The sequence below is a fragment of the Mycobacterium sp. genome, from assembly GCF_052145595.1.
GTDB lineage: Bacteria > Actinomycetota > Actinomycetes > Mycobacteriales > Mycobacteriaceae > Mycobacterium.
The window spans coordinates 1-56,335 of record NZ_JBKQOI010000279.1; the positions used below are offsets into that span (position 1 = coordinate 1).

Below are 56,335 nucleotides of genomic sequence, written 5' to 3' on the forward strand. Positions count from 1 at the left end.
CGGTGCCCGACGAACACCACGTCGAATGACGGAATGCGTTGCAGCACTTCGTAGGGACCCACAGCGTCGAGTGCGGTGAACCGGGGAAACAGCGGGATTGCGACCAGCATCACGCGTGTGCCGGGTCCGTCGCTGTTTCGGTGCGGGGTTGAGTTGCGGTTTCGGACGCCCGTGCGGCCGACCGCCGCAGCCCGGGCGGACACAGCCAGTCAGGCAGCCAACCGGGCGGGGCGTCGGGCGCGCGGTCGAAAGAGCCGCCCGCCGGATCGTCCACGCGCCGGTCCCAGCGCACCAGATCCTCGTCGGGCCGGTAGATCTGCCGAATCACCAGAGCGCACAAGGCCACGACCGCGATGTCACGCAGCAACACCGACGTGGTGAAGAACTGCTCCGGCAGGCCGCGGTTCGGGTTCCCATACAGGAAGTACATCCGCGGCACCCAAACCAGCGCGTCAATCGTCATCCACGCCAGCAGTATCCGGCGATCCGGCAAAGCCAGCACCGCCAGCGGTACCAGCCACAGGGAGAACTGGGGGCTCCATACCTTGTTGGTCAACAGAAATACCGCCACCACCAGGAACACCAGCTGAGCCACCCGCGGCCGTTGCGGAGCGGTCAGGACGACGTAAGCGATTGCCGCGCAACACACCGCGAACGACACCGCGACTACCGCGTTCAGCACCGTGGGCGGCTCCCAGAAGCCTAGCTTGGGGTCGAAACCGCGCCAGCCGGTGAAGGATTTCACGACGTTGTACACCGAGTCCATGTCGTCGCCGCGCCGGGTGTTGAGCCGGAAGAACTCCGACCAACCCCGCGGAAAGAGCAACAACACAGGCAGATTCACCAACAACCAGGTTGCCGCGGCGACCCCCGCGGTGCGCGCCAGGGCACCCAGGCGACCGGTCCGGATACCCAGCACCAACATCGGGACCAGGAACAGCAGCGGGTACAGCTTGGCCGCAGCGCCCAATCCGATCAGTACCCCGGCAAGCACCGGTTTACGTCGCGCCCATGCCAGCAGTCCGCCCATCGCCAATGCCGTTGCCAGCGCGTCGAAGTTGGTGAAGATCTGAAAGATCACCAACGGCGAGGCGGCCACCAGGGCCGCATCCCATATCCGGCGCCCGGACAGGCCCGCGGTGGCCCAGACGGTTGCCAACCAGGCCAGCGCCAGCCCGAATGCCGCGACGTCAAAGAACACCACCACCTCGGCGACCACCGGAAGGGGGACGAGCTTGCCCAGCGCGGTGTAGGTCTTGGCCACCGCCATCGATGCGTACTGATAGACGCCGGTCAGCACCGGATACTCCATGTACCGGACCGCGGGCCGGCCGTCGTAGCGGGTCTGCGGTGTGCCGCTGGCGTCACTCTCGATCCAGCTCGACTTGTAGGGAAACTTGCCCTGGCTCAACAACTCCGCACCGTAGAGGGGCACCGTATCGGAGTAGCACAACTCGTAGTAGGCGCGTTGGTTTTCCCAGTTGGCGACCCGTTGGTCGCCCGCCCCGGTGCCGGTGCTCTGCAGGCAGGCCGCCTTCGTCGACCAGCCGAGCGCCAGGAACACCAGCGCGATCACAAACATCACCCGCACCGGGGTCATCAGACGAGTGCGGCCGATCAACGCGTGCCGGCCCACCGGTCCCCCCACGACGTCCGCCAGGGCGGCACCCAAAAAGTCGGTGCGGCTGGGGCAATCGCGGTTGTCGGCGCTACGCAGATCGGCGGCCAGCGGCCGCGCCGAAATGGGGGGTATGGCAGCGCTCTCCTGCTGAGCGCCGGTCACGGTGGCGGTGAGGGAGCTTGCGGGCCGCCCGGCGGGACGCCCGGCTCATTGCCGCCCGGCGGGGGCGGGCCGGCAGTAATCGTCGTGGGTGGACCGACCGGAATGGTGATGCCCGGCGCCACCTCGATCGTGGGCTGGATGACGGTCTCCGAAGGCGGCGGGGGCGGCGGGGGCGGCGCAGCCGGCACACCCGCGTAACCACCGATCTCACTCGGCTTGGGGAAGGTCTCGTTGGGGGTGCCCTTCAGGGCGCCGTCCATGGTCGACCTCCAGACGTCGGACGGCAGGCCGGAGCCGTAAACCTCTGCGCCCGAGGCCGTTACCAGTGGCACATTGTCCTGGACGGTACCCACCCAGACGGCCGTCGACAGCGACGGCGTGTATCCGACCATCCACGCATCCTTATTGGCCTGCGTGTCACCCAACTGCACCGTCCCGGTCTTGGCTGCCGACGCACGTCCGCCGGCCAAATTGTGGCCACGTGAATAGCCGGCAATCGGCTGCATCGCGGCGGTGACGTTGTCAGCGACGCCCCTATCGATGCGCTGCTCGCCACCGTTGTCCGAACTACCGGCGTCGAAAAGCACTTGGCCTTCCGCATTGACGACCTTTTGCACCAGATGCGGCCGGTGATAAACGCCGGACGCGGCCAGCGTCGCGTACGCCGAAGCCATGTCAATCGGCCGAGTTTGGTACTGGCCCAGCACAATCCCGTTGTTCGGCGGTCCGCCCTTGCCATCCTCGGACAGCGTGTGCGCTACGCCGGGAAAGCTGGTCGCGATACCGGCTTGATGCGCCGCGTCCGCGACGGCCTGCGGTCCGCCCTTCAGTTTGAGCATCAGTCGGTAATAGGCGGTATTGAGCGAAAGCTTGAGCGCCTCGGCGATGTTGCAAGTCCCGCAGCTCTCGCCGTCGACGTTGGTGATCTTGATCCCGTCGACGGTGAGCGGGGAACTGTCGACCTGGTAGCCCAGGCCGATCCCCTGCTCGAGCGCGGCAACGAGAGCGAACACCTTGAACGACGATCCGGTCTGCAGCCCCGCCTGGGCGAAGTCGAAACCGTTGGCATCCGAACCGCCGTAGTAGGCGCGTATCGCGCCGTTGTGCGGATCGATCGAAACCGCGGCGGACCGCATGTCGGGGTCCTGCCCGTCGAGGTACTTCGATACCGCCTTCTCCGCGGACTGCTGGGCTTTGGGGTCGATCGTGGTGGTGACCTGCAGCCCTTGGGTGTTCAGCGTCTGCTCGTCGATGTTGAACAGCTCCATCAACTCTTTGGTCACCTGGCGCTCGACCAGACCGTTGGGGCCGGTGGTCTGGTTCTGCGCGCGGGCCTGATCGGGCGGCACAGTCGCGGGAAACACCTGTGCCGCACGGTCACCCGGCGACAAAGCTTTGGTCTCCACCATGCCGTCGAGCACCCAGTTCCAGCGGTCCGCCGCACCCTTGGGATCGACGGCCGGGTCCAGCGAGGACGGCCGCCGGATCAGCGCCGCCAGCAGTGCCCCCTCCGAGACGGTGAGCTGCTCGACCGGTTTGTCGAAATAGGCCTTGGCGGCGGCCGAAATTCCGTAGGCGCCGCGGCCGAAGTAGATGATGTTCAGATAGGCCTGCAGCACATCGTCTTTGGACCACTCCTCCGACATCTTGGTGGCGATGACCAGTTCTTTGGCCTTGCGCATCAAACCGCTGAACCCGTGTTGGGCCGAACCGACCAGTGCGTTCTTCACATATTGCTGGGTGATCGTCGAGCCACCCTGGAGGTCGCCGGCGCCGAAGAGGTTGTTGTCCACCGCCCGCGCGAATCCGCTGAACGAAAAGCCCGGGTTGGAATAGAAGTTGCGGTCCTCGGCGGCGATCACCGCCTGGCGCACGTGCACGGGCACTTGGCTGATGTTGACGTCGACCCGATTGCCCTCGGGTGGAACAATTTTGGCGATCTCCGAACCGTCGCTGGCCAGGATTGTCGAGACCTGGTTGGTACGGATGTTGCCCGGCTTCGGGACGTCGACGATGAAGTACGCCATGGCGAAGGTGACGATCGGCAATAGCACCAGCACGGCTGCGGCGAGGTACGCGGCCCGTCGCACCCACAGCCAGTTGACCTGCTGGACCCAGTCCCGGCCGGCCCTCGGTCCGGGGACCATGTCGTCTGGCCCACTTGCCCCGTCGGGCCTCCGGGGCGGGGGCGGAGGTCCTTCCGGCGGCCGACGTCCGTGCATCGGCCCGTCGCGCCGGGCAGACCCGGAAGACGCTGCCGCCCGGTCGTCCAGCGCGGCCTTGACCTCCTCAAGCGCATCCCGTTGCAGCGGTGCCGACGGGGGACCCTCCAGCGCGGCCTTGACCTCCTCGATGGGGTCGGGCCGGCGATACGACCGGTCATCGATGACGGGCGGGAGGATCGTAGTCAGCCGGTCGTCGGGGGGAACCTGGCGGCGATGGCCGGAGCCCGGGCTCCCGCCCGCGGTGTCCGGGTCGCGACGGTCCGGATTGTCCGGGCGGTCGGTACTCGCGTGTTTGCCCACGCGCTCAGTCGCTGATTCGTTCGCGTCACTGGACGACTGGTCGTGGCGCCCTTCGTTATTCAATGTTGTTCAGTGGCCGTCCGGGCGCCGTCACGCGCCGCCCTCGTGCCGCCGGTGCCCTTGGGCGGGCGTGCCGCACCCATCACATACGACCTCACGAGGTGATTCCAGCTGCAGGTTCGGCACACCTCCACCACGTGGACCGAAAACTCCTGGAAGCGGGTTGCCAACAAGACCAACTCCTCGGCCGTGCGCGCCGAGCCCGACACCGCACCGAGGTGGTCGCCGAATACCCACGACACCAGGGTGAGCTGCTCCTTTCGGCAGATCGGGCACATCACCTGGCTCTGCTTCCCGTGAAACTTCGCCGCGCGCAGCAAATAGGGGTTAGCGTCACACACTTCGGACACGCCGGTGCGGCCCGAGTACACCTCGGCGAGCAGGGACCGCCGCCGAAGCGCGTAATCCACCACCTGTCGCTGCAGTCGCACGACCACCAGAGTACGTGGCGATCCCCACCACCGATACGCAACCAAGGCTGTCGCCGGCGCGAGCCGCATCGATCGGCCGCCGCATTTCGTGCCGAACTGCGGCCGGACTTCTACGATCATCCGCGTGGCGAAATGGGTTGGGACACCGCTAGCCGGTGGGGTAACGACCCGCGCCAAAGACGCCGACCGGCAAGACACCTGCAAGATCCTCGACAACGCCCTGAACGACGGTGAACTCTCCATGGAGGAGCACCGGGAACGAATCAGCGCGGCCACAAATGCCGTCACCCTGCGCGACTTGCAGGCCTTGGTCGACGATCTGCAGACCGACAGCGCCCCGCTGCACGTGCCCGCCGTCAAGTCGCCGAAGTTGGGTGGGTGGGGTGTTCTGGCCGCCGCCCTCGTCGTGTCGGTGCTGCTGGGCGTCGGCATCGGCTGGGGCCTCTACGGCAACACCCGTTCGCCACTGGACTTCACGACGGATCCCGGGGCCAAACCCGACGGAGTTGGCGCCGTGGTGCTGACCGCGCCCACGCAACTGCATTCGGTCGGCGGGCTCACCGGCCTGATGGAGCAAACACGCAAGAGGTTCGGGAACACCATGGGATTCCGGCTGGTGGTCTACCCGACCTACGCGGTACTCGACCGCCCCGACCCCTCCGACGACCGGCGGGTGCTGGCGTACGACTACCGCGGCGGATGGGGCGACCCGACCAGCTCCGCCAAGAGTGCCGCCGACGGCCCCGATGCGGTCGACCTCGGCAAATTCGACATACCGGCGACCGTGGGCATCTTGCGCGGGGCTCCGGAGAGCCTCCACATGAAGCGGTCCGACGTCAAAACCGTGTATCTGATCATTGAGCCCGCAGCGGACCCCACCACCCCCGGAGCGCTGTCGCTGTCGATGTACGTCTCCGGCGATTACGGCGGCGGTTACATCGTCTTCGCAGGTGACGGCACCATCAAACAGGTGAATTTGCCGTCTTAGCGGCTGGTTTCCCGACGCCGACGCTGTGACTAATAGAGCACCAACACCAGGTTGTGTTGTGGCGAATATATCGAAACGATACGATGGCGCGAGGCGTCGCACCGTCGTAACTGACCATGCAAAGGAGGTGGCTCGATGCTGGAGCTCGCCATCCTGGGCCTCCTGATCGAATCGCCGATGCATGGCTACGAATTGCGCAAGCGGCTGACCGGCCTGCTCGGTGCGTTTCGGGCGTTTTCGTACGGCTCGCTCTACCCCGCCCTACGGCGCATGCAGGCCGAAGGGCTGATTGCCGAAAATGCCGCACCGGCCGGCACCCCGGTACGGCGGGCCCGTCGCGTCTACCAACTGACTGACGCGGGTCGTCACCGCTTCGGCGAGCTGGTGGCCGACACCGGCCCGCATAACTACACGGATGACGGCTTCGGGGTCCACCTGGCGTTCTTCAACCGCACTCCCGCCGAGGCGCGGATGCGAATCCTGGAAGGCCGCCGCCGTCAGGTCGAGGAACGCCGAGAAGGCCTGCGCGAGGCGGTGGCGCGGGCCAGCAGTTCGTTCGACCGCTACACCCGCCAGCTTCACCAACTGGGGCTCGAGTCCAGTGAGCGTGAAGTCAAGTGGCTCAACGAGCTCATCGCCGCGGAGCGGGCAGCTCCCGGCCTTTCCGAACAGACGTAAACCCCGTCACCAGTCCAGCAGCAAACAACACCCAGGACATCCGAAGTTAGGAGAACGCCCTATGAGTGAGAACAAGCCGTTACGGGCGCCGGAGGCGTCGACGGAGGTACGAGTCGCCATTGTCGGCGTCGGGAACTGCGCGTCCTCGCTGGTTCAGGGCGTCGAGTACTACCACAACGCCGACGGAACATCGACGGTACCGGGGCTGATGCATGTGCGGTTCGGCCCGTACCACGTTCGCGACGTCAAGTTCGTGGCGGCCTTCGACGTAGACGCCAAGAAGGTCGGCTTCGACCTGTCGGAGGCGATCTTCGCGTCGGAGAACAACACGATCAAGATCGCCGACGTGCCGCCCACGAACGTGACTGTGCAGCGCGGCCCCACCCTGGACGGCATCGGCAAGTACTACGCCGACACCATCGAGTTGTCGGACGTCGAGCCCGTCGACGTGGTGCAGGTGCTGAAGGACGCGAAAGTCGACGTGCTGGTGTCCTACCTGCCGGTGGGCTCCGAAGAGGCCGACAAGTTCTACGCCCAATGCGCCATCGACACCGGCGTGGCGTTCGTCAACGCGTTGCCGGTGTTCATCGCCTCGGACCCGGTGTGGGCCAAGAAGTTCGCCGACGCCGGGGTGCCGATCATCGGTGACGACATCAAGAGCCAGGTCGGCGCCACCATCACCCACCGGGTGATGGCCAAGCTGTTCGAGGACCGCGGCGTCCAGCTGGACCGCACCATGCAGCTCAACGTCGGCGGCAACATGGACTTCCTCAACATGCTCGAACGTGAGCGGCTCGAGTCGAAGAAGATCTCCAAGACTCAGGCGGTCACGTCGAACCTGCAGCGCGAGTTCAAGACCAAAGACGTGCACATCGGACCGTCCGACCACGTCGGCTGGCTCGACGACCGCAAGTGGGCCTACGTCCGGCTGGAAGGCCGTGCCTTCGGCGATGTGCCGCTGAACCTCGAATACAAGCTAGAGGTGTGGGACTCGCCGAACTCGGCCGGAGTCATCATCGACGCGGTGCGGGCGGCCAAGATTGCGCTCGACCGCGGCATCGGCGGACCAGTGGTCCCGGCGTCTGCCTACCTGATGAAGAGCCCGCCGAAGCAGTTGGCGGACGATGTCGCGCGGGCCCAACTGGAAGACTTCATCATCGGGGCCGACTAGCTCGCGCTAACTCGCGAACGTCGAGTTGTTGGGCCGAACCCAAGCGAGGAAATCGCCCAACAACTCGAAGTTCGGCCTTCTTGATGGCATCCCGCCGAAGGCTATGCTGTGCAACTGCTTAGCATTAGTCGCAGAGCGGAAGCCGCAGGAGTAGAGATGGCATCAACCGGTTCGACGACCGTTCAGCCCGCCGCTTTCCTTCGAACGACCCTCCCCCTCGACCTGTCCCGGCTCCAAGAGTTGGACGGTGGCCGCTACCACTCGATATGGCTCCCCGATCACATGGTCAGCTTCTGGCCGGACTCGATCTGGACCCCGGAATTCACCGATCTCGCCAGCGCCTCGCCATCGCCGCACCGCCACCTCGACGGGCTGGCGGTAGCGGCCGCAGCTGCGGTGCTGACCGAGAAAGTGCCGCTCGTCAGCGCCGTCGTCGATACGGTGCGCCGCCACCCCTCCCTGTTGGCCCAGACAGCGCTGACCATCGATCACCTCGCCAAGGGACGTTTCATCCTCGGCCTGGGCAGCGGCGAGAGCGAGAACATCTTGCCCTACGGGTTCGAATTTTCCCGGCCGGTCAGCCGTTTTGAAGAAGCGCTGACGGTGATCCGCCTGCTGTGGGAAAGCGATGGCCCGGTCGATTTCGACGGTCGGTTCTACTCGCTGCACCACGCCCGATTGGACACCGAACCGTATGAGGGCCGGCTGCCGGAAATCTGGATCGGTGCCAGTGGCCCGCGGATGCTCGATATCGCCGGCCGGTACGCCGATGGGTGGTGGCCGGCCGGCGCCTGGACACCGGATCATTACGCCGAGATGCTCTCCGCGGTGAGGGCTTCCGCCGAGCGCGCCGACCGCGATCCGATGGCGATCACGCCATGCTTCATCCAAGTGTGTCTGATCGGACGGGACGAGGACGCCCTCGCCGAGATCCTGGAAGCACCCCTGGTCAAGGCGTTTCTGTTGCAGGTATCCGCAGAAACGTTGCGCGGCTTCGGGTTCGAACACCCGATGGGCGAAGACTGGCACGGATTTCACGACATCGACCCGGCGGTGCTCACCCGTGACCGGATCGTTGAGTTCCTGGCCAACGCGCACCCCGAGATGATCCTCGCCGTCGTGCCGCACGGGACACCCAAGGAGGTCGCGAAGATCATCAAGACGTTTGTGGACGCGGGTTTGCGCGTGCCAAAAATCCTCGACTACGGTGCCATGGCCGGGCTGAAATACGCTGAGACTTCGGCAGCGAACGTCCGGGCGGCCGAAGACGAGCTCATGCAGCTGTGCGGAACCCAATCGTGACCGAACCCTTGGACGCGTCAGAGATGCTGCGTACCGCGGAGGCCGACACCGGACTGCACGACTACGGCGACCCCACATTGCCGGAGCGCTTCGCCGTCGCCGTCGACCACTTGAACGGCCTCGGCATGGACGCCGACGGCAAATGGCAAGCGGCGCAGGTATGTCGGTGGCTGTTGACATCGCGTCTCGAGTTCATCGAAGACCGCAACCGCTACCCGATCGGCAGCGAAGTGATCGAGGCGCCGATGTTCGTCACCGGCGAACCGCGTTCGGGTACAACGCTCATGCACGCGCTGATGTCCATGGATCCGCACGGGCGCGCACTGCGCTTCTGGGAAGTCATGTATCCGTCGCCACCGCCGGGCCTCGCCGCTCCCGACGACGCGCGACGTGACCGGGCCGATGCCGACTGGCGCGAGATCAACGCCAAGATGCCCAAATGGCTGCACAGCCACCCCTATAACGACATGCTCGGCGACGGACTGCCCGAAGATGAGCGCACCTGGGCGTTCGATTTCCGGGTTATGACACCGACGGCATGGTGGCGGGTGCCGATGCAGTCACTGGTCGGCGGCCTGGCAACCGATCCGATGGCACAGTACCGGCTGCACAAAGCCATGTTGCAGCAGCTGCAATACCAACGGCCGCGGAAATACTGGGTGTTAAAAGGTTTTCACGGTTTCCGGCTCAAGGAACTGTTCGACACGTACCCCGACGCCAATATGGTCTGGCTGCACCGGGATCCGGTACAGGTCGCCGCGTCACGAACCATGATGATGGCCGACATCATGGACGGCGTCGTCGGGCCGGTCGACCTGCACGCCGAGGCGAAGAGGCATCTCGAGATGACGCGCGCCAGCATCGCCAACACGATGAGCAATCCCCTGGTCGAAGATCCGCGCATCCTGCACGTTCGCTACACCGACTTCATCGCCGATCCGGTCGCCACGGTGCGGCGCTACTACACGTTCTGCGGCCGTGAGCTGACGGCCGAGGCCGAATCGGCAATGCGCGCCTATCTGGCCACCAACCGCGGTGACCGCTACGGCAAATTCAAATACTCCACCCAGCTGCTGATCGATGTCGGCGAGGACCTCGATGCGCTGCACGCGGAATTCCGGCCGTTCCGTGAGCGATTCGGCGTCGCGATCGAGATCCGGGCGTGACGTGACGGTCCATGAACGTCTGTCCGTGCACAACGTGACTTTCTACGGCGCACCGCTGGCCGACCTCGAGGCTTACTGGGCGACGCTCGGTGTGTCGCGGCTGAGCATCCTGGACAGTCAACTGCTCGACCCGGGGTTTCCAATGCTGTTGCAGCGCAACCACTACACCGTGGAAGCGGTCTATCACCTATTCGCGGGCGGCGGGCTGTCCAGCGACCCCCAAGCCGCGCGGGACGCGCTGCGCACCGTGATCGACGCCGCGGCCGACGCCCGCGCGCGCACCGTCTACCTGCTCACCGGTGGCCGCGGCGCCCTGACGTGGGAACAGGCCGCCGAACGGTTCTGCGCCATGGTTACCCCCTGTGTGGCGCACGCGAGGGCGGCCGGCGTCGCGCTGGCCATTGAGAATGCGTCCAGTCTGTACGCCGACATCCATATCGCCCACACGCTGCGCGACACCGTCACACTGGCCGAGATGGGCGCGCTGGGTATCTGTATCGACGTGTTCCACTGTTGGGCGGAGGGCGATTTCGAGGCGATGGTGCAGCGCGCGCTGCCGCGCACCGAACTCATCCAGCTCAGCGACTACGTACTGGGCGACCGCGCGCTGCCCGGCCGGGCGGTGCCCGGCGACGGCACGATTCCGATCGAAGCATTCGTCGCCCAAGCTCTCGCCGGAGGCTACGCGCACGGATTCGACCTGGAACTGATCGGACCCCGAATTGACCAAGAGGGTCGCCTCGAAGCCGCCCGGCGCGCGTGCGATGTCGTCGGGGCGATGCTCGACAGATTGGGTGCGTGACATGGCTTACGGTGACGGCCCCGACGACGCGGCGCTGCAAGCCGCGTGGACCGAATTCTGCGCGCGGCTGCAGCGCGCGGGCGATCACGTCTTCAAAGATGCCAACCCCGCTTCGGGTGTGCAGCGCGTCGACGCATTCCGCTTTCTCACCCAGAACCTGGGTCAGGCGTTCGATCTGGCGCTCGAAACCCGCGACACCCGCTACCCGGTGGTACACACCTTCTGCGGCCCGACCCGCAAGCTGGGCGGCGACTGCGCCGACTTCACCTACCAGCAAGTCTGGATCGACGGACGATCGACCTACCGGCTGACCGGCAGCCGCGGCACCTCACGATTCTTCAACATCACGGTCCAGGGCCCACGCGTACCCGGGCCGGGCGTGCTGCACGAGCCCTTCGGGGACACACCAGAGGCCAACCTGTTCGGCCATCAGCTCAGCATCGGTGACGACGGACAATTCGAGCTCTACATCGGTGGCCCCGAGCGTGGGCCGAACTGGCTGCCCACCACGCCGGGATCACGAAAGCTGTTCATCCGCCAGGGCTTCGATCGTTGGGATGAGCTGCCCGCACGGATACGGATCGAGCGGATCGACATGGCCTCCCCTAAGCCGCTGCCCGCGCCTGACGCCATGATCGAGGCGATGGGCTGGGCCGGTGATTTCGTCACCGGTCTGATGTCCGACTGGCCCGAGTTTCCGTTCACCCACGGAGGCGTCGACGCCGAGCATCCCAATACATTTCCCCGGCCAGCCACGACCGACGCCGACAGCAAGCGCGGCCGAGCCGCCGCCAACATGTATTGGGAGCTTGCACCCGACGAGACGCTGATCATCGAATTCGACGCCCACGACGGGCTGTGGATGCTCACCAACATGGGTGTCTTCTTCAACAGCATGGACTACCTGTACCGCCCGGTGAGCTACACGCCGAGCCGCACGAAAATCGACCGGGACGGCCGGATCCGTCTGGTCATGGCTCACCGTGATCCGAACGTCCACAACTGGTTGGACACCCAGGGCTTCGAACGCGGCAACCTGACCTACCGGCACATGCTCGAAGGTGAACCCGTCGTGCTGCACACCCGAACGGTCAAGCACGACGAGCTGATGAGCGCGCTCCCCGCAGACACCGCCATGGTGACCGCGGCGGAACGCACCGCCGCGATGTGGGAACGATTCCACGCCATTCGGCGTCGCTACGCCGCCTAGCTGTCCTCTAGTGTCAGGAATCGTGACCGAGAATTCTGAGGACGGACTGGCGGGATTATCTGAGTTCTCGCTGCTGTCCGAGAACGCCGAGCAGGCCGGCGCCGCGGGCCCACTACCGCACGTGGAGCGGCTCGAGGCGGGCATCGGGGAAAGCAGAATCAGCGCACTGCGCTGGCGCACTAGCTCATCTCAAGATCCCCCGCGGATCGTCTTCCTCCATGGCGGCGGGCAGAACGCGCACACCTGGGACACCGTGATCGTCGGTCTCGGCGAGCCGGCGCTGGCGGTGGACCTTCCCGGGCACGGCCATTCGGCGTGGCGTGAAGACGGCGACTACTCACCACAGCACAACGTCGTCGCGTTGGCCCCGGCGCTGCGCGAGCACGCGTCGACCGCCGACCTCGTTGTGGGAATGTCGCTGGGCGGGCTGACCGCGATACGGCTGGCCGCGGCGGCGCCCGAACTGGTCCATGAACTCGTCCTGATCGACGTCACCCCATCGGCATTGCAACGGCACGCGGAGCTGACCGCCGAGCAGCAGGGGACGGTGGCGCTGATGCACGGCGAGCGGGAATTTCCCAGCTTCCAGGCCATGCTCGACCTGACCGTCGCCGCGGCGCCGCACCGCGAGGTGAAGGCGTTGCGTCGCGGCGTGTTCCACAACTCGCGCCGGCTCGACAATGGCAACTGGACGTGGCGCTACGACGCCATCCGCACCGTGCCCGACTTCGCCGGTCTGTGGGACGACGTGGACGCGCTGTCGGCGCCGGTCACCCTGGTGCGCGGCGGCGCGTCGGGCTTCGTCACCGACGAGGATGCCGCTGAACTCGGCCGTCGCGCAACGCATTTCCGCACGGCGCACATCGTCGAGAATTCCGGTCATTCCGTGCAAAGCGACCAACCTCGCGCGTTGATCGACATCCTGCGCGGGGTGCTCGACGCATGACTATCCGCATAGGGGTGCAGCTGCAGCCGCAGCACGCCCCGCACTACCGCCTTCTCCGCGACGCCGTTCGCCGCTGTGAGGACATCGGTGTCGACATCGCATTCACGTGGGATCACTTCTTTCCGCTCTACGGCGATCCCGACGGCCCACACTTCGAATGCTGGACGGTCCTCGGTGCCTGGGCCGAGCAGACGTCGCGCATCGAGATTGGCGCCCTGGTGACGTGCAATTCCTACCGCAATCCGGAACTGCTGGCCGACATGGCGCGCACCGTCGACCACATTTCCAACGGGCGCCTCATCCTGGGCATCGGTTCGGGCTGGAAACGCAAGGACTACCGCGAGTACGGCTACGAGTTCGGCACCGCCGGCAGCCGCCTCGACGACCTGGCGGCGGCGCTGCCCCGGATCAAGGCGCGGCTCGGCAAGCTCAATCCCCCACCCACCCGCGACATCCCGGTGCTGATCGGCGGCGAGGGTGAACGCAAGACGCTGCGACTGGTCGCCGAACATGCCGGCATCTGGCACAGCTTCACCACCGCCGAAACCTACCCGCAGAAGTCGGCGGTGCTGGCCGAGCACTGCGCTGCGATCGGGCGGGACCCGGCCAGCATCGAGCGGTCGGCCGCGGTCGGGGGCGAGACCGATATCGGGCGGGGTGACGGTGCCGATGGGCTGATTGCCGAGGCTGAGGCCCTCACGGCCCTGGGTGTGACCGTGCTGACCGTCGGCTGCAGCGGTCCGGATTACGACCTCGGCGCGGCGGAGACGCTGTGTCGCTGGCGCGATAGGCCCTGAGAAAGCCATTGAGAAACAGATATCGCCCGTCGGCTCACGTTTGCCTGCGCTTCATCCGCCAAACATCTGGAAGCACGCGCCAAGTCATGAGAAACTTCTCAGCGCTAGGTGCCCAGAAGCGCGTTTGAAAAGAGACGCAAAAGCGAATGCCAAAGAAATATGGGGTCAAAGAAAAGGACCAGGTTGTTTCGCACGTCCTCAACCTGGTGCTGACCGGGAAGCTGCGCAGCGGCGACCGGGTGGACCGCAATGAGATCGCGATCGGCCTGGGAGTCAGCCGCGTTCCGATTCAAGAGGCGCTGGTCCAGCTCGAACACGACGGGATCGTGTCCACCCGCTATCACCGCGGTGCGTTCGTTGAGCGGTTCGACGAAGACACCGTCATGGAGCATCACGAACTCGACGGCCTGCTCAATGGCATTGCCTCGGCGCGCGCGGCCACCAACCCCACGCCAAGGATCCTCGGACAACTCGACGCGCTCATGCGATCGTTGCGCTCCGCCAAGGAATCACGGGCGTTCTCGGAAATCGCCGGGGAATACCGGCGGACCATCAACGACGAGTACGCGGGACCGCGGCTGCACGCCACGATTCGCGCGTCGCAAAACCTCATCCCCCGGGTTTTCTGGATGACCTACCAGATGAACCGCGACGACATGTTGCCGTTCTACGAAGACGAGACCTCCGCAATACACCGGCGTGACCCCGAAGCCGCGCGGGCCGCGTGCGTCGGCCGGTCCTACCTGATGGCCCAGACCATGTTGGCCGAACTGTTTCGACGCAGAGTGTTCTCCGCACCCGACGACATCGGCCAAGTCGTTCCGGGCCACATTGGGGTACTCGCCGCGGCCGATGCGGCCCGCGGCGAGCCATCGATCGCGCTCTGAACCGGTTATAAACCTGCCGATCCGCCCGCTGGCCGATACGGTTAGCGGTGATGAGTTTGTGCGTGGGCCGGCGCGCCAGGCGCGGCGAAAAACTGCTGGGACTGACCGCGACAATCCTGATCTTGTGCGGCCTGGTGTTGGCTGCACCGGCCACGCCCGCGCTCGCCGATATGAACCAATGTGCGCCACCCGGGTTGGATAGTGCGAGCGTCTTGCCGAAAGACCTGACCACGCATCCTGACGTGGGCCACGAGGACGACCACGACACGACGGCAACCGTCGAGCCGCTGAGCGCGGTGAACATCGGAGCATTGGGGCTGAGCACGCCGGGCGTCCTGACGGTGGGGACGCTGTCGGATGCCCCGCCGAACATCTGTGTCAATTCCGCCGGGGAGTTCACCGGCTTCGACAACCAGCTGTTGCACGCCATTGCCGACAAGCTGGGCCTGCAGCTCCGCTTCTTCGCCACCGACTTCTCCGGGCTGCTCGCCCAGGTGGCGTCCCGGCGCTTCGATGTCGGCTCGGCGGCGATCAAGGCGACCGACGCGCGGCGACGCACAGTCGCCTTCACCAACGGCTACGACTTCGGCTACTACTCGCTCGTGGTGCCGGCGGGCTCTGCGATCACCAAATTCAACGAGCTGGCCGCCGGCCAGCGCATCGGAGTGGTTCAGGGCACCGTCGCGGAGTCGTACGTTGTCGACACCCTGCACCTGCAGCCGGTGAAGTACCCCGGCTATGCCACCCTGTACGCCAGCCTCAAGGCCCGCCAGCTCGGCGCGTGGGTGGCGCCCGGAACTCTGGCATCGACCGTAATCCGGCCGGGCGACCCGGCGGTGCTTGTCGCGAACACTTACAGCCCAGGCAATTTCGTGGCCTATGCGGTCGCCAAGGACAACCAGCCGCTGGTCGATGCGCTGAACTCTGGGCTGGACGCCGTCATCGCCGACGGTACCTGGGCGAAACTTTACTGCCAGTGGGTGCCGCGGACACTGCCGCCTGGCTGGAAACCCGGGTCGAAAGCCGCCCCTGCTCCACACCTGCCGAACTTCGCCGCGATCACCGCGCACCAGGATCGCCACCCGGTGGCCCCGGCTGTGCCGAAGTCGGCGCTTGCCCAGTTACGCGACTCCTTCTTCGACTGGGATATGTACCGCGAATCCATCCCCATTCTGTTGACCACGGGGCTGCCCAATACGTTGATCCTGACCAACAGCGCCCTCGTTATCGGGCTGGTGCTTGGCATGGTGCTGGCAATTGCCGGAATGTCACATTCACGCTGGCTGCGCTGGCCGGCGCGGGTCTACACCGATATCTTTCGCGGTCTTCCCGAGGCGGTGATCATCCTGATCGTCGGGCTGGGCATCGGGCCGTTGGTGAGCGGGCTGACACACAACGATCCCTACCCGTTGGGCATTGCCGCATTAGGGTTGATGGCCGCCGCTTACATCGGCGAGATTCTGCGCTCGGGTATTCAAAGCGTCGACCCCGGCCAACTGGAAGCCTCCCGTGCGCTTGGATTCAGCTATCCGTCTGCGATGCGGCTGGTGGTGGTGCCGCAGGGAATACGGCGGGTGCTGCCGGCACTGGTCAATCAGGCCATTGCGCTGTTGAAGGGCTCGGCACTGGTGTACTTCCTGGGCTTGGTCGCCCAACAGCGAGAGCTGTTTCAGGTGGGCCGCGACCTCAACGCGCAGTCCGGCAACTTGTCGCCGTTAGTGGCCGCCGGTCTCTTCTACCTGATATTGACTATTCCGTTAACGCATCTAGTGAACTACATCGACATCCGGCTTCGCAGCGGCCGTGCCACGGCGAAGCCGGAAAAGGATGCCGACATGGTCGCGTCCACATTCGGCCAGGGGATCACGTGACCGCCGACACCGCAGGGCGGGCGTCAGTATCGTTGGAAGCCAAGGATATTCACCAAACTCTCGGCGGGACCAAGGTACTGCGCGGCGTCGATATCGAGGCCCCCGCGGGCAGCACAGTGGCCGTGATTGGACCGTCTGGCTCAGGTAAGTCAACGTTGCTGCGTACCCTGAACCGACTGTATGAGCTCGATAGCGGCGACATCCTGCTGGACGGCCGGTCGGTGTTGCGCGACGATCCCAATGAGCTCCGCCAGCGCATCGGCATGGTGTTCCAGCATTACAACCTTTTCCCGCATCTGAGCATCCTGAAGAATGTTGCGTTGGCGCCCTGCAAGTTGCGCGGACTGTCCACAGACGAGGCCCGGGACCTCGCACTGACTCAGCTGGACCGAGTTGGCCTCAAGCACAAGGCCGGTGCCCGCCCCGGCATGCTGTCCGGCGGCCAACAACAACGCGTCGCGATCGCCCGTGCGTTGGCCATGGCTCCGCAGGTGATGTTCTTCGACGAGGCGACCTCGGCGCTGGATCCGGAAATGGTCAAAGGAGCCCTGGAACTTATCGCCGACCTCGGCGCCGGCGGCATGACGATGCTTGTCGTCACCCATGAAATGGGTTTCGCCCGGTCGGCGTCCGACACCGTCGTTTTCATGGATCAGGGCAAGGTCGTGGAATCCGGGCCTCCCGAGCAGATATTCGAGGCCGCGAAGACCGAGCGTCTACAGCGGTTCTTATCCCAAGTGCTTTGACGGTCGATAACTAGTCGGCGATAGCTACCTCATACGCACCCAATAACGGGTTAGACTGCCGACTTATGGCGGAGAGCGAATCCACCGCGGCCGAGGTGACCGAGCTTTCGGAAGGTTTGCACCGTGCGCTATCCAAATTGTTTTCAATTCTGCGCCGCGGGGACCCCAACCAGGCCGCTGCCGGGGACTTGACCCTGGCGCAGTTATCGATCCTGGTCACATTGCTCGATCAGGGCCCCATCCGGATGACGGACCTGGCAGCGCATGAACGGGTGCGAACTCCGACCACCACCGTGGCGATCCGCCGGCTGGAAAAAATCGGGCTTGTGAAACGCTCGCGCGACCCATCCGACCTGCGGGCTGTGCTGGTTGACATCACTCCACGGGGCCGGGCCGTTCATGGCGAGTCGCTGGCCAACCGGCGCGCTTCCCTGGCCGCGATGCTCAGTCAACTCCCCGAGTCCGACCTGAACACCCTGATGAAAGCGCTGGCACCGCTGGAACGCCTGGCATCCGGTGAACCGACATCCGGCCCCGCAGGAGAGCCACCGGCGCGCAAGCGGGCGTGAAAGTATCTCATTTTCAACGGGATTGGCAACTTCCGTAAACTGAAGTACATGCCAACTGCACTCATCACCGGCGCCGGCGGCGGTATCGGTTCCGCGATCGCCGCAGCGCTGTCGGCAACGCACACCCTGCTGTTGGCCGGTCGGCCCTCCGCCCGGCTCGACTCCGTTGCGGAGCGGCTCGGCGCCACCACCTTCCCGCTGGACTTGACCAGCACCGACGAGATCGAAGCCGCCTGCGAAATCGTGGACGCACTCGACGTGCTGGTACACAACGCGGGAGTGTCCATCCCCGGCCATGTCGCCGAGTCGAACGTGGATGAGTGGCGCGCCACCTTCGCCGTGAACGTCCTTGGGCCGGTTCAACTTACGCTGGCGCTGTTGCCGGCGCTGCGACGGGCCCGCGGTCAGGTGGTCTTCATCAATTCCGGTGCGGGGCGCGCTGTTTCGCCGGCTATGGCCTCATATTCGGCAAGCAAGTTCGCGTTGCGCGCCTTCGCGGACTCGTTGCGCAACGACGAGCCGAACCTGCGGGTGACCACGATCTATCCGGGCCGCACCGCCACCGATATGCAGCGTGAGCTCGTCGCGTTCGAAGGTGGCGAGTACGACCCAGCCAACTTCCTGAAGCCGGAAACCGTCGCGGTGGCGGTCGCCAATGCGCTGGCTACGCCGCCCGACGGTCACGTTCACGAAGTGGTGCTGCGGCCGGGCCGACGCTGATCGGGGTCCAGACGGCTTTCAGACGACGAGGTTGACCAGCCGACCGGGGACCACGATCACCTTGCGTGGGGTGGCACCCGCCAAGAACGCCCGGACCTTTTCGTCGTCCAGCGCCGCAGCTTTCAGAGCATCCTCGTCGGCGTCGGCAGCCACCACCACCCGTCCACGTACCTTGCCGTTCACCTGCACCGGGTATTCGACACTGTCGTCGACAAGGTAAGCGGGGTCGGCCTCCGGGAACGGGCCATGCGCCAACGAGCCGGTGTGGCCGAGGCGTAGCCACAGCTCCTCGGCCATGTGTGGGGCCAGCGGCGCCAGCATCAGCACCAGCGGCTCGACCGCGGCGCGGGGCACCAAGTCGCGGTGTTCTTTCGTGAGGTGGTTGGTGTACTCGATCAGCTTGGCCGCCGCGGTGTTATTACGCAGTGCCGCATAGTCTTCGGAGACTCCGGCGATGGTGCGGTGCAGCGATCGCAGGGTGCCGGTGTTAAGCTGTTGTTGGTCTGCTCTGTCGACCACCCGGGTTTCGCCGGTCTGTTCATCGATCACCAGCCGCCACACCCGCTGCAGAAAGCGGTGCGCGCCGACGACATCCTTGGTGGCCCAGGGCCGGGACGCCTCCAAGGGGCCCATCGACATCTCGTACACCCGCAGGGTGTCCGCGCCGTATTCGTCGCAGATCTCGTCGGGTGATATCGAATTCTTCAGACTCTTACCGATTTTCCCGAATTCCTGAAAGACTTCGATTTCGCCGTCGGGCCCCGTGTACACGAAACCGCCATCGCGTTCGATCACCTCATCGGCCGGTACATATGCGCCCCGAGAATCGGTGTAGGCGAAGGCCTGAATGTAGCCCTGGTTGATCAGCCTGCGGTAGGGCTCGCGAGAACTGACATGGCCCAGGTCGTATAACACCTTGTGCCAGAACCGTGCATACAGCAGGTGCAGCACCGCGTGTTCGGCACCGCCGACGTACAGGTCGACGCCACCGGGATCGTCCGGACCGTGCTCAGCCGGCCGCGGGCCCATCCAATACGCCTCGTTTTCCCTGGCGCAGAACCGCTCTGAGTTATGCGGATCGGTGTAGCGCAATTCATACCAGGAGCTTCCCGCCCACTGCGGCATCACGTTGGTGTCGCGGGTGTAGGGCTTCAAGCCGTCACCCAGATCGAGCTCGACGTGCACCCACTCGGTCGCCTTGCCCAGTGGTGGCGACGGCTCGCTGTCGGCGTCTTCGGGGTCAAACAGTACCGGCGAATAGTCCGGCACATCGGGCAGCTCGACGGGCAGTGCCGCCTCGTCGAGCGCGTGCGGACGCCCGTCACCGTCATAGACGATCGGAAACGGCTCACCCCAATAGCGCTGCCGGGCGAAGAGCCAGTCGCGCAGCTTGAATTCGATGCGCGCGCAGCCGCGGCCCTCGGCCTCCAAACGGGCGGTGATGGCGTCCTTGGCCACTGCCACGTCCATGCCATCGAGGTAACCGGAATTGACCAGTACACCGTCTCCTGTGTGTGCGGCTTCCGAAATATCGCCACCGGCAATGACCTCCAGGACGGGTAGCCCAAACTCGTGGGCGAAGTCCCAGTCGCGCTGGTCATGGCCGGGGACCGCCATGATCGCCCCGGTGCCGTAGCCGGCCAGCACGTAGTCGGCGATGAAGATCGGCACCGGCTTACCGTTGGCGGGATTCGTCGCGTAGCTGCCCAAGAAGACGCCGGTCTTCTCCTTGCTCTCCTGTCGCTCGAGGTCTGACTTCGCGGCGATAGCGCGGCGGTAGGCGGCGACGGCCTCGCTCGGTGTGGCGGCGCCGTATGTCCAGCGAGGGTCGACCCCCTCCGGCCAGGCGGTGGCGACCAAGCCGTCAACCAGGTCGTGCTCGGGGGCCAACACCAGATACGTTGCGCCGAACAGGGTGTCGGGCCGCGTGGTGAACACTTCGATGGCGACTTCGGAGCCATCGGTGTTGATAGCCGAGAACAGCGCCATCGCCCCGGTGGAGCGGCCGATCCAGTTGCGCTGCATGGTTTTCACCTGCTCCGGCCAGTCCAGCAGGTCAAGGTCGTCGAGGAGTCGGTCGGCATAGGCGGTGATACGCATCATCCACTGCCGTAACCGTTTCCGGAATACCGGGAAATTGCCGCGGTCGCTGCGGCCGTCGGCGGTCACCTCTTCATTGGCCAGCACGGTGCCCAGGCCCGGACACCAGTTCACCATCGAGTCCGCCCGGTAGACCAGCCGGTAGCCGTCGATCACGTCGGCCCGCTCCCCCGCCGACAGCTTGGACCAGTCCCGTCCGTCTTCGAGACGGCGCCCACCGGACTCGAATTCGGCGATCAGTTCGGCGATCGGACGTGCCTTGTCGGCTGCTGTGTCGAACCAGGCGTTATAGATCTGCAGAAAGATCCACTGGGTCCACTTGTAGAACTCGACATCGGTGGTCGAGAAGCTGCGTCGGCTGTCATGGGCGAGGCCCAGCCGGCCCAGTTGGCGCCGGAAATTCACGACGTTGGCCTCGGTCCTGGTGCGCGGGTGGGTCCCGGTTTGCACCGCATATTGCTCGGCGGGCAGGCCGAAGGAATCGAATCCCAACGCGTGCAGCACATTATGGCCAGTCATCCGGAAGTAACGGGCGTATACGTCGGTGGCGATGTAGCCCAAAGGGTGGCCAACGTGCAGCCCATCACCCGACGGGTAGGGGAACATGTCCTGCACGAACAACTTGTCATCGGGCACCGACGTCCCGTCCGTCGGAGCCAGCGAACCGACCGGGTTGGGTACGTTGAACGTCCCGAGCTTCGCCCAGTGGTCCTGCCAGGTGCTTTCGATACGGCCCGCCAACGCCGCAGTGTAGCGATGTGGCGGCGCATCGGACTCCGGCGCGGCGGTCGGGGATTCGGTCACTTGAACAGGGTATAAGGACCGCCTCGCCGGCCCCGCCGGCCACAGGTTGGTCTCGGTTGCGTAGCGCGCAGGTCAGAGCTTCATCCCAGGTCTATTTCGGGCCTGTTCACCACGTTTGACCACTAGTTACAGTCAGCCTCTAACGATGGGTGCTGGTACCCGAGTCACTGGGAAGGACCGACGCAGATGATTCAGATCGCCCGTATTCTGCGGGTATTCGCCGGAGGCCTGGCCGCCGGCGCGATCGGTGTCACGGTGTTCGCGGGCGCCACGGCCTGGGCCGACCCCGCGCCATCGCCCGCCCCCGCCGTGCCCGCACCGGTACCGCAGAACGCCACGGCCTCCCCCGGCCAGGTCCCCAACAGGTTGCTCGCCGCGCCGCCGGCAGCGAATCCATTCGCGCCGTCGGCGCCGGCTACGGCGCCCTCAGCACCCGGACCGGCAGCGGTCACGCCGGCGGCGCCAGCGGCGCCGGGGCCCCCGACAGTGACTCCCGCGGTCTCCGGCACGCTCCGCGATTACCTGCAGTCGAAGGGCATCAAGCTCGAGGCGCAAAAACCCCAGGGGCTCAAGGCGCTCGACGTCACGCTGCCGGTGCCCACTCGCTGGACTCAGGTGCCCGATCCCAACGTGCCCGATGCGTTCGCGGTGATCGCCGACCGGCACGGCAACAGCGTCTACACATCGAACGCGCAGGTGGTGGTGTACAAGCTGGTCGGTAACTTCGATCCGAAAGAAGCCATCACCCACGGCTACATCGACAGCGAGAAATTGCTCGCCTGGCAGACGACCAACGCCTCGATGGCCGACTTCGGCGGCTTCCCATCGTCGGTTATCGAGGGCACTTACCGCGACGGCGATATGACGCTCAACACCTCGCGGCGCAACGTCATTGCCACATCCGGCCGCGAGAAGTACCTGGTGTCGCTTTCGGTGACCACCGACCGTTCGGTGGCGGTCGGAGACGCACCGGCCACCGATGCGATCATCAACGGATTCCGGGTGACCGCACCCGGGGCTACCGCCCCGGCGCCCGCCCAAGCGCCCGGCGCGGCGCCGGTCGGGATTCCCGCCCAAGCGCCCGGCGCGGCGCCGGTCGGGCTTCCCCCCCAGGCAGCCGGTACCACGCCGGTCGGACTCCCCGCGCAGACAACCGTGCCCAAGCAGCCGGCACCCAACATCTTGGCCCTGGTGCCAGGGCTGCCGCCGCTGCCGAACTTCGCGTTCCTGCAAGGGCGTTGATTCGGCACCTTATAGCGGCCCCCAGAGCCCGGCGAGCGGTTCTGCGGCCGGGCTCGTATTGTGAGGCAATGTTTATCGCTGGCATGCTGTGCATGTGTGCGGCGGTGGCCTCCGCCGGGTTCGGGACGTGGTCGCTCTCCCACAACCAGACCGCTGACAGCGCCGCCACCACTCAGCTCGCGCTGCGGGCCATGGCGCCGACCCAGTTGGCGGCGGCGGTGATGCTGGCCGCCGGCGGCATGGTGGCGCTGGCAGCCTCCCCGCACACCGCTCTGGTCGTGCTGATCGTCTGCGTCGCCGGCGCCGTCGGGACGCTGGCCACCGGCTCTTGGCAAAGCGCACGCTTTGCGCTGCGCCGAGAAGCGGCGGCGCCTAGCTGCGCTGGCGGCTGCGCCGTCTGCACGCAGTCCTGCCACTGAATTATGTTGACGCGGCTGTCGGCGATCGATCCGGCCGTTTGAACCTCAGAGGTGGTGGAGGAGCCCTAGTTTCGGCTGACGTCGATCGGGTGGGTCGCAAGCAACGAAAGCGGCAACGGCTGCCGGCGCAGCACCTGCCCCCAAAGGTCGGCTCTTGGCCCGACCAGCACATCGGATGGCAACGCCGACAACACAATCCAGTCGTCGCGCTCAATCTCGCCTTCAAGCTGACCAATGGTCCAGCCGGAATATCCGGCGAAGATTCGCACCCCCTCCACCAACGGTGCGATCAGATCGGGCTCGGCGTCCAGGTCGACCATTACTATCCGACCGTCCACGTGCCGCAGTCCCGGCACGCCTTGCGGATCGGCGCCGACCCGCAAAGAAGCCAGACACAGAGCCGCGTCACGCTTGACGGGCCCACCGATGAACATGGTCTTAGGCTTGGCCGTCAGCTTGGCCCACTGCGGCAACACGTTGTACACCGCGGTTTCGCTGGCCCGGTTGATCACGACTCCCAATGTGCCGCCGTCGTTGTGCTCCACGATGTAAATGACGCTGCGCCGAAACGTCGGTTCGAGAAGATCGGTATTGGCAAGCAGTAAAGTACCCGCGCGCACCCGTTGCGCGGCGGGTGCGACATAGTCCTCTGGATCTTCGTGCGCCGGCATCACACAATCATCGCACCTCCGCCGCGTCGCCCGGGGCAATCAAGCGGGGCGTACGAATATTTGTACTGTTGGTGGGCCGGCGTCGACCGCGGCGATCCTGCAAAACCCCAAGCGTGAAAGTCGGTTCGGTGATTCAAACCCGGATGAACTCGGGCGCACACGTCGATATTTGGCGGTCGGTGCGCAGCTTGCCGGATTTCTGGCGACTGCTGCAAGTGCGCATGGCGAGTCAGTTCGGTGACGGTCTCTTTCAGGCGGGTTTGGCCGGAGCGCTGCTTTTCAACCCGGATCGAGCCGCCGACCCGATGTCCATCGCGAGCGCGTTCACGGTGCTGTTTTTGCCCTACTCCCTGCTGGCACCGTTCGCGGGCGCGCTGATGGACCGCTGGGATCGACGGCTGGTGCTCGTCGGCGCCAACGTGGGCCGACTGCTCCTGATCACCGGGATCGGCACCATTCTGGTCATCCGCGCCGGAGAGACACCGCTGCTGATCGGAGCGTTGCTCGCCAACGGCCTGGCCCGGTTTGTCGCGTCCGGACTGTCGGCGTCCCTGCCCCACGTGGTGCCGCGCGAACAAGTGGTGACGATGAACTCCGTAGCCACCGCGTCCGGCGCCATCGCGGCTTTCCTGGGCGCCAACTTCATGCTGGTGCCCCGCTTCTTCGTCGGCGCCGGCGATCGGGGCGCCGCGGTCGTCATCTTCATCGCCGCCATTCCGATGTCGATCGCGTTACTGCTGTCGTTCCGCTTCGGTCCCCGCGTACTGGGCCCGGACGACACAAAGCGCGCGATCCACGGGTCCGCCGTTTATGCGGTACTCACCGGCTTATTGCACGGCGCGCGCACGGTCGTGCAGCGCCCAACGGTCGCTGCCACCCTGTCCGGCTTGGCCGCGCATCGGATGGTGGTCGGGATCAATTCGCTGGTGATGTTGTTGCTGGTCCGCCATTTGCCGGCTCCCGCCGCGGGCGGCTTGGGTATCGCATTGCTGTTCTTCGCCGCTTCGGGTCTCGGAGCTTTTCTGGCCAACGTGCTGACACCGTCGTTGGTGCGCCGCTGGGGCCGCTACGCCACGGCCAACGGCGCGTTGGTGGCGGCCGCGATCATCCAGATCCCCGGCGCCTTGCTGCGGCTTCCGGTGATGGTACTGTGCGGCTTCTCTATCGGCGTGGCCGGTCAAGTGGTCAAGCTGTGCGCCGACTCGGCGATGCAGATCGACGTCGACGACGCTCTTCGTGGACACGTGTTCGCAGTCCAGGATGCGCTCTTCTGGGTGGCGTTCATCGTCTCGATCACGGTTGCTGCGGCTTTCATTCCCGATGACGGGCGCGCGCCGGGGTTTGTGCTGTTCGGGTCCGTGTTGTACGTGATCGGGCTGGCCGTCCACAGCGTCCTCGGCCGCCGCGGCCAGCCAGCGAACAATGGCTAAGGTACACACGTGATTTCCACGTCGGATTGTCGGAGGCATTGATGGCCGGTCCCGGGCCGATGGTGGCTGATCTGCGTGCCGAGAGTGACGACCTCGATGCGCTATTGGCACCACTTCCAGCGCACCGCTGGGCCGATCCGACGCCCGCGCCGGGCTGGACCATCGCCCACCAGGTCGGACACCTGCTGTGGACCGACCGGGTCGCGCTGACCGCGGTTACCGACGAGGCGGCGTTCGCCGACGCGCTGAAGGCCGCCGCGGCGGACCCGACTGGCTTCGTCGACGCGGGTGCCGAGGAACTGGCGGCCCTAGCGCCCGCCGAGCTGCTCGCCGAGTGGCGGGTCACCCGCGAGCGGTTGCACGAGGCGTTGCTGGCGGTGCCCGAGGGCCGCAAACTGCCGTGGTTCGGGCCACCGATGAGCGCGGCGTCGATGGCTACCGCGCGGTTGATGGAGTCGTGGGCACACGGTCTTGACGTCGCCGACGCCCTTGGCGTGAAACGACCCGCCTCAGAGCGGCTGCGGTCCATCGCGCATCTCGGGGTGCGCACCCGCGATTACGCCTTCTCCGTCAACAATCTGGCTGCGCCGACCGAGGCGTTCCTGGTCGAGCTGCGGGGACCCAGCGGCGACACCTGGTCCTGGGGACCGCCAGACGCCGCCCAGCAGGTCACCGGCTCCGCCGAGCACTTCTGCTTTCTGGTCACCCAGCGGCGCCCGCTCAGCACTCTTGACATCGCAGCGCACGGTCCAGACGCGCAGCGCTGGCTGGAGATCGCTCAAGCCTTCGCCGGCCCGCCCGGCCCCGGTCGATGAGCGCGCGAGCGCACCGGCATGAGCGGATCGTCCGCGCAATCACGTTCATCCTCGCCGTCACCGTCGCCGTCACGGCAGCGTTGTGGCTGTTGACCCGCCACCATCAGCACCCGGACTGCTTGAAGGTGCGAGCGATGATCGACTACAACAAGTCCCAACGGCAGGCCTTGGCCAATGCGTTTAATCCCGAGCGGGCAGCCCAACCGAGCCTTGACGATTACCAGCGCTGGGCCGACAACATGCAGGCTTACGCAACATCGATCACCGATCCTCAGCTTGCCCCGCACGCCCACCGGCTAGCCGACGAGACTCAACAGTTTGTGTCTCTCAATGCCCGGATACGCAACGACACGAGTGTTCCCGCTGACGCCGACGCACCGCCCTCGTGGGCCCAGACCTACGCCAACCTGAATCAACAGTTCAACGACGAGCTCGGGATACTCGACAAAGCCTGCCCAGCCCCCAACGCGCGCTAGACGCTAGCGGCCGACGCACCCACCAACCCGCTACTGCGGGTCCGTCGGATCGCCGTCAAGGACGATGCGGGCGCTCCTTACGGCGTCTTTGTCGGATTCGCCGCCACTTCCGCGAGCCAGCATGCCGGCCGGTGACATCGGCATCGGAGCCCCGCCCATCCCAGTCGAGACCGTCGGCCCGCGTACTTCTGCGGCGTTGAGCACGCCCGCCCGCAGACCGACCGGCCGGCCGGCGGTCTCCGGCTCGAAGCTGCTGGTGGGCCGGGTATAACTGGTCAGTCCGGCGCCGGGGAAACCGCCGATCCCGCCCGCGCCGCCCACGGATGCGGCACCAACGCCACCCGCGGCTCCGCCGCCGGCCAGCACGGGTTCGGCGATGGCACCGGCCGAAGCAGCATTCGGGGCCCCCGCCGACGAGAACATTCCGGTCATCGACTGCATCAGCCCTTGCGGCAAGCTCGATATGCCCTGAACCGCCTCCATCGGAGCCTTGACCACTTGCTGCAGGGGTTCACTCGCGCTGGACACCATCGACATCGGCTGCTGCAAGAGCGAACTGAACTGGCCCCCCGCATCGGCGGGTGCAGAAGCTGCCTGCCCGGCGCCCTGGCCGGCCTGAGTCGATACCTGCATTGCGTCGCTCATGCCGGTCTGTGCGGCCGCCTGCGCCACCGCCTCCCCGGCCGCCGCCGGAGCGGCCGGCGATGCCCCGATCGGGGCGACGGGCGGAGGAACGGCCAATGCGGCGGTGAGCGCGCTCAGCGCGGCGGAGTACGCCCAGCCGATGCCCGAATTGTGCGGCCAGTGTTCGCCGAAGTACTCCGTGTCCCGTTCGATGATCGCCGGGGTGTTGAAACCGAGAAAGTTGGTGGCATTCAAGACGGCCCATTCGTCCCGGTTGGTCTGCGACACCACCGACGGGATCACTGATGACCTTGCGGTCGTGAAGGCCTCCACGGCGGCTTGTGTGACGCCGATCTTGTGCGCCGTCCAGCCCACCAGCGTGTGCAATCCGGCGTTGAGTCCGGTGCTGGCAACCAGCGAGGCAACCGAACCCAAACCCTGCCAGTTCACGGCCGTGACCAGGGAATTAATCGTCGACAGGCCGGCCGACAACTCCTTGTGCGCGGTCTCGGTGACCCATACCGCGGTGTTGGCCAACACCGACGCCGGGTTGCCCGCCTCGAAGATCAGCGCTACCTGCTCCGGCGGACCTGTCCACCTAGGGTCGGGCATTGCTGAAGGCTTACAGCTTGGCTGCGTTGATCAGATCGGTCGCGGTGGCGGTGGTAGAAGCCAGGCCTTGTGCACCCGCGAAGCCGGCGCGCTGCCCGGCGTGCTCGGTCACTGTGGCCAGGTAGGCAGCCCCAGCCGCGTTCAGCGCGGCCGCGAACTCCGCGGAGTCGGCGTCCGGCGCCATCGGCATCACCCCGGTGAGCGCCGCCGATCCGGCCGCCGTGGTCGCCGCCATCTCCTCGCTGATCCCGGTTTCTGCGGCCGACGACATGTCGACGGCACCCGTAACCATTCCAAACCCGTCCATCTGTGCCTCCCGTGTCCTAGTCGCCCTGTTTCACCCGTAGAGGTGTTTACCCCTAGCTCGGGCTCCCCACCAGGCGCGTTATCGCCGCCGCAACGTTTCGCGGATTTGCCCGATTCTAAGGTGGTCATCGACAGGTGTCGAATCACTCTTTTCGCGAGCGACGAGCACCCAGCCGGGGTCGGCCTATTCCGGCGCTCCTACCAGGACTCCTTCGATAGCTCCGTCGGTCGTTACCAGTAGGCCACGGCCCGGGGGCAGTTGCTGGGCGCTCACCCTGCCGAATACTTTCACCGCTGCCGGGTCGTTATCCATGAATAGCGTGGGCGCGCGCGAACTGGTCAATTTTTGCAGGAATGGATTCGTCACCGAAACGCCTGCCCAGTTCCCCGGTAGGCGCGAGGCGATGACATGCAGCCCTATCTCGCGGCTGCGTTCGATCAAACCCCACAACGGCGCCGTCGCCGCGGCCTTGCCTATCACGCCGTGCGGACGAAGCTCCTGCTCGTCATCGATCAGGATGAAATGGTGCGGACCCTGCCATGCGCTTCGGTTCAGCAACTCTTCCTGGGTCAGACCGGAGGGTGGAAGGCGGTCGCGCATGATTTCCGCTAGTGCCCCGATCAACTCGTCGATGTCGTCAGCCGTGTAGGCGTACGCGTGTACATGTGGTCCCTGGATCTTGCCGATAAGTGATGTCTTGGGATCGATGATGGTGATCTGCGCCTGCTCGGGCGTAAGCCGGCTCATGATTGCCCGCCCAAACGCTGCCAGCGTCGTGGTCTTCCCGCACAGCTGGCGGCCCACGACGAGCATGTTGGGCATGTTCCGGGACCCCAAAATCGCTGGCTGCAAGGCGCTTTCGCCAATCGCGAAGGGGATGTTCAGGGGGTCGGCCGCCTGGGGAGTATCTGCGAAAGCAGCGATAACCTGGCTGAGCTCAATCCGCTCGGGCAGTCGCGCCAGCCTCTCCAGCCTGCCGGCACCGGTCAGCTCACCGATGAGCGAGCCGATCTCTCGTGTGGGCACTCTCGCACCGCCGGCACCGGTGATCTCCGGCACCCCGACCAGCAGTTCGTGGCCGTCGCGGGTGACCCCAAAGCCAGGTTTGTCCAGCGTGTTACGGGCGGCCTTTCTGCGCTCGAAGCCCTCTCCCATCTGCGTTTCGTCGGGATTGCTCAGCCGCAGTTGGATGCGGGCGTTGGACACGTTGACCAATTGCTGTTTTTGACCCACCAGCCACGCCGTCGCACTGGTGATGACATGGACTCCATAGGACAGGCCCTGACGGGCGATCGTGACCAGACGGTCACCCATCGCGGCTGCCTTGTCATAAAGGTCGCTGAAGTTGTCGACGACCAGGAACACATCGCCGAACTTGTCGTCAGGATCGGTTCGACCATCCCTGTCCGAGCCGAACCGCCGTTCCCGGAATTCGGAGATGTCGATTTGGTACTGCTTGAACGACGCCTCGCGGGCCAGGATCAAACCCTCGATCGACGCGATGGTCCGCGACACTCCCTCGCTGTCTGTCTGGCTGACCACGGACGCGACGTGAGGTAGCTCTTCGACCGCGTACAGCGATCCCCCGATGCAGAAGAACGTGACCCGTTCGGGCCGATACATCAGCGCCGCCGAGGTCATCAATGTCATCAACGTAGTGGACTTACCGCGCTGAGCCGTCGCGACCACCATGATGTTGTCCATCTCTGCGTCGATGGCGTGCACCCGTTGGGAGTGCTCCTCTGGAATGTCCGCAATACCCACCGGAAAAACCAGCCCCGGGTTCTGTCCGTAGTCGACGTCCCAAGGCTTACCCCGCCAGCGGGCGACCAGAGCATCGACTGGCTCGCTGACTTCCAAAGGTGGTAGCCAAATCTGGTGCGGAGGACGCGCGGGGTGTGAAATGAGTGACTCTCGGACGACGTCGACGAGCTTCTTCTTGCGGAACCCATCGGCGTGGAAGAGATACTCGTCGGGCTCGTCGGGCTCGTCGGCCACGGCCAAAGCCGCACTGTCGGCTTCGCTGAGCGGTTGGTAGGCCCACGTGAACGCCCGCGGCTGGGAAAAGCTCACGGCCACCGTCTTGTTCACGTTGACGACCCGCTTGGGCACCACGAAGGGCGCCGACACATAAAAGCACCGGAACTGCTCCAGATCCCGCGGCCCAACCTTGAGCAAGGCGTACCCGTTCTCCTTCGAAGGAAGGTGCAGCGCGGCGTCGCTGCCGATCACGTCCCGAGAGTCCTCCGCGGTCTCGGCGCGCAGGGCCACCCGAAAGGCAATGTTGCTCTTGGCTTTACTCAGCGACGAGAGATCCAGCCGCTGGCCGCCGAGGGTGAAGAAGACATTGCAGCCACGACCCTCCTGCCCGATGTGGATGACCAAATCGATCCACTCCGGATGATGAATGAACAGCTCCAGGTACTCGTCGATGATGACCAGGAGGATCGGCACCGGCTCCAGATCCCTTCCGGCGAGCCGCATCTCCTCGTACTCGTTGGCGTCGCGCGCACCGGCGTCCTTGAAAAGCCGATAACGTCGGGCTATTTCGCCATTGATGGCCTTGCGCATCCGCTCGGCCAGGTGGCGGTCGTCCTTGCCCAAATTGGACAACGAACCAGCGACGTGCGGAAATCCTTGCAGGTCCTGAGCCGCCGATTCGAACTTCATGTCAACGAAGATGACGATGAAAGCCTCCGGTGAGTGAGTCAGGGCTATCCCGCTGCACAGCGACAGGAAGTACTCCGACTTCCCGGAACCAGACGTCCCGATCACCACGGAGTGAAAACCAAAGCCGCCAAAGTCTTTGGCGCGCAGGATGATGTACTGCAGCTCCCCACCTTGCTTGACGCCGACGGGCACCATCGCCCACTTGTGGTCCCCGCGGCCGCGGCTCTCGGCCCACAGTCTGTCGACGTCCAGCTCTCGCGGGTCGCTGATTCCCAGCGCGCGCAGCAGTTCGCCGCCCTGACTGTCGGTCTCCGACAATTCCCCGGCACTCATCGGAGACCAACGGGCGAGCGCCCGCGCGTACCGATTGGCGGTGCTCTCGGCGAGCATGTCGGCGACGGCATAAAAAGCTCCGCGGTGGGAGAGCCTGCCTTCACGCAGCCCGAAACGCTGGCTGTCGTCGGCGAACCCGACTCCGACGCCGGCCCGGGACGCCAGCCGCAACACGGTGATGCCGGCCATACCCTTTTGCCCGGTCACACCCTCCCATTGCTCGGGTGTGCCGACGTTGTCGTCGACGATCACCCAGTGCGGGCCCAGCGGCAGGCCCGCAGTCGACTCCATCGGCGAGGGCATCGACGTCGGGCTGGTTCCGGCGGGTGGCGCCCACGGTCCACGGCCCTTGCGGTGCAATTCGGCGTCGAGCGCTTCTTCCAGCTCGGTCGGAGACGCGAACACCAGCCGGCGCAGTCCGCACGCGTCGAACATCTCGTCGTGCTGGTTGTGCGGTAGCCACACCAGCCAGGACCACAACTCAGGATGCCGCGTGACCACCATGAGCTTCAGATCGTTGGGACCGTGGTAGACGGCGAGGGAGCACAGTATCGACCGAGCGAGACCCTGCAGTTCGGCCGGATCCTCGCCGATGAAGCTGAATCCGGGTTTGGATCGCATGCTGAGCACTTTGCCGATTCCGCGAATCTTGCTCTGTTCGAGAATGAAATCCCTTAGCGCGCCACCTGTTACGGGTTCGAGTTCTTCACCGATCGGGACATCGGGCCACTGCAGTGACACCGCCGATTCGCCGGCTTGCTGGACGCCGATCCCCAGCCGGACATCGAGGAAATCCGGATCGCCCGGGCGCCGCTCCCACATCCGCGGGCCACCGATGACGGTGTCCAGTTGCTGCGGGTCACCATGTACGAAGAGCTGGTTGCGTCGCTGATCCTGCGCGGCGCGCTGCACTTCGTCGCGGTCCTCGTCGAGTTGGCGTAAGTAGCTGCGGCGCTGCTTTTCTTGCTCCCCCCAGCTGATCCGGCGCCCGCGCCCGAAGCGGCCGCTGAACATCAGAGTGCCGAAGCCGACCAGCCCGATCATCGGGAAGAATCCCGATTGCAGCGATCGGATCCCCGACGCGTACATCACCACCAGGGTGCCGATGATCCCTACCAGCAGCGCTGGAAGCGCGATCATCAGCAGGATGTTGCGGGGCTCACGCTCGGGCAATGCCAGCGGCGCAGCGACCGCGATTCGCACGGGCGGAACGCTCGGCGGTGGCTTGCGGGCGCCACGGATGAAACCTCGTTTCGACATACTTAACCCCCAGCGGCCTGGTCATTGGCGTCTGGAATGGGCGCCACGGCACCATTTCCGGCTATCATGTCGCGCGCGACTAGGGCGGCGTCGCGGCCGATCGCCGGTCCAGCCGCGAAGGTCCGCACTATGGGCCAAGGCGCTTGCATGGCAAGTCGTGGATCCAGAGCCAGCGCCTGCAGGGTCTTTTGATCCGATTGGATCCCGTACCGAACGCCCTGCGTTGAAACCCAATACAGACTTTCGCGACTGTCGGCCGTACTAACACCACTCGTCGTCGCAACGAAGTTCGCTGCGCCCGGCAACACCAACGTCTGTTGCGCCTCGGGTGATTCGGGGTCGCGGTTGTCGCGGACCAGCTGCACCAAACGGGAATCCATGCTGATCGGGACCGGCAGACCCCGCCCGCTGAAGAGGGTGATCCTGGCCTGCGGGTCGCTGGATTGCTTCTCCCAGCCGACGCACGTTACCGGATTGGCCGCTGTGTCAATGAAATCCAGCTTGCCCGAAGGGTAGTAGTCGACATCGAGCACGTCGACGACCGGGATCTGGATCAGCTTGTCCGGGGCAACCAGGGTGGGCGTCGTCGAACCCTCCGCGTCCGCGGTGCGCAGCAGGTCCGCGACGAAGCTGGTGATCTTCTGCACACCGCCCGGCAGCAGCACGTAAAAGCCGTTGACGGCGCCGCCCGCATCGCGGGTTTCCAGCACGCTGCCCACCGCCGTGCCGGGCAGCCACCGCGATGGCGTCCCGTGGCCCGGAATTACCGGTACCACAAGGGGTTCCGTTGACGGCATCCCATCGAAGAGGGCATTGGAGATCTCGATCGGATACGTCACCCCGGGGTCAAGGCCGAGATTGAACGTCACTGATCGGTCGGTTGAATCGATGCGGGACCGTTGCCCTTTCCAGATCACGTAGGTCGCGCCCTTATGCGTCGCAAGGACGGCCTGCGTCGGGCCCATAGCCGCGGACCTTCCGAACGGCGACAGCTCGCCAGCGATGGATGTCACCACCGGAGCCGTGCCGCTGCCCCGGTTGGCCGCGGTGTCGCAGACCGACCACGCCGACACGGCGCTCGATGTGACCGGCAAGCTGTCGGGTATCCCGGGGATGCCGATCATCGGGCCGGTCGGGTACTTGGCGATTTCGCTTGCCTTGACCCAGGTCGGAGCACCGGGACTGCCGACGGCCAACCGCGCGGAGGTCAGGTTGAGCGCGGGGTAGAGGCGCCCATTGATCTTCGCGTAAACCGCGCCGGTGTCACGGTCGCCGATGATGGCCGATTCGCCGACCAATCCCGACGGCTTCATGACATGCAGTAAGGCCATCCAGCCGACGCCGATGAGCACGAGCACGATCGACAACGCCACCGCCGCTTGCTGCTTGCGATCGTCATGCTTCATCCGCACGGAAAACCTGGTAATCGCAGCCCTCAAGCGCCGGTTGTAGAACAGGTGCCCCGAATTCTGGTCCCGGTTGGACAGATTAAGTGGCACAGTCATTCTCCTTTTGGCGGTCGATGCGGATTTGCTGCATCGAAACCGACGTTCACTGCAACTGGCCTCCGTACCTTGCCCGGTTTTCGGATTCGGCCTCTTCACGCAGCGCCGCTATCGCGACGTTCAATCTATCGGCTAACTCCCCGTGGGCGTAGCCGGTCACCACGCCCGGATGCAGCGTCAACTTCAGCAACCTGCCGTCGGCATTTACGACGACCTGGATGTCGCCCAGGTCAACGCTGTACGTGATCGTTTCGGCCTGCGCGACAAGGGCTTCCCACTTGTCGGCCGCCTCGCTCAGTTCACGCAGTACAGCTTCGACGAGATCTCGGTCCCTCAGGTCGCTCCGCTCACTCCGACTGCCCGATCCCGACACGGTGTCAGTATCGTCGACCCCTCCGACCAGCGTCAATTCATCACTTAGCGGGTAACTACCGGCCCCGGGACCGGCTGTCACGGCTTCGCGGCCCACTGGCTACGCGGTGGTTCGCAGAGCTTCCGGAACCAGGCGAGGTGATAGTTCGCCGAGACCGAGTCTCCGGCGACGCAGGCCTCGGTGGCCGCCAACAGCAGGCAATTGAGCAGCAACGCCGGCTCGACGTCCGGATATTGGTGGAGGAGCTGGTAGCGCGCGGTATCAAGATGAACCCGCAACACGTCGGCTTCTTCGTCTACGACGCCAGTTCCCCCAGCAGCGGCCTTGGCCAGCGTGTGCGCCATTCGTGGCAGCCCGTCGCGCCAGTGCGTGGCCCGACCCAGCTCCCATCCCAGATCGTCGATCACCGGCAGCTCGCGGGGCTCAACCGAGGGTTCCGTCGCGGCGAAATCAGTCGGCCGGCCCACGGGATCGCCGGGGGTGTAGGTCACGACCCGCGTTGCATCGCCGACCAGTGCGGGCACTTTGCCCCCGCGTCGCCCGGGTCCCAGCAATCGCACGCCCGCGGGCAGCGTGATATCCGGCGGAATCCAGCCGTGGGCGAGGTCGGTGACCAGAACCGTCGTGCCGTCCGTGCAATCGCCGATCGCCCACCTCAGCCGTGGTTCCTGGCGGACGACGAACGCGAGGAGCCGCTGCAATCGTTCGCTTGCGGATTCGGTGTCAATCCCGGCTGGCGGAGCCGCTGGGATCGCGGCCCCCGATTCTGGAGTGATCGTGGGCTTATCGCCGTTGTCGTCGGTGGGGGCTCCAGAAGCTGTGTGCCGGGCGCCGGAATCATCGGGGTCATCGTCCCCAACGGCTGCCGGCGCATCATTGTGTTCGCTCTCGGTGGGCCCGAGCGTGTCGTGGGCGCTCTCGGCCGGCTCTTCGACCGGGGGTTCCACGGGCGTCACGGCGGGTATGACCTGGGTCGTGTCGAGATCCGGGCCGGCAAGATGGCCGCCATCTGGCTGGCGCGAGTAGTCCGGCAGCCCCCCGGCCTTCACCGCATGCAAATCACGGACCGCCGATTCGACCCGTCGCGCGGCGCGGGCGCGGGCCTCATCGACGACGCGGGCTTCTTCTGCCTGCCGCGCGAAATCAGGCAGTCCGGCTCGCTTGATCATCTTGATCTGTTCGTTGGCGCCATTGGATATCCGCTGCAGGTCGGTCTTCAGATACTCTGCGAGCGCGGCGGTTTCGGCAGTGACCGGGGACAGTTCGGCAGGCCAAAGCCCCCCCGTCACCCAGGGGGTGCAATCGATAGGAGAGCTGAAGGCCGGAATCGCCAGTGATTCTCGAGTCGCTCTCCGGAGGCGCTGGCGCGCCGTTATCCGACCGAAGATCGCCACCGGCCCAGCCTACCGGCATCCAATGGGTGGTCTATTCAGTCCGTGAATTGTGCAGCCGCAACGGCCTGGGTAGCGTGAGGACATGGCTGATTCTGCGCTGCAGCAGCAACTCGACGAAGTGCGCGCTCTCCTGGCCCGCGCGCGAGAGTTATTCGGCCCCAATCCCATAGAGCCGCCCACCGATATCGCGCCCGATCCCGATGCGGCGAAGACCTGGCTGCTGTAGGCGGTAAGCCCGTTTTCAAGTCGCTCAGTACGCGCTGTCGCGGCGACGCAGTTTGTGTGCAACAAGTTTTTCGATAGCGGCATCGAGATCGTGCGGGGTCGGAACCTCCGCCGACGGGGTGTGCCCGGCTGCCAGGATTTCGTCGCGGATTTCCAGCAGCGCCTTGAGGCAGGACACATCGGCGGTCAACAGAATGCCTTGTGCCAGGGTCTCGGCGTCGGTATCCAGCGCCTCCTCGCTCAGCGCGACGCTGTGCATGTAGCCACCGCGGCAGGAGCGGACAAGGATCTGCCCACTAGGGTGAACCGTGTCGAAGGCGGGATTGGCGTCTGTCATCGACCGCCGTCAACGATGCCGCCGAGCTCACGTGCAGCATCTTCGTCGTGCTGTTCCCACATCGTCGCCGACACAATTAGTTTGGCCGCCATGTCGGCGTGGTCGTCGGCTTGTTGCTCGTAGCATTGCCGCCTGAGCTCGAGCAGGTCGCGTCCCGCATCGCGAAGTTCGCCGAAGATCGGCCCCAGCGAGTCCAGGCTCTCCTGGATCGCGGCATGCGACGACGGGACGGTACGCAGGTAGTCGGAGGTCTCCTGGTGGTGCGCAGCGGCTTCCCGTAAGTGCGCGGGCACCACATGGATCGAATCTGCCATCTGCTGTCTCCTGTTCATGCGCTGCCGGCCAAACCGGCCGGCCGGGTGGGTGTCGGTGTGTCGGAGCTAGCCGGCGCGCTGGCGGTCGCCGCCGCCGGCGGATGCTCCCAGCCTAGAAAGCTCGGCCCACTCACGGTGGCAATGTGCTGAATCTGCCCGTCGAGAAGGGCTTTAGTGTGGCCGAGAGCGAGGGCGTGGCGGTCGGTGAACATGCCTATGTCGCCGGGTGTGACCTGCAGCGGGTCGATGGGGTTGGTGACCGCCGTTCCCGGTGGGGGAATCGCAATTCCCTGCTGATGGAATGCATCGGCGATTGGCGCCCCGCCGACCGCGGCTTTGATCGCCGCGGCCAGCTGCGGGCTGGCAGCCGTCACCGTCTCACCGTCGGGCAGGGTCACCGTCGTCGGGCCCGCCGGCGGCGATTCGCGCTGGTCCGCTGACGCGTTCTCATCGCGGTCGTCCTGGTCGTCTTTGTGGTTGTCGGTGTGATGACTCGAGTCCGGGTCTTGGGAGCCCAGTGGCCCTTCGTCAGCCAGATCCCGTGATGTCGGATCGGTCCTGCCGCCTTCCGACGGCCCGGAAAGCGGTGACCCGCCCGGCACACCCCAGCCGGCCATGGAGCTCGGCGCCGTGCCCGGGCCGGGCACTAGCCCCGTCCCGATGCTCGGGATGCTTGGCGATACCGGCCCCATCGGCGTCGCCGGTGCTGTCCCGCCCTCCGTCGGAGCCTGCCCCGACGCATCCCCGGCCGGCGGGCCGGGATCGCCAGCGAACAACGAGTCCAGCAACGGATCCCATCCGGTGTCGGGATCGTCGGATGGCCGTTGGATGGTGCCGCGCGGGGGTGCGGCACCAGGGGCGGCCGATGGCGGCGGTTGGTCGCCAGAAGCGTTAGGTCCGCTCCTGGAGGCGTCGTAGAGCGACGTCCATGCGGCCATCAACGCTGATTTAGACGTGTCATCCAGACTCGCGTTCAGGACCACCGCGCGAATGTCTTTGAGCTTGCCGATGAGGAACCGTTGGAAATCGCGTGCGCCCGCCGGAGTATCGAGGTCCGATCGGGTTAGCACCGCGGCTTCGGTCTCTTGCTGCAAGTTGATCAGCGCTTCCCTGCCCTCGACGGTCTTCAGGTGTGCGTTCAAGATGGCCGAAACCACTTGCATGTCGAGCTGAGAGCTTGTCGAATTCTGGTGTGCTAGAGCAGCTTCGGCGCCAGCGATGGCTTCGGCGGCATCGCCCTTCTCTCGGTCCGGGGAGGGTTCCGGTAGACCCGGCAGCCGCCCCGAGGGCGGGCCGTCCGGCAAGGCACCGAACAAGTCCGAATGGTGCTGGCGGATCTTGCGCAAGATCGCATCGAGTTCGTCAGAACGCGTCGTTGGGGTGATTACGGCAGCCACCTCATTCGGCGCCAAACCGGTCTGCCACGCGTTCGGATCGCCGGTGCGATCCCGGATGAACTTCACCGTGCCGAGTAGCTCGTCGTACGCTGACATCGTCTAGGCAAACGGCACTGCGTCCCAAAGCGGGCCCTGCTGCGCACTGTGTCGTGACCCTTCCATGTGGGGCGACAGTACCCAGGCACATTCCTGGCGACAATTCACCTTCACGCGGTTGTGAACGAACGGCATACATGGGAACTCGCTAGCCCGCGGGCCCGCCATACTGTGCCCGCAAGCCGTCCAGCACAGTCTTTTTCGCGCGACCGAGCGCGTGCGCCTCCGCCACCACTGCCGCGATCTCATGTTGTTTGGCAAGCAGAAACCGCTGAAATTCCCGCACCCCCATCGGGGTATCGACGGCGAGGTCGGCCTGTCCGGTTGCCGCGCGGTCGATCTCCTCGGCGATCGCGTCCAGTCGCCTGATGCTCTCGCGTGTCGCGGCATGGGCGCTGGCAAGCACGTCTGCCAGGACGCGGTCGCCGTCGGCGGCCGTGCCGTGTTGGCTCGCCAGCGCTGACTGCCGCGCCCGCATGGCGCTCAGCGAAGGTCCGGCTTGTTCCGACACCGGTTTAACCTACTCGTCGTGCACACATGCTGGCAGTCATTGTTTGTCATAGCGGCCGGCGAATCGCAACGTTGCTGCCCAGTCGACCGATTCGCACCGAGGCACCCGAATAGGGCGCCTCGACAACCAGATTGTCGCCGATTGCCATCTGTACGTGTCCGGCGTGAGGAAAGACGAGATCACCCGGCCGGACTTGCGAACGGGGCACCGGGATGCCGTCGTTTATCTGCTCGTAGGTGGTGCGGTCCAGGTGAACACCCGCCTGCGCGTAGGCCCACTGGACCAGCCCGGAACAATCGAACTGGTCGGGCCCGGTCGCGCCCCAGACATAGGGGTGTCCCAGTCGGGACAGCGCGGCGCGCACCGCGAGTGCGGCGCGACCGGTCGGCGACGGCAGCCGCAATCCCGCCAACCAGGGCCCACGATGGTGCATCAGCAGGTAACGCAGCGCCCGCAGCGCCATGGAATGCTGCCTTGCCCGCAAGCGGGCCGACAGTACGTGAGCCCGCTGCGCGCGCAGTCGCGCCACCCGACGGCGCACCGCGTCGCGCTGGGCCATCGGCGTTGTCGGGGTGACGGTTTCGTCGGCGCGGGCCTCGTCGAGGACGCTTTTGGTGAGCGCACGGGCCTGGGCCCGATCCCGGTGCGCGCTGGCGATGATGCCGGCGGCCTCGGCATCGGTGCGGGCCGCCGACAGCAGCCGTCGCCGGCTGTGGTCCACAGCGAGCCGGTAACCGCCATGTGCCACGCCGTTGTTCAGTGTGGCGGCGTGCCGCAGCAACCTATCGTGCAGCGCCGTGCCCGCGTCCAGCGTCGGGTGCCAACTGCTGCCGGAGAACATTTGATGAGCGCGGGTCAACACGTCGACTTCGCTTTCGATCACTGTTCCCCCTCGTTTCCCCGATCGGTCATGTCCTGACTCGTCGACTCGACCGCCTCGGCGAAGGCACGAACGCGGGGGAGCGCTCCCGGAGGGATCAGTCCCCGGTTGCGGATATCCCACATTTCGTCGCTGCCGACACCGACCAGCGCCGCGATGATCGTCTCCGGCAATGACGACTGCTCGCATGCCCGATCGAACCGCGTACCCAGGCTGGTGGGCATCCGCTTGAGCAGGGCCCTGCGCGTCGCCTCGAGCGCCTGCAGGTGCTCCATGAGCCGGCCAGTCGAATCGGCGCCGGCGTTGACGGCGACCCGCCAGGAGCTGGCGGCCAGCATCTCCGCCTTCACGCACTGAGCGATCACAGACAGAATATACGTCTCATATTCGTTTGATGTCGTCGCAGGCAGTCGATCGATGACCGATTTGAGTGCGTCCAGTTGTGCTTCCGCGTAGCCTTCCAGCACTTCCGTATCGCTGTGGCGGTCGACCACCACCGCGCCGGCGGGCCTCGCGGACGCACTGGCAGGTGGCTGCGCAGCGATCAGTCGGGCCAACTCGGCCTGCGGATCGGCGGCCACCAACAACCGAGAATAGGTGCCCGGCGGCAGGCCGAGCCCATTTTCAACCTTCTGAACTGTGCTTTTGTGCGGCTTGCGGGCGCCGCGCTCCAGAAAGCTCAATCCCATGATGCTGACGCCAGTCGCGGCGGCAAGCTCTGCCAACGACCAATCGCGCGACTCGCGCAACGCGCGGACGGCCGCACCGGCCGATTCACGGCTCACCGCACGCTCCGGCCATAAGCCGGATATTACACATGCCTACGTCACGTTCCAGCGTATATACGTTTTTATCACGTTTCTCTTGCGCAGGCACCGCATCTGTGTATACGCTTTCGCCTACGTTTCACGCTTGACAAGGAGACCGCCATGGGACACCCCTGCGCAGACAACCCGGAACTATGGTTCGGCTATCCCGACGACGACGGTGGTGATGGCGCGGCAAAGGCACGCGCTTACGAGCGGTCAGCCACCGAGGCGCGCATCCAATGCCTGCGTCGCTGCCCGTTGGCGCAGCAGCGTCGGTGCGCCCAATACGCCATCACGCACCGCGAGGAGTACGGCGTCTGGGCCGGCGTCAAATTACCCGGCGGCCAGTACCGGAAGCGCCAACAGCTCGCTCAGGCCCACCATGTCTTGCAACGCATCGCGGCCGGCGAGATCAGCTCCCGGCAGCTGCCCGAAAACGCGGCTCTGCTGGCACGTCACGAACACGTTCCCGTTCCGGTGTCCGCGGTGGTGTTGCACCTGCCCACCGCGCAAGTGGGACCGCGTTCGGCCGCCTGACGAGCCCGCCGGTAGTTTGCTGAACCAGCCAACGGGGTAGACGGGGTCGGCAAGGACCGCGTCGACCCGAAGGCGAATCAATGACGTTCGACCTGACACCGACCGCGGCACAACACGACCTGGCCCGGCGCACGCACAAGTTCGCCGAGTCGGTGATCCGCCCAGTCGCGCTCGACTACGACCAGCGGCAGGAGTTTCCCTGGCCCGTGCTGGAGGAGGCGGCCCGGCGCGGCTTCTACAGCCCGCTCTTCTACCGCGACTTGATCGGTGACCCGACCGGCATCTCGTTGCCGATGTTCATGGAGGAGCTGTTTTGGGGCTGCGCCGGAATCGGTTTGGCGATTGTCATGCCGGCGCTGGCGCTTTCGGCAATCGGTCAGGCTGCGTCCCCGGAACAGATGCTTCAGTGGGCACCCGAATGCTTTGGCACGCCGGGCGATCTCAAACTGGCGGCGTTGGCCATCTCCGAACCCGAGGGCGGCAGCGACGTACGGAATCTGCGCACTCGCGCGCGCCGCGACGGTGATGACTGGATCATCGACGGCCACAAAATGTGGATCGGCAACGGCGGCATCGCCAATGTGCACGTGGTCAACGCGGTGGTCGACGAGGAACTCGGCCACCGCGGCCAGGCGCTGTTCGTGGTACCCGGCGGAACGCCCGGGCTGCAACTGGTGCGAAAACTCGACAAGCTCGGGTGCCGGGCGTCCCACACCGCCGAGTTGCTGTTCGAAGGAGTCCGCGTTCCCGAAGCCAATTTGCTCGGGGGACAAGAGAAACTTGAACACAAACTCGCCAAAGCCCGGGAGGTTGTGGCCGGTGGAGAACGTTCCGGGTCGGCGACGTTAGGCACCTTCGAGCAGACCCGCCCTATGGTAGCCGCCCAGGCGATCGGGATCGCGCGTGCCGCATTGGAATACGCGACGTGGTATGCAACAGAGCGGCAGGCATTCGGCGGGCCGATCATCGACAACCAGGGCATCGCTTTTCCGCTGGCGGACCTGGCCACCCAGCTTGACGCCGCTCGACTGCTGACCTGGCGTGCCTCGTGGATGGCGGCTAACGGGGTGCCCTTCGAGCGGGGCGAGGGATCGATGTCGAAACTCGCCGCCAGCGAAGTGGCCGTCAAGGCCACCGAACGCGCCATCCAAACCATGGGTGGCTGGGGTTACATCACCGATCACCCGGTGGAGAAGTGGTACCGGGATGCCAAGCTATACACCATCTTTGAAGGCACCAGCGAGATTCAAAGAATGGTGATCTCCAACGCGCTGGGTGCCGCCGTGGGGACCCCGCCGCTGCACGTGGTGATCGAGCCGACCGGTGGTCCGTTGAACCGCATATTCGGCCGTGGCACCCCGCTGCGATCCCGCGCATCCGATGCCGCGCTGTCGATGCAGGACCGGCTGCCCGAACCCGTCATGCGGCTGGCCATGAAAGCGCTGCGGCCGCCCGGAAGGTAGGCGGGCCAAGGGTACTGTCGCGGTATTGGCGCCGTATCGCGACGACGACGGAGGGTTCACGATGAGCAACCTTGAAGCCGCGCCGGCCGAAGTCGTCTGCGCCAATTCACACAGTCCAGGCACATCGCCGTTGGTGCAAGTCTTAACTCCGCGAGAGGTTCCGCTGGGCGGGCCGCGGGCGATCCGGGTGCGGCGCACGCTTCCGCAACGACAACGCTCGCTGATCGGCACCTGGTGTTTCATCGACCACTACGGGCCCGTGTCGACACGCATGGATGTGCCGCCCCACCCGCACACCGGATTGCAAACGGTCAGTTGGTTGTTCAGTGGGGGAGTGGAGCACCGCGACAGCGCCGGCGTCCACGCCGTGGTCCGACCCGGCGAGCTGAATCTGATGACTGCGGGCGCGGGCGTCTGTCACTCCGAGGTGTCGATGGAGTCGGATGCCGTTTTGCACGGTGTCCAGCTCTGGGTGGCACTGCCCGATTCGGATCGCGACACCGGTCGCGACTTTGCCCACTACGTTCCCGCGCCGATTGCGCTGCCGGGTGCGGTTGCGCGGGTATTTCTCGGGGAACTGGCCGGCAGCCGTTCCCCGGTGCACACGTTCACTCCGCTACTGGGTGCCCAGATCGATCTGGTCGCGAACGCACGGCTGGACATCGAGGTCGATCCGGCATTCGAACACGGTGTGCTCTGCGATTCGGGGAGCGTGCACCTGGGCGGGACTGGCCTGGCGGCCGGCGACCTCGGTTACCACGGTCCGGGCAGTTCGTCCCTGCACTTGCACAACACGGAGGATCGGCCCGCACGCGTTCTGCTGCTGGGAGGCACCCCCTTCACCGAACAGCTGGTGATGTGGTGGAACTTCGTCGGGCGCAGCCACGACGACATCGTCGGCTACCGCCGACTGTGGGAGGACGGCAACGACCGCTTCGGCGCCGTCCAGGGATATCGAGGCGCAGTTACCCGGCTGCCCGCCCCACCGCTGCCGACCACCCGGCTGCAGCCTCGTCCGATACCGTCCACCAACGCCGGAACGAAAGGGGAGCACAGATGACCGCCGATAAGACCGGCGCACAAACCACCGTCACCGCGGAGGAGGGCAGGTACACCATTGCCGTGGAGGGCAAAACGGTCGGTCTCGCCGATTTCGCTGACCGTGGCTATCAGCGCGTCTTCTACCACACCGAAATCGATCCCGAATTCGGCGGACGTGGCCTGGCGACCATCCTGGTCGAGGAGGCACTGAATGCGGCTCGGGACGACGGCAAGCGCGTCGTTCCGGTGTGCTCCATGGTCGTCACGGTCCTCAAGAAGCATCCGGAATTCGACGCCATCACCGACCCTGTCACCGCCGAGGTCAAGGACTGGGCGATGACGCAACCGCATGCTTAAGCAGACGAAGCGCGGCTCGACCTGGCTTCCCCGTGCGACGTTCAGCGTCGATCGCGACGGTTTCTCTGAGCGATGACTCGACTCATCACAACGGTGGGCGAAGGGGGACTTGAACCCCCACGTCCCGAAGGACACTGGCACCTGAAGCCAGCGCGTCTGCCATTCCGCCACTCGCCCGGAAAACGACCGATGGACCATACCACTGTAATAGCCGTGTGCCCCAATCGCATCGGAGGGCCGGGCAGCCGTTCCCGCGTTGTACGGCTGCTACGCGAATGGCTCTGAGCTGCACGGATACAATTCTCAGAGTTCCCGAGGTGCCGTGGCATCGCGGTGGCCCGATAACATGCTGAGGTGATGCAATACGCGGGCGGTTCGTTTGCCTCGCTCCCCGCGGTACACCGTGGCAAGTGCGGGCGAGCACTAAACGATGAGTAGCCACCTGGGCCTCGTTCAACGTTTCGAGCGCAGGCTCGAGGCGACGGTAGACAATGCGTTTGCCCGAGTGTTCGGGGGATCGATAGTCCCGCAAGAGGTGGAGGCGCTATTGCGCCGCGAATCCGACGACGGCGTCCGGGTGCTTCAGGGAAATCGCCTTTTGGCCCCGAACGAATACATCATTACCCTCGGTATGCACGACTTTGAGAAGGTGGGCGCCGACCCGGATCTCACGTCGGGCGTTTTCGCTAGGTACGTGGCTAACTATATCCATGAACAGGGGTGGCAAACGTATGGTGATGTGGTCGTCCGGTTCGAGCAGTCGTCGAGCCTGCACACCGGTCAGTACCGCGCCCGCGGTGCTGTCAACCCCGACGTCGAGCCCCGCCCGGCGGACAACGATTCCCTCCGGCCACAATCAAATCATGCGTTCGGCGCAGAACGAGGAGTAGCACCAATGACCGACAATTCGAGCTACCGCGGAAGTCAGGGGCAGGGGCAGCCCGGTGACGAGTACTACGACGAGCACTCCGGGCGTCCGCAGGACGCTCCGCGCGGTGGCCCGGAGCCGCAGGGCGCGCCGGACCCCCGAGGCGGCTATCCACCCGAGCAGGGGGGCTACCCACCCCAGGGCGGATATCCGCCGCCTCGCCACCCCGACCAGGGTGGCTACCCCGACCAAGGGGGCTACCAAGACCAGCGCGGCGGCTACCCCGAGCAAGGCGGCTACCCCGAGCAGGGCGGGTACCCCGAGCAGGGCGGTTACCAGGGCCAGCGCGGTGGCTATCCCGATCAAGGCGGTTACCAAGAGCGCGGGTACCAGGGCGGCTACCCAGACCAGGGGCGCGGCTACCCCGATCAAGGGCAGGGTGGTTACCCGCCCTCGTATGAGCAGCGTCCTCCGGCCCCGGGCGGCTATGGCGGCCAAGGCTACGACCAGGGCTACCGGCAGGGCGGTTACAGCCCGCCCGGCGCCGGTCAGCCCGGCGGTGGCCAGCCGGGCTATGGCGATTACGGTCGCGGGCCGGCTCGCCAGGACGAGGGTGGCTATGCCCCGCCGGCGCCCCCCGGGCCGTCCGAACAGCGTCCGGCTTACCCCGACCAGGGCGCCGGGTACGACCAGGGCTACCAGCAGGGTGGGGGATACGGCCAGCAGGACTATGGCCAGGGCGACTACACCCAGTATGCCGAAAGCGTTCCGGGCGGAGGGTACGCACCTCAAGGCGGTGGATACGCCGATACCGCCCACCGCGATTACGAATACGGCCAGCAGGCTGACTATGGCCAGCCGGCCGACTACGGTCAGCCAGCCGACTACGGCCAGCAGGCGGGCGGCGGCTACGGCGGCTACGGCCAGGGCGGCTACGGGTCCGCCGGAACTTCGGTCACCTTGCAACTCGACGATGGCAGCGGCCGGACCTATCAGCTGCGCGAAGGCTCCAACATCGTGGGTCGCGGACAAGACGCCCAGTTCCGGTTGCCGGACACCGGGGTGTCGCGGCGTCATCTGGAGATCCGCTGGGATGGCCAGGTCGCTCTGCTCTCCGACCTCAACTCCACCAACGGCACCACCGTCAATAACGCACCGGTACAGGAGTGGCAGTTGGCCGATGGCGACGTGATCCGTTTGGGCCACTCGGAGATCATCGTTCGCATTCACTGAACGCACCGGGCTCAAGCTGCCGTGCTTCGCCCCGCGGCGACCACCGTCCAAGTATCGTGACGTTGCTGATGTGCTCGGCGTCACGAGTACAACGGGTGCCGGCGCTAGGACGGAAAGGACGTCAGATGCAGGGACTAGTACTGCAACTGACGCGTGCCGGATTTTTGATGTTGTTATGGGTGTTCATCTGGTCTGTCCTGCGGATATTGCGGACCGATATTTATGCGCCCACCGGTGCTGTCATGGTGCGTCGCGGCCTGGCGTTGCGCGGCACGCTGCTGCCCTCGCGTCAGCGCCGCCACGCCGCCCGCTACCTGGTGGTGACCGAAGGGGCGCTGGCGGGTGCGCGCATCACCCTCACGGGGCAATCGGTGTTGATCGGACGCGCTGATGACTCGACCCTGGTGCTGACCGATGACTACGCCTCGACACGGCACGCCCGGCTGTCTCAGCGCGGTTCGGAATGGTACGTCGAGGATCTAGGATCGACCAACGGCACTTACCTTGACAGGGCGAAGGTGACCACCGCGGTACGAGTTCCAATCGGAACGCCGATCCGGATCGGCAAAACGGCAATCGAGTTGCGCCCGTGACCCTGGTCCTGCGATATGCCGCCCGCAGCGATCGCGGCCTGGTACGTGCCAACAACGAAGACTCCGTCTACGCGGGCGCGCGACTTCTGGCCCTGGCCGACGGCATGGGCGGCCACGCCGCCGGCGAGGTGGCCTCCCAGTTGGTGATCGCCGCACTGGCCCATCTCGACGACGACGAACCCGGCGGCGACCTGCTGGCCAAGCTCGATGCCGCGGTGCGCGCCGGCAACTCGGCGATCGCCGCACAGGTCGAGATGGAGCCCGACCTCGAGGGGATGGGCACCACCCTTACTGCAATCCTGTTCGACGGCAACAGGATTGGGTTGGTCCACATCGGTGACTCGCGCGGCTATCTGCTGCGCGACGGCGAGCTGGCCCAGATCACCAAGGACGACACGTTTGTCCAAACCTTGGTTGACGAAGGGCGAATCACCCGGGAAGAGGCACACAGCCACCCGCAGCGGTCCCTGATCATGCGGGCGTTGACCGGGCACGAGGTCGAGCCGACGTTGACCATGCGAGAAGCGCGCGCCGGTGATCGCTATCTGCTCTGCTCGGACGGGCTATCCGACCCGGTGAGTGACGAAACCATCCTCGAGGCCTTGCAAATCCCCGATGTCGCCGAGAGCGCCTACCGCCTCATCGAATTGGCGCTCCGCGGCGGCGGACCCGACAACGTGACCGTCGTCGTCGCCGACGTCGTCGACTACGACTACGGCCAAACCCAGCCGATTCTCGCCGGTGCGGTATCGGGTGAAGAGGATCAACTGACCCTGCCCAACACCTCCGCCGGCCGCGCCTCGGCCATCAGGCCCCGCGAAGAAGTAGCTAAACGCGTTCCGCCGCAAGCGGATACGTCTAGTCGGCCCCGGTGGTCGCGGCGGCGGATGGCGGTCGTTATCACGCTCGTGGCGCTGCTGATCCTGGCGGGCCTGGGCATTGGCCGAGCCATCATCCGGAGCAACTATTACGTCGCCGAATACAACGGCATGGTGTCCATCGTTCGCGGAATTCAAGGATCGCTGCTGGGCATGTCCCTGCATGAGCCCTACTTGATCGGCTGCTTGAACCAACGCAACGAGCTATCCCTGATCAGCTCCAGCCAGACCGGCGGTCATCTCGACTGCCACCTGATGCAACTGCAGGATCTGCGCCCTCCTGAACGCGCACAGGTTCAGGCGGGGCTTCCGGCCGGAACTCTGGATAACGCCATCGGACAGCTGCGCCAACTGTCCGCCAACTCCCTACTGCCGCCGTGTCCATCCCCCCGCGCCACCTCTCCGCCCGGGTCCCAGGGCCCGACCAGTGCGGGCGGGACAACGCAGCCAAACCCCACAGCACCCACTAACGCCTCCAGCGGTACCCCCTCCATCAGCACGAGTTCGACCAGCAGCCCCGCAAGCGCCACACCCGCTGCGCCCGCGACCACGGCGCCCACCACGTCCCAGACGGTGACTGCACTCCCCCCACCCCCACCTCAGCCAGGAATCGACTGCCGGGCGGTGGCATGACCACACAAATCCAGCCCCCGGTTGCCGTTACGCCTCCGCTGCCCACTCGGCGCAACGCCGAACTGCTGCTGTTGTGTTTCGCCGCACTGATCACCGTCGCCGCGTTGGTCATCGTCGAGGCCAACCAGGAGCGCGGCTTGCGGTGGGACCTGGCCAGCTACGGGCTGATCTTCCTGGTCGTGTTCGGAGGCGCACATCTGGCCATCAGGCGCTTCGCCCCCTACACCGACCCGTTGCTGCTGCCAATAGTGGCCTTGCTCAACGGACTTGGCCTGGTGATGATCCACCGGCTCGACCTCGTCAACAACGAGCTGAGCGGCCGTCGTCACCCGAGCGCAACCCAGCAGATGCTGTGGACCCTGGTCGGGGTGGCCGCGTTCGCGCTCGTGGTCACCTTCATGAAAGATCATCGACATCTTGCGGGCTACGGCTACATATGCGGACTCACGGGCCTGGTGTTGTTGGTGATTCCCGCGCTGCTGCCCGCGTCAATGTCCGAGCAGAACGGCGCCAAAATCTGGATTCGCTTCTCGGGCTTTTCATTTCAGCCTGCCGAGTTTTCCAAGATTTTGCTGCTAATCTTCTTCTCAGCGGTGCTGATCACCAAACGCGGTCTTTTCACCAGCGCCGGCAAGCATGTCATGGGCATGACCCTGCCGCGCCCGCGAGACCTCGCGCCGCTGCTGGCCGCGTGGGTGATCTCGGTCGGTGTGATGGCCTTCGAAAAAGACCTCGGCACTTCGCTTTTGCTCTACGCGTCATATCTGGTGGTGGTTTATCTCGCCACTCAGCGCTTCAGTTGGGTCGTCATCGGCTTGCTGCTGTTCGGCGCGGGAAGCGTTGCGGCGTATTTCATTTTCGAACACGTCCGGATTCGCGTGCAGACATGGTGGGATCCGTTCGCCGACCCCGATGGCAGCGGCTACCAGATCGTGCAGTCACTGTTCAGCTTTGCCACCGGCGGCATCTTCGGCACCGGGCTCGGTAACGGTCAGCCCGACACCGTGCCGGCCGCGTCGACCGATTTCATCACCGCTGCATTCGGTGAAGAGCTCGGGCTGGTCGGGCTGGCCAGCATTTTGATGCTGTACACGATCGTCATCGTGCGCGGCCTGCGCACCGCGATCGCGACGCGCGACAGCTTCAGCAAGCTGCTTGCCGCGGGTCTGGCGTCGACGCTTGCCATCCAGCTGTTCGTCGTCGTCGGCGGCGTAACGCAGCTCATTCCGCTGACCGGGTTGACCACACCGTGGATGTCCTACGGTGGCTCCTCGTTGCTGGCGAACTACGTGCTGCTGGCCATCCTGGCTCGCATCTCGCACAGTGCCAGACGGCCCCTACGCACCCGCGCGCACCACACATCGCCGATCGCGGCGGCCGGCACCGAGGTAATCGATCGGGTATGAACGCCTCACTCCGCCGGATCTCGATGACCGTGATGGCGTTGATCGTCCTGCTCTTGCTCAACGCCACGATGACGCAGGTCTTCGCCGCTGACGGGCTGCGTGCCGACCCGCGAAACCAGCGAGTGCTGCTCGACGAGTATTCGCGTCAACGCGGCCAGATCATCGCGGGCGGCCAGCTGTTGGCCTACTCCGTGGCCACCGACAGCCGGTTCCGTTTCCTGCGGGTCTATCCCAACCCTGCCGTGTACGCGCCGGTTACCGGCTTCTACTCGCTGCGCTATTCCAGCTCGGGCCTGGAACGCGCTGAGGACCCGCTGCTGAACGGGTCCGACGAGCGACTCTTCGGGCGCCGGCTGGCCGACTTCTTCACCGGTCGCGATCCGCGCGGTGGCAACGTCGACACCACGATCATTCCGCACGTGCAGCAGGCCGGCTGGGACGCGATGCAGCAGGGCTGCGGCGGGCCACCGTGCAAGGGAGCCGTCGTCGCGCTCGAACCGTCCACCGGCAAGATTCTGGCCATGGTGTCGTCGCCGTCCTACGACCCCAATCTGCTGGCGTCACACGATCCCGAGGTGCAGGCGCAGGCCTGGCAGCGGCTTCGCGACGACCCCGACAATCCGCTGACCAACCGTGCCATCTCCGAGACCTATCCACCCGGTTCCACGTTCAAGGTGATCACCACGGCGGCGGCACTGCAGGCGGGCGCGACCGAAACCGAGCAGTTGACCGCGGCGGCCTCCATTCCGCTGCCCGGCAGCACCGCCACTTTGCAGAACTACGGTGGCGCGCCCTGCGGCAACGAAACGACGGTGTCCCTCAGCCAGGCATTCGCCCTGTCCTGCAACACCGCATTCGTCCAGCTCGGGATCCTCACCGGAGCCGACGCGCTGCGCAGCATGGCGCACTCGTTCGGACTGGACAGCACGCCCAGCGTAATTCCGCTGCAGGTCGCCGAGTCAACCGTCGGGATAATCCCGGATGCCGCCGCGCTGGGGATGTCGAGCATCGGCCAGAAGGACGTCGCGCTGACACCGCTGCAAAACGCCGAAATCGCCGCGACCATCGCGAATTCCGGGGTGATGATGCAGCCCTACCTGATCGACAGCCTCAAGGGGCCAGACCTGGCCAACATCAGCACCACCGCCCCCTACCAACAGCGCCGCGCGGTGTCGCCGCAGGTCGCGGCTAAGCTAACAGAGCTGATGGTCGGCGCCGAGAAGGTCGCGCAACAGAAGGGGGCCATTCCCGGCGTGCAGATTGCATCCAAGACCGGTACCGCAGAGCATGGCACCGACCCGCGTAACACTCCACCGCACGCGTGGTACATCGCGTTCGCGCCGGCACAGACGCCGAAGGTCGCCGTGGCGGTGCTGGTGGAGAACGGCGGTGACCGCCTCTCCGCCACCGGCGGGGCGCTCGCCGCGCCGATCGGGCGGGCCGTGATCGAGGCCGCGCTACAGGGAGGACCATGAGCCCGCGAGTTGGTGTGACGCTGTCTGGCAGGTACCGTCTGCAGCGCCTGATCGCCACCGGTGGCATGGGCCAGGTGTGGGAGGCGGTGGACAGCCGCCTGGGCCGGCGCGTTGCGGTCAAGGTGCTCAAACAGGAGTTCTCCCAGGACCCCGAGTTCATCGAGCGGTTCCGCGCCGAGGCCCGCACCACCGCGATGCTCAACCACCCCGGGATCGCCGCCGTCCACGACTACGGCGAAAGCCAGCTCGACGGGGAGGGACGCACCGCCTACCTGGTGATGGAGCTGGTCAACGGCGAGCCACTGAATTCGGTGCTCAAGCGCACCGGACGGCTCTCGTTGCGGCACGCGCTGGACATGCTCGAGCAGACTGGCCGGGCTCTTCAAGTTGCCCACGCCGCCGGCCTGGTACACCGCGACGTCAAACCGGGCAACATCTTGATCACCCCCACCGGCCAGGTGAAGATCACCGACTTCGGTATCGCCAAGGCTGTCGACGCCGCGCCGGTGACCCAGACCGGAATGGTGATGGGCACCGCCCAATACATCGCCCCCGAACAGGCCCTGGGTCACGACGCGACCCCGGCCAGCGACGTCTATTCGCTGGGAGTCGTTGGGTACGAAGTAGTTTCGGGTAAGCGACCGTTCACCGGCGACGGCGCCTTGACGGTGGCAATGAAACACATCAAGGAACCCCCGCCGCCGCTACCCGCCGAGCTGCCGCCCAACGTGCGCGAACTCATCGAGATCACGCTGGTGAAGAACCCCAGCATGCGCTACCGCAGCGGGGGACCGTTCGCGGACGCAGTGGCCGCGGTGCGGGCCGGCCGTCGTCCCCCGCGACCCAGCCAGTCGCCGCCCCCCGGGCGGGCCTCGCCGGCAACCATTCCGTCCAGCCCGACGACCAGGCCGGCAGCCTTGTCCAGTGGCCGAGGCGCCACGCCCCGCCGATCGCGGCCGTCGACGGGTGGCCACCGCCCGCCCCCGCCCCGGCGGACGTTCTCGTCGGGCCAGCGGGCGCTGCTGTGGGCCGCGGGAGTCCTTGGCGCGCTCGCGATCATCATCGCGGTGCTCATTGTCATCAATTCCCGCTCGGAAAACCCGCAGCAGTCACCGCCTCCGACGGTGACCGATACCGGGACTCCGCCCGCGACGGGGCCGCCACCGCCGACCAAGACTCCCACCGGTGCCGGCCCCGGCCGAGGTTTACGCCTTGATTGGACGGATCGCGGGACCATAGGTAATTCTGGATTTCAGAGCACTGCGCCCGAACCCACCCCGGTTGATGATGCGGGCCGGAACGACCCGAGGAGGACCCGGGCAGGCGCAACGGGCTGGGTTATTTTGGCGCCCAGCACGTCGCCGGCCCGATACGAGACATCGCAATGACCACCCCTCAACACCTGTCCGACCGGTATGAACTCGGCGAGATCCTCGGTTTCGGGGGTATGTCCGAGGTTCATCTGGCCCGCGACGTCCGTTTGCACCGCGACGTCGCGGTCAAGGTGCTGCGCGCCGATCTGGCCCGTGATCCCAGCTTCTATCTGCGCTTCCGGCGCGAGGCGCAGAACGCCGCGGCGCTGAATCACCCGTCAATCGTCGCGGTCTACGACACCGGCGAGGCAGAAACGCCTACCGGCCCGCTGCCCTACATCGTCATGGAGTACGTCGACGGGGTCACCCTGCGGGACATCGTGCACACCGACGGCCCCCTGCCTCCCCAGCGCGCCATCGAGATCATCGCCGACGCTTGCCAGGCGCTGAACTTCAGCCATCAGAACGGCATCATTCACCGCGACGTCAAGCCGGCGAACATCATGATCAGCGCCGCCAATGCGGTCAAGGTGATGGACTTCGGCATCGCGCGCGCGATCGCCGACAGCGGCAACAGCGTCACCCAGACCGCCGCCGTGATCGGGACCGCCCAGTATCTGTCACCCGAACAAGCCCGCGGTGATCCCGTCGACGCTCGATCCGACGTCTACTCGTTGGGTTGTGTTCTTTACGAAATCCTCACGGGGGAACCACCTTTCACCGGTGATTCGCCCGTGGCGGTTGCCTACCAGCATGTCCGCGAAGATCCGGTTCCGCCGTCCAAGCGGCACGAGGGCATCTCTGCCGACCTCGACGCCGTCGTGCTCAAGGCGCTGGCCAAGAATCCGGAGAATCGCTATCAGACCGCGGCCGAAATGCGTGCCGATCTAGTCCGGGTGCACAACGGAGAGACCCCGGAGGCACCCAAGGTGTTCACCGACGCCGACCGCACCTCGCTGCTGTCGTCCGCAGGAAGCCACGGCGGCCCACGCACCGACCCGCTGCCTCGCCAGCCCCTCGACGAGACCGACCGCGATCGCCCCGGCGGTTCGATCGCCCGCTGGGTCGTCGCGGTCGCCGTGCTGGCGGTGCTGACGATCGTCGTCGTCATCGCCGTCAACACGTTCGGCGGCAATACCCGCGATGTTCAAGTGCCCGACATGCGCGGTCAAGTGTCCGCCGATGCCATTGCCGCCCTGCAAAACCGGGGCTTCAAAACCCGCACCCTGCAAAAGCCCGACTCGGCGGTCCCACCCGACCACGTCATCAGTACCGATCCCGGTGCCAACGCTTCGGTGGGTGCGGGCGACGAAATCACCATCAACGTCTCCACCGGGCCCGAGCAGCGCGAAGTGCCCGATGTCTCCTCGCTGAGCTACGCCGACGCGGTCGGCAAGCTGAAAGCCGCCGGATTCAGCAAGTTCAAGCAGGCGAACTCGCCGTCGTCCCCGGAATCGTTGGGCAAGGTCATCGGGACCAATCCGCCGGCCAACCAGACGTCGGCGATCACCAACGTGATCACCATCGTTGTCGGCTCCGGGCCGGAGACCAAGCAGGTCCCCGACGTCGCGGGTCAGACCGTCGACATCGCGCAGAAGAACCTGACCGTCTACGGGTTCAGCAAGTTCAGCCAGGCACAGGTGGACAGCCCGCAGCCGGCCGGTGAGGTGATCGGCACCAATCCGCCCAAGGGCCAAACGGTTCCGGTGGACTCGGTGATCGAGCTGCAGGTGTCCAAGGGCAACCAATTCATCATGCCCGACCTGACCGGCATGTTCTGGACCGACGCCGAACCCCGGTTACGCACGCTGGGCTGGACAGGCGTGCTGGACAAGGGTCCCGACGTGGACGCCGGTGGCTCCCAGCACAACAAGGTCGTGTATCAGAACCCGCCGGCCGGCACCGGGGTCAATCGGGACGGGATCATCACGCTGAAGTTCGGTCAGTAGCCAGCGAAGCCGGGAAGTGTGGCCGCACCGCGGCGCGGACCTCGTTCTCCAGTCGGCGGACCAGCGTGTCGTTGCGCGCCCACCCGCAATAGGCCAGCCAGTTCGCCAACATTCGGTGTCCGCCCTCGGTCAGGATCGACTCCGGATGGAACTGCACACCGTGAATCGGCAGCTCGGTGTGACGCACGGCCATGATCACCCCGCTGCGGGTGCGCGCGGTGACCTCCAGCACCGCGGGCAGCGATTCCGGCAGGATCGTCAGCGAGTGGTACCGGGTCGCCGTGAATGGATCCGGAAGCCCTTGTAACACACCAACATTGGTGTGAAATATGCTGCTGGTCTTGCCGTGCAACAACTCGGGCGCGCGGTCCACCGTGGCGCCGAATGCGACGCCGATGGCCTGGTGCCCCAGGCAGACGCCGAGCAGCGGGGTGCGCTCCGCGGCGCAGGCACGGACCAGGCTGATCGAGGCACCCGCGCGTTCCGGGGTGCCCGGTCCGGGGCTGAGCAGGACACCGTCGAACTGCGCGGCGACGGCGGTCTCATCGGAGAGCCGAGCGTCGTCGTTGCGCCACACGTCCGCCTCGACGCCCAACTGGCCCAGGTACTGCACCAGGTTGAACACGAAGCTGTCGTAGTTGTCGACGACCAGGATGCGCATCGTGTCAGGTTACCGCCCGGCGCTGCGCCGATCCCGTCCCGTCGGCCTCAGTACGCAACGGGCCCCGCGGGCTGTGCGAAGTGCATTCGGACCGGTTCGGAATGGCCGACGATCTGCACATCCGGCTTGACCTCTTCGTGATAGCCGAGGCCGAACCGCACCACGTACTGCTTGTAGAGGATGACCAGGGGAGCGGCGGCCAGAGCGGCTTGCATGGCTGCGGCATTGCCGATCGCGGTGATCGTGTAGGGCGGGCTGTATGTACGCCCGTTCAGCAAGAGCGTGTTGCCGACACAGCGAGGCACCGAGGTCGCGATGATCCGCTGGTCCTGCATCTGGATCGCCTCCGCGCCGGCGCTCCACAACGCGTTGAGGACGGCCTGAATGTCCTGCTGGTGCACCACCAAATCGTCGGGCGATGCGTCGCGCGGGAAGCGGCCATTGGCGTCGCGCTGCGCGTCGTCCAGGGTCACCACGAGGCCCGGGCCGTGGACCGGGTCCATGTCGGCCTCGCTCGCCAGCTCGGCGGACCGCCGCAGCATCGCCGCCAGCGCGGTATCCGAAGACCGGCCGTGCGTCGAGTCGATTCTGTTGGCCAGCTCATCGCGTTCGGCGCTCAGGTGGCTCACCGACGACTGCGCCTCACGAACCAGATCGACCAGACGCGGCGCGTCACTGCGGCGGATCTCGGCGCCACCGGACACGCCGTGGGTGGCGGCGAGCAGCAACCCGGCGAGCAGGCAAACCAGCGGGACACCGAAGCGCCATGGTGAGCGGCGCGTGTCGATCATCGAGTCTCCATTTCCTGGTCACCGTGCCAGGTGAGTTAATCTCGTAGCCAAGCTATACGTGCAGCTGCCGTCGTCATCGTGGCACCCCGTCCCGCTACCGTGTTGTTGAGGTACTCCCGAGATACCCCGAGGTAATCATGCCCAAGTCCAAGGTCCGCAAGAAGAACGATTTCACCGTCAGCGCCGTCAGCCGCACGCCGGTCAAGGTGAAAACCGGACCGTCGAGTGTGTGGTTCGTTTGTTTGTTTGTCGGCCTCATGCTGATCGGGCTCGTCTGGCTGATGGTGTTCCAATTGGCCGCCGTCGGAAGCCAGGCCCCGGCGGCGCTGAACTGGATGGCGCAACTCGGCCCGTGGAACTATGCCATCGCGTTCGCTTTCATGATCACTGGCTTGTTGCTCACAATGCGCTGGCACTGAACAAGACCAAGAACCTAATGAATTCATCTTGGTGGCTGTCTGTTACTGGCTCAGCAACCTTACGGTCACCCAATCACACGCGTGTGATTTATCCCCACTGTTGATAGCGCTTGTGGATAACCGCATAGGCAGTGGTGGGAGGGTCTAGGCAGCGCATGCAGCAAACTCAATGGGCGCCGCGTACGGCGGGAATCGCTGGTTGTGGACTCGGCGGTGTTCTGATGGCTATCGCCTGTGTGACCCTCGTCACAGACCCGCCAGGGCGTGTGATGACCGGACTTGCCGCAGCCGGTCTGATCTTGTTTGCGAGCGTCTCGTGGCGTGCGCGCCCCAAGCTGGCAATTACCCCGTCCGGCCTGGCTATCAAGGGGTGGTTCCGAACGCAGTTATTACGCCGTCCCGACATCAAGATCATCCGGATCACCGAGTTCCGCCGGTACGGCCGCAAGGTCCGGCTTCTCG

General features: G+C 65.6%; 52 protein-coding genes, 1 tRNA gene and 1 pseudogene. 33 read left to right on the plus strand and 21 right to left on the minus strand.

Features of this window, described 5'->3' with window-relative positions:
* From ACLP4W_RS24045 to ACLP4W_RS24060, 4 genes and pseudogenes are all read right to left on the minus strand, one after another.
* A pseudogene (locus tag ACLP4W_RS24045) lies at positions 1 to 110 on the minus strand (DJ-1/PfpI family protein); the annotation flags it as partial.
* A complete protein-coding gene (locus ACLP4W_RS24050; protein WP_442389949.1) occupies positions 110 to 1,753 on the minus strand; it encodes a glycosyltransferase family 87 protein in 1,644 nt (547 codons plus the stop codon). The gene ACLP4W_RS24050 and the pseudogene ACLP4W_RS24045, both read right to left, overlap by 1 nt.
* Positions 1,754 to 1,779: 26 nt before the next feature.
* On the minus strand, positions 1,780 to 4,371 hold the full coding sequence (locus tag ACLP4W_RS24055) for a transglycosylase domain-containing protein (RefSeq protein WP_442389901.1): 2,592 nt from the start codon (positions 4,369 to 4,371) through the stop codon (positions 1,780 to 1,782).
* Positions 4,368 to 4,799, minus strand: coding sequence for a DUF5318 family protein (locus tag ACLP4W_RS24060; RefSeq protein WP_442389902.1), 432 nt, complete (start codon positions 4,797 to 4,799; stop codon positions 4,368 to 4,370). The genes ACLP4W_RS24055 and ACLP4W_RS24060 overlap by 4 nt, the downstream gene beginning before the upstream one ends.
* A 124-nt stretch (positions 4,800 to 4,923) precedes the next feature.
* Between ACLP4W_RS24060 and ACLP4W_RS24065 the strand changes: the two genes are divergently transcribed.
* From ACLP4W_RS24065 to ACLP4W_RS24130, 14 genes are all read left to right on the plus strand, one after another.
* A complete protein-coding gene (locus ACLP4W_RS24065; RefSeq protein ID WP_442389903.1) occupies positions 4,924 to 5,787 on the plus strand; it encodes a DUF1707 SHOCT-like domain-containing protein in 864 nt (287 codons plus the stop codon).
* A gap of 135 nt (positions 5,788 to 5,922) precedes the next feature.
* Positions 5,923 to 6,465, plus strand: coding sequence for a PadR family transcriptional regulator (locus ACLP4W_RS24070; protein WP_442389904.1), 543 nt, complete (start codon positions 5,923 to 5,925; stop codon positions 6,463 to 6,465).
* A gap of 61 nt (positions 6,466 to 6,526) precedes the next feature.
* Entirely contained in the window at positions 6,527 to 7,636 is a 1,110-nt protein-coding gene (locus tag ACLP4W_RS24075; RefSeq protein ID WP_442389905.1) for an inositol-3-phosphate synthase, read from the plus strand.
* A 156-nt stretch (positions 7,637 to 7,792) separates the two neighbouring features.
* Entirely contained in the window at positions 7,793 to 8,938 is a 1,146-nt protein-coding gene (locus tag ACLP4W_RS24080) for an LLM class flavin-dependent oxidoreductase (RefSeq protein WP_442389906.1), read from the plus strand.
* The gene (locus tag ACLP4W_RS24085; protein ID WP_442389907.1) at positions 8,935 to 10,104 is read left to right on the plus strand and encodes a sulfotransferase family protein; all 1,170 of its coding nucleotides are present in this window, start codon (positions 8,935 to 8,937) and stop codon (positions 10,102 to 10,104) included. Before ACLP4W_RS24080 ends, ACLP4W_RS24085 begins: the two co-directional genes overlap by 4 nt.
* A 1-nt stretch (position 10,105) precedes the next feature.
* Complete coding sequence (locus tag ACLP4W_RS24090; RefSeq protein ID WP_442389908.1) at positions 10,106 to 10,906, plus strand: sugar phosphate isomerase/epimerase family protein; 801 nt, start codon at positions 10,106 to 10,108, stop codon at positions 10,904 to 10,906.
* A gap of 1 nt (position 10,907) precedes the next feature.
* On the plus strand, positions 10,908 to 12,116 hold the full coding sequence (locus ACLP4W_RS24095) for a DUF1214 domain-containing protein (protein WP_442389909.1): 1,209 nt from the start codon (positions 10,908 to 10,910) through the stop codon (positions 12,114 to 12,116).
* 22 nt (positions 12,117 to 12,138) lie between these two features.
* Complete coding sequence (locus ACLP4W_RS24100) at positions 12,139 to 13,062, plus strand: alpha/beta fold hydrolase (protein WP_442389910.1); 924 nt, start codon at positions 12,139 to 12,141, stop codon at positions 13,060 to 13,062.
* Entirely contained in the window at positions 13,059 to 13,859 is an 801-nt protein-coding gene (locus tag ACLP4W_RS24105) for an LLM class F420-dependent oxidoreductase (RefSeq protein ID WP_442389911.1), read from the plus strand. The genes ACLP4W_RS24100 and ACLP4W_RS24105 overlap by 4 nt, the downstream gene beginning before the upstream one ends.
* 146 nt (positions 13,860 to 14,005) lie before the next feature.
* Complete coding sequence (locus ACLP4W_RS24110) at positions 14,006 to 14,746, plus strand: GntR family transcriptional regulator (protein ID WP_442389912.1); 741 nt, start codon at positions 14,006 to 14,008, stop codon at positions 14,744 to 14,746.
* Between the two features lie 50 nt (positions 14,747 to 14,796).
* Positions 14,797 to 16,617 (plus strand): ABC transporter substrate-binding protein/permease, encoded by a 1,821-nt coding sequence (locus tag ACLP4W_RS24115; RefSeq protein WP_442389913.1) that lies wholly within the window; start codon positions 14,797 to 14,799, stop codon positions 16,615 to 16,617.
* The gene (locus ACLP4W_RS24120; protein WP_442389914.1) at positions 16,614 to 17,363 is read left to right on the plus strand and encodes an amino acid ABC transporter ATP-binding protein; all 750 of its coding nucleotides are present in this window, start codon (positions 16,614 to 16,616) and stop codon (positions 17,361 to 17,363) included. The genes ACLP4W_RS24115 and ACLP4W_RS24120 overlap by 4 nt, the downstream gene beginning before the upstream one ends.
* A 65-nt stretch (positions 17,364 to 17,428) precedes the next feature.
* Positions 17,429 to 17,932, plus strand: coding sequence for a MarR family winged helix-turn-helix transcriptional regulator (locus ACLP4W_RS24125; protein ID WP_442389915.1), 504 nt, complete (start codon positions 17,429 to 17,431; stop codon positions 17,930 to 17,932).
* 48 nt (positions 17,933 to 17,980) lie between these two features.
* Positions 17,981 to 18,652 (plus strand): SDR family oxidoreductase, encoded by a 672-nt coding sequence (locus ACLP4W_RS24130; RefSeq protein WP_442389916.1) that lies wholly within the window; start codon positions 17,981 to 17,983, stop codon positions 18,650 to 18,652.
* Between the two features lie 18 nt (positions 18,653 to 18,670).
* Here ACLP4W_RS24130 and leuS read toward each other — a convergent pair whose 3' ends face one another.
* Positions 18,671 to 21,556 (minus strand): leucine--tRNA ligase, encoded by a 2,886-nt coding sequence (gene leuS / locus ACLP4W_RS24135; RefSeq protein WP_442389917.1) that lies wholly within the window; start codon positions 21,554 to 21,556, stop codon positions 18,671 to 18,673.
* 186 nt (positions 21,557 to 21,742) lie between these two features.
* Between leuS and ACLP4W_RS24140 the strand changes: the two genes are divergently transcribed.
* Positions 21,743 to 22,798, plus strand: a complete 1,056-nt coding sequence (locus ACLP4W_RS24140) for an LpqN/LpqT family lipoprotein (RefSeq protein WP_442389918.1) — start codon at positions 21,743 to 21,745, stop codon at positions 22,796 to 22,798.
* Positions 22,799 to 22,866: 68 nt separating this feature from the next.
* Positions 22,867 to 23,217 carry a hypothetical protein gene (locus ACLP4W_RS24145; protein WP_442389919.1) on the plus strand — a complete coding sequence of 117 codons (351 nt, stop codon included), beginning with the start codon at positions 22,867 to 22,869 and terminating at the stop codon, positions 23,215 to 23,217.
* A gap of 65 nt (positions 23,218 to 23,282) precedes the next feature.
* On the opposite strand, the gene ACLP4W_RS24150 is transcribed toward ACLP4W_RS24145, so the two are convergent.
* Positions 23,283 to 23,891, minus strand: coding sequence for a YqgE/AlgH family protein (locus tag ACLP4W_RS24150; RefSeq protein ID WP_442389920.1), 609 nt, complete (start codon positions 23,889 to 23,891; stop codon positions 23,283 to 23,285).
* A 140-nt stretch (positions 23,892 to 24,031) separates the two neighbouring features.
* Between ACLP4W_RS24150 and ACLP4W_RS24155 the strand changes: the two genes are divergently transcribed.
* The 3 genes from ACLP4W_RS24155 to ACLP4W_RS24165 are packed head-to-tail and all read left to right on the plus strand — an operon-like array spanning position 24,032 to position 26,609.
* Positions 24,032 to 25,318, plus strand: a complete 1,287-nt coding sequence (locus ACLP4W_RS24155) for an MFS transporter (RefSeq protein ID WP_442389950.1) — start codon at positions 24,032 to 24,034, stop codon at positions 25,316 to 25,318.
* Positions 25,319 to 25,359: 41 nt separating this feature from the next.
* Complete coding sequence (locus ACLP4W_RS24160) at positions 25,360 to 26,133, plus strand: TIGR03084 family metal-binding protein (protein ID WP_442389921.1); 774 nt, start codon at positions 25,360 to 25,362, stop codon at positions 26,131 to 26,133.
* Positions 26,130 to 26,609, plus strand: a complete 480-nt coding sequence (locus tag ACLP4W_RS24165) for a hypothetical protein (protein WP_442389922.1) — start codon at positions 26,130 to 26,132, stop codon at positions 26,607 to 26,609. Before ACLP4W_RS24160 ends, ACLP4W_RS24165 begins: the two co-directional genes overlap by 4 nt.
* Before the next feature lie 30 nt (positions 26,610 to 26,639).
* On the opposite strand, the gene ACLP4W_RS24170 is transcribed toward ACLP4W_RS24165, so the two are convergent.
* From ACLP4W_RS24170 to ACLP4W_RS24195, 6 genes are all read right to left on the minus strand, one after another.
* Positions 26,640 to 27,845 carry a PPE domain-containing protein gene (locus ACLP4W_RS24170; protein WP_442389923.1) on the minus strand — a complete coding sequence of 402 codons (1,206 nt, stop codon included), beginning with the start codon at positions 27,843 to 27,845 and terminating at the stop codon, positions 26,640 to 26,642.
* A 10-nt stretch (positions 27,846 to 27,855) separates the two neighbouring features.
* Complete coding sequence (locus tag ACLP4W_RS24175) at positions 27,856 to 28,152, minus strand: PE domain-containing protein (protein ID WP_442389924.1); 297 nt, start codon at positions 28,150 to 28,152, stop codon at positions 27,856 to 27,858.
* Between the two features lie 183 nt (positions 28,153 to 28,335).
* Positions 28,336 to 32,415, minus strand: a complete 4,080-nt coding sequence (gene eccCa, locus ACLP4W_RS24180; protein ID WP_442389925.1) for a type VII secretion protein EccCa — start codon at positions 32,413 to 32,415, stop codon at positions 28,336 to 28,338.
* A 2-nt stretch (positions 32,416 to 32,417) separates the two neighbouring features.
* A complete protein-coding gene (gene eccB / locus ACLP4W_RS24185) occupies positions 32,418 to 33,914 on the minus strand; it encodes a type VII secretion protein EccB (protein ID WP_442389926.1) in 1,497 nt (498 codons plus the stop codon).
* Positions 33,915 to 33,966: 52 nt separating this feature from the next.
* Positions 33,967 to 34,293, minus strand: coding sequence for a DUF2710 family protein (locus ACLP4W_RS24190; protein ID WP_442389951.1), 327 nt, complete (start codon positions 34,291 to 34,293; stop codon positions 33,967 to 33,969).
* Positions 34,294 to 34,370: 77 nt separating this feature from the next.
* Positions 34,371 to 35,687, minus strand: coding sequence for a DUF5631 domain-containing protein (locus ACLP4W_RS24195; protein ID WP_442389927.1), 1,317 nt, complete (start codon positions 35,685 to 35,687; stop codon positions 34,371 to 34,373).
* Between the two features lie 82 nt (positions 35,688 to 35,769).
* Here ACLP4W_RS24195 and ACLP4W_RS24200 point away from each other — a divergent pair, with 82 nt between their 5' ends.
* Positions 35,770 to 35,913: a hypothetical protein gene (locus tag ACLP4W_RS24200; protein ID WP_293316320.1), complete on the plus strand. Its 144-nt coding sequence runs from the start codon at positions 35,770 to 35,772 to the stop codon at positions 35,911 to 35,913.
* A 24-nt stretch (positions 35,914 to 35,937) separates the two neighbouring features.
* Here ACLP4W_RS24200 and ACLP4W_RS24205 read toward each other — a convergent pair whose 3' ends face one another.
* From ACLP4W_RS24205 to ACLP4W_RS24230, 6 genes are all read right to left on the minus strand, one after another.
* Positions 35,938 to 36,249 carry a DUF2694 family protein gene (locus ACLP4W_RS24205; protein WP_442389928.1) on the minus strand — a complete coding sequence of 104 codons (312 nt, stop codon included), beginning with the start codon at positions 36,247 to 36,249 and terminating at the stop codon, positions 35,938 to 35,940.
* Positions 36,246 to 36,563 (minus strand): ESX-1 secretion-associated protein, encoded by a 318-nt coding sequence (locus tag ACLP4W_RS24210; protein ID WP_442389929.1) that lies wholly within the window; start codon positions 36,561 to 36,563, stop codon positions 36,246 to 36,248. The genes ACLP4W_RS24205 and ACLP4W_RS24210 overlap by 4 nt, the downstream gene beginning before the upstream one ends.
* A 14-nt stretch (positions 36,564 to 36,577) precedes the next feature.
* Entirely contained in the window at positions 36,578 to 38,056 is a 1,479-nt protein-coding gene (locus tag ACLP4W_RS24215) for a DUF4226 domain-containing protein (protein ID WP_442389930.1), read from the minus strand.
* A 148-nt stretch (positions 38,057 to 38,204) separates the two neighbouring features.
* Positions 38,205 to 38,567 carry a DUF4226 domain-containing protein gene (locus tag ACLP4W_RS24220; RefSeq protein WP_442389931.1) on the minus strand — a complete coding sequence of 121 codons (363 nt, stop codon included), beginning with the start codon at positions 38,565 to 38,567 and terminating at the stop codon, positions 38,205 to 38,207.
* A 46-nt stretch (positions 38,568 to 38,613) separates the two neighbouring features.
* A complete protein-coding gene (locus tag ACLP4W_RS24225) occupies positions 38,614 to 39,450 on the minus strand; it encodes a C40 family peptidase (protein WP_442389932.1) in 837 nt (278 codons plus the stop codon).
* Positions 39,447 to 40,232 (minus strand): helix-turn-helix domain-containing protein, encoded by a 786-nt coding sequence (locus tag ACLP4W_RS24230; protein WP_442389933.1) that lies wholly within the window; start codon positions 40,230 to 40,232, stop codon positions 39,447 to 39,449. Before ACLP4W_RS24230 ends, ACLP4W_RS24225 begins: the two co-directional genes overlap by 4 nt.
* A gap of 144 nt (positions 40,233 to 40,376) precedes the next feature.
* Between ACLP4W_RS24230 and ACLP4W_RS24235 the strand changes: the two genes are divergently transcribed.
* The 4 genes from ACLP4W_RS24235 to ACLP4W_RS24250 all read left to right on the plus strand — a co-directional run bounded on the left by ACLP4W_RS24235 (position 40,377) and on the right by ACLP4W_RS24250 (position 43,654).
* Complete coding sequence (locus tag ACLP4W_RS24235) at positions 40,377 to 40,793, plus strand: WhiB family transcriptional regulator (protein ID WP_442389934.1); 417 nt, start codon at positions 40,377 to 40,379, stop codon at positions 40,791 to 40,793.
* Positions 40,794 to 40,873: 80 nt separating this feature from the next.
* Entirely contained in the window at positions 40,874 to 42,256 is a 1,383-nt protein-coding gene (locus ACLP4W_RS24240) for an acyl-CoA dehydrogenase family protein (RefSeq protein ID WP_442389935.1), read from the plus strand.
* A 61-nt stretch (positions 42,257 to 42,317) separates the two neighbouring features.
* Positions 42,318 to 43,316: a pirin family protein gene (locus ACLP4W_RS24245; RefSeq protein ID WP_442389936.1), complete on the plus strand. Its 999-nt coding sequence runs from the start codon at positions 42,318 to 42,320 to the stop codon at positions 43,314 to 43,316.
* Positions 43,313 to 43,654, plus strand: coding sequence for a GNAT family N-acetyltransferase (locus tag ACLP4W_RS24250; RefSeq protein WP_442389937.1), 342 nt, complete (start codon positions 43,313 to 43,315; stop codon positions 43,652 to 43,654). Before ACLP4W_RS24245 ends, ACLP4W_RS24250 begins: the two co-directional genes overlap by 4 nt.
* A 94-nt stretch (positions 43,655 to 43,748) precedes the next feature.
* Here ACLP4W_RS24250 and ACLP4W_RS24255 read toward each other — a convergent pair.
* Positions 43,749 to 43,831, minus strand: a tRNA-Leu gene (locus tag ACLP4W_RS24255).
* Positions 43,832 to 44,084: 253 nt separating this feature from the next.
* Here ACLP4W_RS24255 and ACLP4W_RS24260 point away from each other — a divergent pair.
* The 7 genes from ACLP4W_RS24260 to pknB all read left to right on the plus strand — a co-directional run bounded on the left by ACLP4W_RS24260 (position 44,085) and on the right by pknB (position 54,002).
* Complete coding sequence (locus tag ACLP4W_RS24260) at positions 44,085 to 45,755, plus strand: DUF3662 and FHA domain-containing protein (RefSeq protein ID WP_442389938.1); 1,671 nt, start codon at positions 44,085 to 44,087, stop codon at positions 45,753 to 45,755.
* Positions 45,756 to 45,880: 125 nt separating this feature from the next.
* The gene (locus ACLP4W_RS24265) at positions 45,881 to 46,348 is read left to right on the plus strand and encodes an FHA domain-containing protein FhaB/FipA (RefSeq protein WP_442389939.1); all 468 of its coding nucleotides are present in this window, start codon (positions 45,881 to 45,883) and stop codon (positions 46,346 to 46,348) included.
* Positions 46,345 to 47,859 carry a PP2C family protein-serine/threonine phosphatase gene (locus tag ACLP4W_RS24270; RefSeq protein WP_442389940.1) on the plus strand — a complete coding sequence of 505 codons (1,515 nt, stop codon included), beginning with the start codon at positions 46,345 to 46,347 and terminating at the stop codon, positions 47,857 to 47,859. The genes ACLP4W_RS24265 and ACLP4W_RS24270 overlap by 4 nt, the downstream gene beginning before the upstream one ends.
* Positions 47,856 to 49,265, plus strand: coding sequence for an FtsW/RodA/SpoVE family cell cycle protein (locus tag ACLP4W_RS24275; RefSeq protein ID WP_442389941.1), 1,410 nt, complete (start codon positions 47,856 to 47,858; stop codon positions 49,263 to 49,265). Before ACLP4W_RS24270 ends, ACLP4W_RS24275 begins: the two co-directional genes overlap by 4 nt.
* Positions 49,262 to 50,740: a D,D-transpeptidase PbpA gene (gene pbpA, locus ACLP4W_RS24280; protein WP_442389942.1), complete on the plus strand. Its 1,479-nt coding sequence runs from the start codon at positions 49,262 to 49,264 to the stop codon at positions 50,738 to 50,740. Before ACLP4W_RS24275 ends, pbpA begins: the two co-directional genes overlap by 4 nt.
* On the plus strand, positions 50,737 to 52,128 hold the full coding sequence (locus ACLP4W_RS24285; RefSeq protein WP_442389943.1) for a serine/threonine-protein kinase: 1,392 nt from the start codon (positions 50,737 to 50,739) through the stop codon (positions 52,126 to 52,128). The genes pbpA and ACLP4W_RS24285 overlap by 4 nt, the downstream gene beginning before the upstream one ends.
* Positions 52,125 to 54,002 carry a serine/threonine protein kinase PknB gene (gene pknB, locus ACLP4W_RS24290; protein ID WP_442389944.1) on the plus strand — a complete coding sequence of 626 codons (1,878 nt, stop codon included), beginning with the start codon at positions 52,125 to 52,127 and terminating at the stop codon, positions 54,000 to 54,002. The genes ACLP4W_RS24285 and pknB overlap by 4 nt, the downstream gene beginning before the upstream one ends.
* Here pknB and ACLP4W_RS24295 read toward each other — a convergent pair.
* Together ACLP4W_RS24295 and ACLP4W_RS24300 are read right to left on the minus strand one after the other, a co-directional pair.
* Positions 53,980 to 54,663, minus strand: a complete 684-nt coding sequence (locus ACLP4W_RS24295) for an aminodeoxychorismate/anthranilate synthase component II (protein ID WP_442389945.1) — start codon at positions 54,661 to 54,663, stop codon at positions 53,980 to 53,982. The two genes, pknB and ACLP4W_RS24295, sit on opposite strands and share 23 nt — an antisense overlap.
* A 47-nt stretch (positions 54,664 to 54,710) precedes the next feature.
* On the minus strand, positions 54,711 to 55,454 hold the full coding sequence (locus tag ACLP4W_RS24300) for a DUF881 domain-containing protein (RefSeq protein ID WP_442389946.1): 744 nt from the start codon (positions 55,452 to 55,454) through the stop codon (positions 54,711 to 54,713).
* Between the two features lie 137 nt (positions 55,455 to 55,591).
* On the opposite strand from ACLP4W_RS24300, the gene crgA reads away from it, so the two are divergent.
* Complete coding sequence (gene crgA / locus ACLP4W_RS24305; RefSeq protein ID WP_442389947.1) at positions 55,592 to 55,873, plus strand: cell division protein CrgA; 282 nt, start codon at positions 55,592 to 55,594, stop codon at positions 55,871 to 55,873.
* Positions 55,874 to 56,028: 155 nt separating this feature from the next.
* Positions 56,029 to 56,335, plus strand: a 307-nt coding sequence (locus tag ACLP4W_RS24310) for a PH domain-containing protein (protein WP_442389948.1), incomplete at its 3' end; no start/stop codon positions are given.

What these genes read in the sequence shown, in the direction of transcription:
- ACLP4W_RS24070 (WP_442389904.1), top strand. Translation starts at nt 5,923, where the DNA reads ATGCTGGAGCTCGCCATCCTGGGCCTCCTGATCGAATCGCCGATGCAT.
- ACLP4W_RS24075 (WP_442389905.1), top strand. Translation starts at nt 6,527, where the DNA reads ATGAGTGAGAACAAGCCGTTACGGGCGCCGGAGGCGTCGACGGAGGTA.
- ACLP4W_RS24080 (WP_442389906.1), top strand. Translation starts at nt 7,793, where the DNA reads ATGGCATCAACCGGTTCGACGACCGTTCAGCCCGCCGCTTTCCTTCGA.
- ACLP4W_RS24095 (WP_442389909.1), top strand. Translation starts at nt 10,908, where the DNA reads ATGGCTTACGGTGACGGCCCCGACGACGCGGCGCTGCAAGCCGCGTGG.
- ACLP4W_RS24105 (WP_442389911.1), top strand. Translation starts at nt 13,059, where the DNA reads ATGACTATCCGCATAGGGGTGCAGCTGCAGCCGCAGCACGCCCCGCAC.
- ACLP4W_RS24110 (WP_442389912.1), top strand. Translation starts at nt 14,006, where the DNA reads ATGCCAAAGAAATATGGGGTCAAAGAAAAGGACCAGGTTGTTTCGCAC.
- ACLP4W_RS24115 (WP_442389913.1), top strand. Translation starts at nt 14,797, where the DNA reads ATGAGTTTGTGCGTGGGCCGGCGCGCCAGGCGCGGCGAAAAACTGCTG.
- ACLP4W_RS24125 (WP_442389915.1), top strand. Translation starts at nt 17,429, where the DNA reads ATGGCGGAGAGCGAATCCACCGCGGCCGAGGTGACCGAGCTTTCGGAA.
- ACLP4W_RS24130 (WP_442389916.1), top strand. Translation starts at nt 17,981, where the DNA reads ATGCCAACTGCACTCATCACCGGCGCCGGCGGCGGTATCGGTTCCGCG.
- ACLP4W_RS24140 (WP_442389918.1), top strand. Translation starts at nt 21,743, where the DNA reads ATGATTCAGATCGCCCGTATTCTGCGGGTATTCGCCGGAGGCCTGGCC.
- ACLP4W_RS24145 (WP_442389919.1), top strand. Translation starts at nt 22,867, where the DNA reads ATGTTTATCGCTGGCATGCTGTGCATGTGTGCGGCGGTGGCCTCCGCC.
- ACLP4W_RS24155 (WP_442389950.1), top strand. Translation starts at nt 24,032, where the DNA reads ATGAACTCGGGCGCACACGTCGATATTTGGCGGTCGGTGCGCAGCTTG.
- ACLP4W_RS24160 (WP_442389921.1), top strand. Translation starts at nt 25,360, where the DNA reads ATGGCCGGTCCCGGGCCGATGGTGGCTGATCTGCGTGCCGAGAGTGAC.
- ACLP4W_RS24165 (WP_442389922.1), top strand. Translation starts at nt 26,130, where the DNA reads ATGAGCGCGCGAGCGCACCGGCATGAGCGGATCGTCCGCGCAATCACG.
- ACLP4W_RS24170 (WP_442389923.1), bottom strand. Translation starts at nt 27,845, where the DNA reads ATGCCCGACCCTAGGTGGACAGGTCCGCCGGAGCAGGTAGCGCTGATC.
- ACLP4W_RS24175 (WP_442389924.1), bottom strand. Translation starts at nt 28,152, where the DNA reads ATGGACGGGTTTGGAATGGTTACGGGTGCCGTCGACATGTCGTCGGCC.
- eccCa (WP_442389925.1), bottom strand. Translation starts at nt 32,415, where the DNA reads ATGTCGAAACGAGGTTTCATCCGTGGCGCCCGCAAGCCACCGCCGAGC.
- ACLP4W_RS24200 (WP_293316320.1), top strand. Translation starts at nt 35,770, where the DNA reads ATGGCTGATTCTGCGCTGCAGCAGCAACTCGACGAAGTGCGCGCTCTC.
- ACLP4W_RS24205 (WP_442389928.1), bottom strand. Translation starts at nt 36,249, where the DNA reads ATGACAGACGCCAATCCCGCCTTCGACACGGTTCACCCTAGTGGGCAG.
- ACLP4W_RS24210 (WP_442389929.1), bottom strand. Translation starts at nt 36,563, where the DNA reads ATGGCAGATTCGATCCATGTGGTGCCCGCGCACTTACGGGAAGCCGCT.
- ACLP4W_RS24215 (WP_442389930.1), bottom strand. Translation starts at nt 38,056, where the DNA reads ATGTCAGCGTACGACGAGCTACTCGGCACGGTGAAGTTCATCCGGGAT.
- ACLP4W_RS24235 (WP_442389934.1), top strand. Translation starts at nt 40,377, where the DNA reads ATGGGACACCCCTGCGCAGACAACCCGGAACTATGGTTCGGCTATCCC.
- ACLP4W_RS24240 (WP_442389935.1), top strand. Translation starts at nt 40,874, where the DNA reads ATGACGTTCGACCTGACACCGACCGCGGCACAACACGACCTGGCCCGG.
- ACLP4W_RS24245 (WP_442389936.1), top strand. Translation starts at nt 42,318, where the DNA reads ATGAGCAACCTTGAAGCCGCGCCGGCCGAAGTCGTCTGCGCCAATTCA.
- ACLP4W_RS24250 (WP_442389937.1), top strand. Translation starts at nt 43,313, where the DNA reads ATGACCGCCGATAAGACCGGCGCACAAACCACCGTCACCGCGGAGGAG.
- ACLP4W_RS24260 (WP_442389938.1), top strand. Translation starts at nt 44,085, where the DNA reads ATGAGTAGCCACCTGGGCCTCGTTCAACGTTTCGAGCGCAGGCTCGAG.
- ACLP4W_RS24265 (WP_442389939.1), top strand. Translation starts at nt 45,881, where the DNA reads ATGCAGGGACTAGTACTGCAACTGACGCGTGCCGGATTTTTGATGTTG.
- ACLP4W_RS24275 (WP_442389941.1), top strand. Translation starts at nt 47,856, where the DNA reads ATGACCACACAAATCCAGCCCCCGGTTGCCGTTACGCCTCCGCTGCCC.
- pbpA (WP_442389942.1), top strand. Translation starts at nt 49,262, where the DNA reads ATGAACGCCTCACTCCGCCGGATCTCGATGACCGTGATGGCGTTGATC.
- ACLP4W_RS24285 (WP_442389943.1), top strand. Translation starts at nt 50,737, where the DNA reads ATGAGCCCGCGAGTTGGTGTGACGCTGTCTGGCAGGTACCGTCTGCAG.
- pknB (WP_442389944.1), top strand. Translation starts at nt 52,125, where the DNA reads ATGACCACCCCTCAACACCTGTCCGACCGGTATGAACTCGGCGAGATC.
- ACLP4W_RS24295 (WP_442389945.1), bottom strand. Translation starts at nt 54,663, where the DNA reads ATGCGCATCCTGGTCGTCGACAACTACGACAGCTTCGTGTTCAACCTG.
- ACLP4W_RS24300 (WP_442389946.1), bottom strand. Translation starts at nt 55,454, where the DNA reads ATGATCGACACGCGCCGCTCACCATGGCGCTTCGGTGTCCCGCTGGTT.
- crgA (WP_442389947.1), top strand. Translation starts at nt 55,592, where the DNA reads ATGCCCAAGTCCAAGGTCCGCAAGAAGAACGATTTCACCGTCAGCGCC.